Genomic DNA, 56,701 nt, shown 5'->3' with positions numbered 1-56,701 from the left:
GGCCGCCGACTACCTGGTCCGGCAGCTGGGGGCGCTGCGAACGGGAGCCCGACTTGTCCCGGGCCCCGCGCACGAACGAGCCCGATCGCTGCTCGACGTGACGTCCCAGGACCTCGTGGTCGCCTACGACTTCCGCCGCTACTCGGACCGGACGGCCGCCTTCGTCCGGGCGGCACGCGCACGCGGCGCACGGCTGCTGCTCGTCACGGACGCCTGGCAGTCCCCCCTGGCCGAGCACGCCCAGACCCTCGTCCCCCTGCCCCGCGAGGCCGCCGGCCCCATCGCCCCGCTGACCCACCAGATCGCCGTGACCGAGCTGCTCCTCGTGGCGACGGCGTCCCGTCTCGACGCCACGGCTCGCCTCGCCGAGCTGGACACGCTCACCGCCTCGCTCCAACAGGACGAACCGTAGGCCCCGTCGTCGTCCCGGTCCCCTTGCGCACGACCCGCGCTCCCCGGGGGTGATCGCCCTACCGCTTGATGACCGGATAGCCCATGCGGACCGACACACCGGGGGAGTACAGCACGCTCACGGGTGGCCCGGCACACGCCGGCAGACCGGCAGCGGACACCAAATCATCGTCGCAGTGCAGAAGTTCAGCTCGGTGCAGCGGCCAACGCGGGTGATTGTTGGGCAGGTAGACCGACCGGCCGGAGAACGAATTGTGGATCCCCCAACGGGCGGTGAGGAAATGTTCCAGGGAAGTCGGCTCCTCTATCCGCTCACCGATCCGGACCTTGAGTTGACAGCCCGCTCCGCGAGGCCCCGGCCAGCGGCGACTGCTCGTATAGGCGATTGTGTCGCGGTCGCGGTGAATCGCCATCCTCGCCCAGACGTAAGGGAGTTGAAAGGCGGCGCGGGCGATGGCCACCGGCAGCAGTCTGGCCGCCTCCAGCGAACGGAAGACGACGCCCCTCCGCCCCTGCCGGTCCACCGAATAGAGCCGCACATTCACCTCGGCGAAGGTCCCGAAGTACGGGATCCCCGGCGCCCTGAACCAACCCACCCGGTGCATCCGGAACGCCACAAGGCCGACGTAAGTCAGCCCTTCGTATGTGTCCGGCACGGTTTCCGCGGGCAGGAGCGGTGCCACGTCCGCAGGGTCGACGGCCCAGTGCAGGAACGACAGGTCGAGCCAGGACTGGGTCAGCAACGTACTCGGCACCGTGCGTACCGGATCAGCAGTTATCGGTTCCGGCGAAGCAGCGAAACGCAACATCGGTGTACTTTCGCACAGCCGATGTCCAGGAATCTGCCGAGGTGTTCAACACCACAGGAGCGACGGGGAATTCGCTTCCCGCGCACATCCTGGCGCCCGACGCCAAGCAGCTGGCACGCGGTGCTATCCCCACGCCCACGGCGTCCAGGAAGACTCAGGGCACGGTCTCGGCCGAGCGCTCGTTCGACGAACCGTCACCGAACGCGGTCTGGCCCACCCGCTCACGCGTCGCGAGCGGAAGGCCATACGCCCCGGGGGCGCGAAGCGAGTGGCTCTGTCGGGAGCTTCCGGTGTTGACCACACCACCCGTGATGAGACAGGGGGAACACGTTGCGAAATCTCAAGATCGTTTCGTTGGCGGCATCTGCCGTGCTGCTCGGGGGTGGCATGACCGCCACCGCCGCGGCGGCAGCGCCGGCCGAGGCCTCGGAGTCGCCCATCGGCACAGCGCGGGCCTGCACGGAGAGCGCGCCGCGCTTCACCAGCTGGCCCGGTACCGGCGTCAACGACCCCGCGTTCTGGCCCGCCAGGGGGACCTACGCGACGACCACCACCAGGTGCAACGACATCAACCTGAAGCTGGACAGCCGCCGCGAGGTGAGGACCTGCTTCAAGAGGGGAACGGGCTGGAACTGCAACGGCTGGCGGTGGCTGCCGGCCAACCGCTGGGACGAGGCTGCCACGGACGTGCTTGACGGCACGAAGTTCTTCCTGCAGTTCAAGGGGACAACACGTGTCTCGGGCCTGATCGACTACTGACAACTCACGGCGCACGGAGGGGCGGAGGCCGCCTGCTCGCAGGCCGTGCCTTCAAGGCCCAGTGCGCCGCGCAGTGCCCGCACGCCTCCGTGTCCGCACGGGCACGGAGGCGTGCCGGTACTCGGTGGGGGTGGTGTTGTAGGCGGTACGGAAGGCGCGCGTGAAGTCGGCAGGACGGGCGAAGCCCCAGCGGGCCGCTATGGCGTGGACGGGCCGTGCGGCCAGGCTCGGGTCGGCCAGGTCGCGGCGGGTGCGTTCGAGGCGCTGCCTTCTGATGTAGGAGGCGACGGTGGTTCCGTGGGCGTGGCGGTGGAAGAGGCGGTGCAGGCTGCGCAGCGAGAGGTGATGCGCGGCGGCGACGCTGCCGGGGGTCAGCTCGGCGCTGTCGAGATGCCTGCGGATGAAGTCCTGGATCTGCAGGACCTGCACACGTTGGCCCGTCTCGCCCGCCGATCCGTCCTCGGCTTCGATGACGTGGCAGAGCCATGCGGTGATCAGATCGGTGAGGACGTGACCGAGCCGTCCGGCGTCGGCGGGCCGGTAGGGGCCGGAGTCGGTGGCCGCGGTGGTGAGGAAGTTCGCGAGCAGCCGTCCCACGCCCTGTTGCCCTGGGATCCGGGAAGCCAGCAGGCGGTCCAGGCGGTCCGACGGCAGCGGCACCCGGGCCCGCGGGATCTGCGCCACCACGGAAGCCGCCGGGCCGCGCCGGACGTCGACCGCGCCTTCGTAGGGATGCGAGGTCGAGTACAGCACCAGGTCACCGGCCCGGCAGGCCGCTTCGCAACGCTCCTGGAGGATCCCCTGCTGGCCCCGCACCACGAGCCCCACCGCGTACATCTCGGGGTCGGACCGCCGGATCAGCTGTCGTGTACGCCGCATCTTCAGCGACGCGTACGTCATGGCGGTCACCTGCACCGCGCCCATCTCCGCGGCCCGCAGCGACGCATGGAAGTCCGACGGACGCTCGATGTCGAACTCGTTGGGGATCAGCGCGCTCGCCGTCACGGCACGCCAGGCCTCGACGCGCTCCTCCGCAGGATGACCTCGGCTGTCGAACACGTGCAGCAGCATCACTCTCGTCCCCCCGCCTGCTCTGTACGGTCGAACCAACTCTTCCCGCGCGTGCCCGCGGGTGAGAAGACGCCCCCTGGCCAGATTCGCCGGTGGGGAGTCGCGTCGGGACCGGGATCGTGTGGCAGGGATGTCCGCTACAGGCTCTTGCCGGCCTCGGCCTTGGCGATGCGGTCGGCAAGGAGGGCGGACAGGCTGTGGATGCGGGTGCTCCGCTGCTCGGTCGGGTCGTCCATCTGGTGCGCAATGCCGATGAAGGCGCCCTGACGGAAGATCAGGGAGCGGTTGATGTGCAGCTCGGTCGGATTGTTCTCGGTGTCCGTACCGTCCTGGTCGATGCCCTGGCTCTCGTCGCCCCTCGGCTCCAGCTCCACCTTTCTGGACCCGGGGTCGGACTCCTCGATGTCCTGCACGATGTCGACGTACGCCTTGTGGGCGGCGTCATCGTCCGGGAACGCGATGACGAGGAACTCGGCTCGGTTCTCCCCTTCGTTCTCACCCCGGCCGAAGTCCACCACCCCGACCGCGGTGGCCATCCTGCAGGTCGGTGCCGCCTGGCAGAGGGACAGGCCGGTCGCTGACGTCCTCCTGACGTCCGGAGTCCCGGCCCAGGGATACTCCCGGGCGTCCATGCTGCTTCGGTCCGGAAGGATCCGGCGGACCGTGTCGGCCGTGGGCGGGAGGCCGGCCGCACGGTCGCCGGGGCGTGTCGTGGAGGGGGCTGACGGCGTGCTGCGTGGCGAGTCGTCATCGTTGTCGAACAGCCGCACACCTCCGTAGGCGGCGAGCACGACCACCAGCACCGCCAGGACGATGCCCGCAGCGAGGGACAACCGCCCGGTGCGGGTGTTGTTGACGGTCAGCGGACCACGTGCGGTCCGGCTGCGTGTCACCCCGCTGCCGGTGTGCTGGTGAGAGGGCGCGTGGAGGAGCACGGCGAGCTGCTGGGCGAACTCGGCGTCGCTGCTGATCTCTTCGGTGAGTGCGGCTCGCACACGGCCGCAGGCCCCGGGATCACCCGGCGCAGCGGCCAGCTCGGCCAGGGCGGCCCGTCCCCGTGCGGAGTGGCTGAGCCTGTCCCGTACCAGATCCGACACCGCCGTACTGCCGGCGCCTGATGCCGCGGCGGACAGAGCTTCCGCAGCCATCGCCGCCAGGTCAGGTGCGTCCATCGCAGTCCCCCCATGTCGCCCCAGTCCCGTCATTATCGTCATGCCCTCGACAGCCGGGGCGCGTTCACCGCCCGCCGCTTTCTATGATCACTGTGCGGGGAACCTGAAGCTGACCACCTTCGGAGGCGAACGAGCATGTCGGAACAGCGTGTTGTCCTGGTGACGGGCGGCGGAACGGGAATCGGGGCCGCCACCGCCCGGCTGCTGCGTGCGGAAGGGCACCAGGTCGTGATCTCCGGGCGGCGACCCGAGCCACTGCGCAAGGTGGCCGAGGAGACCGGAGCGCTGGCCCACCCTTCCGACGCCGGGGACCGCGAGGCCGTGCGCGACCTCGTCGAGACGACGGTGTCGGCCTACGGGAGGCTCGACGGCCTGGTGCTCAACGCCGGAATCGGGCGGGGCGGCGCGGTCGGCGACACCGAGGTCGAGGACTGGGACGCGCTGATCCGCACCAACGTCACCGGCCCGTTCCTGCTGCTGCGTGCCGCGCTGCCGCATCTCCTGGAGGCCCGCGGCGCCGTGGTCGCGGTCGCCTCGGTCGGGGCGCTCCGCAACAGCGTCGGCAACGCCGCCTACGCGACGTCCAAGGCGGCCCTGCTCCACCTCTGCGGCTCCCTCGCTGTCGACTACGGGCCGCAGGGGCTGCGGGCCAACACGGTGTGCCCTGGCTGGGTGCGTACGGAGATGGCCGACCAGCGGATGGCGCGGTTCGCGGCGGAGGCGGGGCTTGCGGGCGGCGCCGAGGCGGCGTACGAGGAGGCGAACCGGCTGAACCCCGCCAGGCGGCCGGGTGATCCGGAGGAGGTCGCCGGAGCGATCGACTGGCTCCTTTCGCCCGCCGCGTCCTACGTCAACGGTGCTGTCCTGACCGTCGACGGCGGCGTGACCACGGTCGGTGTGGGCGGCGCCGCCTTCGACCACCGGATCGAGCCGCGCACCCCGCGTCGATAGCGGACTTCGTGCGCCGCACGAGTTGAGGCGAGACGGCTCGTCTTGTTATGGTCGGCGCATGGCTTTCCTTTTCTTCGTCTGAGTCCGGGCACGGCCCCTGTCGCCGTTTCTGCTGCCCTTAGACCCTTCGTATGCCCAGGGAAAGCCCTATGCGCGACCGCGCTCGCACCACCCTGCCCGCCGCCGCACCCGCCGTGGCGCAGCTGTCCGTCAAGTCCGTCACCAAGTCGTACGGCACCCGCGTCGTCCTCGACCAGGTCTCCTTCACCGTTCGACCGGGGGAGAAGGCCGCCGTCATCGGTGAGAACGGCTCCGGCAAGTCCACCTTGCTGCGGCTGCTCGCCGCGGCCGAGACGCCGGACGCCGGGGAGGTCACCGTCGGCTTCCCCGGCGGCATCGGCCACCTCGCGCAGATCCTCGACCTCGACCCGGACCGCACCGTGCGGGACGCCGTCGACCTCGCCCTCGCCGACCTGCGCGACATGGAGCGCCGACTGCGCGCGTCCGAGCAGTGTCTCGGCGAGGCGTCGGAGGAGGAACTCGCCGCCTACGGCGAGCTGTTGACCGCGTACGAGGAACGCGGCGGATACGAGGCGGACGCCCGCGTGGACGCCGCCCTGCACGGGCTCGGCCTTGCCCGGATCACCCGGGACCGCCTGCTCGGCTCACTGTCCGGCGGCGAGCAGTCGCGCCTCGCGCTCGCCTGCGTCCTGGCCGCCGCCCCCGAACTGCTCCTCCTGGACGAACCCACGAACCACCTCGACGCGGCGTCCGTGCGCTGGCTCGAGGAGCACCTGCGCGCACACCGCGGCACCGTCGTCGCGGTCACCCACGACCGCGGCTTCCTGGAACGCATCGCCACCACGATCCTCGAGGTCGACCGGGACGAGGCCGCCGTGCACCGGTACGGCGACGGCTGGGCCGGCTACCGCGCCACGAAGGCCGCCGCCCGGCGCAGAGCCGAGCAGCGGTACGAGGACTGGGTCGAGGAGGTGAACCGTGCCGAGGAGGAGCTGGAGGCCGCAGGCAGGAGGCTCGCCACCACCGGCCGCGACCCGAAGCAGGGCTTCGGCAAGCACCGCCGCTCCAGCGAGGCGAAGCTCGGCGGGCAGGTGCGCTCGGTACGGGAGCGCCTGGACCGGCTGCGGCGCGACCCGGTGGCACCGCCCCCGGTACCGCTCCGGTTCACGACGGCGCTGCCGTCCGCAGCCGGTGGCCCGGTCCAGGGGACACTCGCCGAGCTCGACAACGTACGGGTCGGGGAACGGCTCCGCCTGGACGGGCTCTTGGCGCTCAAGCCAGGAGGGCGCCTCCTCGTCACCGGCGAGAACGGCGCGGGCAAGACGACGCTGCTGCGCGTCCTGGCGGGCGACCTGGAGCCGGACGCGGGCACCGCGCGCCGCCCCGCCCGGATCGGCTACCTCGCCCAGGAACTGCCGGCACGGCCCACACGCCTTCCGCTGCTCGCCGCGTTCGCCGCCGGACGGCCCGGGCCGCCGGACGAGTACGCCGAACAGCTCCTGTCCCTCGGCCTGTTCCGCGAACAGGACCTGCACGTCCCGGTCGCCGCCCTGTCCGTGGGGCAGCGGCGGCGGCTGCAGATCGCGACCCTCGTGACCCGGCCCGCGGACCTCCTCGTCCTCGACGAGCCGACCAACCACATCGCACTCGACCTGGTCGAGGACCTGCAGGCGGCGCTCACGGCGTACCCAGGGGCGGTCGTCGCGGTGTCGCACGATCGCGACTTCCGTGCGCGCTTCGAAGCGGAGCAGCTGGAACTGTGCGCTGGCCGCAGGCCTGACCGGGTCGGGCCCGCCCCCTCGACTCGCTCTGCATCACATCGGCGTCCATCGACCCACTGAACGGTCCATCGACCCAACGGAACAAAGGACGATCCATGACCACCTTCCTGACGCCACAACAACACGCCGACCGCACCTCCGCCGCCGTCGCGGCAGCCGTCGCCGCCGGGCGCGGGCTCGGCCTGACCGTCACCGAGCCCACGGTGCTCCACGACGTCTTCTCGGTCGTCGTCCACCTCGCCCCCGCGCCGGTCGTGGCCCGCGTTCCCACCGTCCTGCCCCGCCCGGACGACCTCGCCGCCCTCGCACACCGCCAACAGGACGAGCTGGATGTCACACAGTGGCTGGCCGACCAGCAGATCCCTGTGATCGCGCCCAGCCCGCTCGTGCCTTCCGTTCCCGTGCGGCGCGACGGGTTCTCGATGACGTTCTGGCCGTTCGTCGAGGAGGCCCGGGACAAGGAACCCGACTACGTCGCGAACGCCGAGAGCGTCGCCGACCTGCACGCGGCCCTGCGTGCCTACCCGGGCCGCCGTCTGGAGTTCCTGTCCGCGGCCGACCCGCGGTTCATCGCGGACAGCCTCGCCCGGCTCGACCAGCATCCCGACCTGATCGGAGCGGCCGAACTCGACCGGGCCCGCCGCGAATGGCACCTCCTCGAACCCCTCGTACGCACACGCGGCGCCTTCGAAGCCCGGTTCCCCGGCGTCGACGTCCAGCCCATCCACGGGGACTCGCCGCCCGCGAACATCTTCCACGCGGTGGACGGCGACCTCTACGCCGACTTCGAACTGGTCACGCTGGGGCCGGTCGAGTGGGACCTGGCCGCTCTCGGACCTGAGCACGAAGCCGCCTACAACCGCGGCGCGCGACGCAACGGCACGAGGCCGCTCGATGAGGACGTCCTCGCCTTCGTCAACGCCCTGGGCATGCTGCGGGTCGTCGCCAGCCTCACACTGGTCCCGCAGCTGCCCGTACTGATGGAGTACCTCGAGCCCGCGGTCGACCACTGGCGGGCGATGCCCTTCGCCGGAGGCATGGGCGGCTGACGCCAACGGTCTCGAGGGGCGGCAGCCGTACGCTCGGCGCCCTTGCCACCTGCACGGCGGAGCATGCCGTGCAGGTGGCAGGTGCAGGTGCTATCGCCGGATGACGGAGCGAATCCAGGAGAGCTGCTGCGACACCTCTCCGGCCTCGGCGCCCTTCTCCCGGTCGGAGCCGTTGAAGACGCCGATGAGCTTTTCGGTGCCCCGCGGGCCGACGGTCATCACCGGGCCGCCGGAGTCACCCCCGGCGGGAATCCCGGACACCTTCTTCATGCAGAAGTCGGGTCCGCCCGGGGCGGTGAGGCCCGCGCACCGGGGGTCGTTGGGCCGTACGACCTTCAGGTCCGACTGCTTGAGGACGGGGGACTGGCAGGCGCTCTCGTCCGTGGTGCAGGTGGCGCCCCATCCGTACACCCGCACGGCCTGGCTGCGGTGGACGCCGACCTTGGACAGGCTTGCCGTGCGGACGTTCATCGGCGCGACCTTGATGAGCATCATGTCGGCGTGCGCGCTGCCCACACGCTTACGGGGTATGGGGCGGACCGTCTTGCCCTTCCGCATGTCGAGATGGCCCACCCGGAAGGAGATCCGCTTGTCGGCGACCGGCCGCGCCTGCTCGTAGAAGCAGTGGGAGGCGGTGAGGATCCACTGGCGCGAGACCGCCGTCCCGGTGCACGCCGGTTTGCCGTCAACGAGCATGCGCACCGCCCACGGGCCGTAGGTGCTCTTCGACCCGCCGATGACGGCGAAGGCCGGTGGCGATGTCATCACCGCGCCCGCGACCAGCGCCAGGGCGGTCAGCAGCAGGACACGAATGCGACGGACCATGCGGAACAACTCCTCTTGAGGGGTGCGGCTGTACGGATAAGGAGAGGTTCCGCCGAGCAATACCGTTCCACCTGAGCTCTACGACATCAGGACAGCACCAGGCCGTGTATCGGATGTGAATCTTGCGCATAGGGTGTCGGCATGTCGCTGAGCCACATACCCCTCTCGTCCGGGCGTTCGATCGAGCTCACCGAGCTGCGCATGGCTTCGACCTACGGAGGGATGCTGGAGGGCTACCCGTGCAAGCCCATCAACGACATGAAGGTCAGCGGCCTCCAGCGACAGGCTGAACGTGCGTTTCCCGCCACGCCCGTCCATCTGCTTCCCCCCTCCCGCGAGTACCCGGACCAGACCGCCGGCGGCTTCGGACCCGTTGAGGTTCTGCCCTCCGTTGCCTGCATCGGTGCCTTCCGCTCGGCAGCGGTCGCCCCTGAGCTCGATCCGGTGCTGCACCGTTCCGCTCTCACCGTGATCTGGTTCCAGACCGGCTTGGACGTCCCGTCGGGCGAGGACGCCGACCTTGTGCTGCGCGGCATTCGCTGGGAGGGGCTGGCCCAGGACTACGAGCTCTAGCGACGGGTGCGTGCGACGGCGCGGTGTCTCTTCAGGCGGTGCTCAGGGGATGTATACGCTCGCGCCGAACTCGGAGATCGTGGACGCCCCGGAGTCGACGAACTCGATGGGCACGCCACCGCAGTTCGCCTCGCCGAAGACCAGGGCGGGGGTGTCGGTGTAGTTGTCGACGGTGAGCGGCCAACTGTCCGAGTCGTAGCAGCCGCTGGGGTCGACGTACTCGACGCCGCCGACGACCAGTGACCCCTCGGCCGCGAGCGCGGTGCCCGGCACCGCCAGGGTCAGCGTTCCGGCCGCGACGACGGAGCTGAGGGCGAGGGCGATACGACGCATGAGCGGTCCTCCTGACGGTCGGGGTCGCCGAGCGCGACCCGCAAGGAGACTCAACGTATGCGATCGAGCACTGTCAGTCACCGGCGTGTGGGCGCCCGACTCCGGGGCGCGGAGGGCCGTGTACGCCAGAGCTCTCGCCCCGTCCCAGCTTGTCATCCACCCACGAGCCGTAGCTCAACTGCTGTCCGGTCGCGGTTCAGTTCGCGGGGCAAGGTCGAGGGCGCGGGCGAGGGCGGCTGTGACGGGAGCGCGGTGGCCAGGCAGGTGTCTGGAGGCCCAGTCGGCCGCCAGCGTGAGGAAGTCGGCGAGGTCGCGCTCGGCACCGGCGAGCAGGTGGCGGAGCTCGGCGAGGGACAGCTCGATCACCGGACTGTCGCTCTGGTCGGCGTTGACCGTGAGCCGGAGGGTGTCGCCGAAGCGCTCCGCGACCGGTGACGAGGGGTCGTGACCGAATCCGAGCAGGCTGCCGCCGTCGAGGAATTGGTACCAGTCACGCCAGTCCTCCAGCCCGTCGCAGCAGCCGGGGAGGAAGACGGCGTCGGTGGAGGTGTCGGTGACCCGCAGGCCGCCGGCCGCGAAGAGAGGGTCGTGGTTCAGCAGTCCGTGGAGGAACGAGCCGAGTGCGTCGACGGGGCGAGGCGGGCCGTCGCCGTCGGGGACGGCGTCGTTGCAACTGGCGATACGCATCACCGCCGACCCGACCTCAGCGGGTGAGAGCCCGCCGCTGAGAGGCAGGAAGTCGAACGGCTCGACCTCCGCGACGGGCCAGAGGTCGAAGCCGTCAGGTGTGTACATCTCCAGGACGGGCTGCATCACGATCACCCGGCGAAGTGTTCCGCATCCCCTGCCCCTGCCGCCTCCCGATTGCATCGAGCACGCTCACGCTCACGCAGACGCCGAGACGGAGGCCCACCACCGACCTTCGACGCCGCGACCTGCGGGACGCGTTGTCCTGGCCGGCCAGGCGCACGATGTCGCTTCAGACGTCGCTTCAGATGTCGCTTCAGACTTCGCATCCGACAATGCCAGCGAATGATCACCGTCTGCCCCCGCCGGAGTCTCAGTCCACGATCCAGTTGCCATGGAACCCTTCCGGCACGCGTGCGGGCAGGTGCACCGTCGCCACCGCTTTCCGTAGGTCAGTGGCGTCGAGGATCACCAGATCGCTTCCGTCGCGTGCACGGTCGTAGACGTAGGCGATGAGCCAGTTCGGAGGCGCGAAGACGGCCTCGGAGGGCCGATACCCCTCGCCGGGCTCGAAGGCGGTCGAACCGCCCGCGTGGAGGTCGTAGCGGACGATCGCGCCGCGTCCGGTGACGTGGCCGTAGCGGACGTCCAGGCCTGCGAAGCGGTCGTCGATGCGCGGGAACTCGACCGGGCGGTCGTCGATCTGGTCCTCGCGGACGCTTCCGGTGCGCAGGTCGATCGTCCATCGCCACAGGACCGAGGGCGACTCCAAGGCCTCGTTCCACGACAGCCGGGGATGCCGTACGGCGTGCAGCACGATCGAGTCGCCCGCCTCGTGCGCGTTGAGGGTGTGGAGCACGACGCACGGGTCGATCGGGAACCAGCGCACCCGGGCGTGCGGGGTGTGGCGGTGCAGGACGCCGATGCGCGCCTGGAAGCCCTCGTCCCATTCGTAGGGCATGCCAGGGCCGGGGGAGAACACCATCGGCAGTTCCAGGAACACCACATGCCGGCTGGTGATCGCGAAGTCGTGCATCATCGTGGGGCCTTGCACGTCGATCGTCTGCGACAGCATTAACTCGCCGCGTGCGTCCGCACGGTGGTAGGTCAGATACGGCTCCTGCCAGTCGTAGCCGAAGAAGTGCAGCTCGCCGGTCTCGGGGCAGATCTTCGGGTGCGCGGTCATCGCCGTGGTGAGCTTGCCGTTGAAGTCATGGGGCCCGACGGTCTCGAGTTCGTGCGTCACCTCGTACGGCAGCGCGCTCTCGACGAGCGCGAGGGTCTTCCCGGCGTGGTTCACGACGTGCGTGTTCGCCAGCGAAGCCGTCCGGTCCGCCGTGCCGTCCTCCCGGTACTCCTGGACCGTCGGGTCCTCGAAGCTGCGGGTGCGGACCCAGCGGTTGCGGTACCAGGCGGCCCGCCCGTTCTCCAGCCGGACCCCGTGGATCATCCCGTCGCCGACGAACCAATGCGCGGACTCCTCGCGCGGGTTCGGCCCGTTGCGCAGGTACCAGCCGTTCAGCTCGGGCGGTATCGCCCCGGTGACAGGCAGGTCGTAGGCGGTCAGCTCGTCATGGACGGGGGCGTAGTTCCCCTGGAGATGGAAGGTGGTCGTACCCATGGGACCTCCTGACGTGTCAATGTTGACATGTCAAAAGTAGAAGGTCTGGCATCGACCTGTCAACTGTGGAAGGTAGAGTTCGCGCATGAGCCTTCGACATGCCGTTCTCGGCCTGCTGTCCGAGGAGCCCGGCAGCGGCTGGGACCTGATGCAGAAGTTCGACCACTCGCTTCGCCATGCGTGGTCGGCCACCCAGAGCCAGGTCTACGGAGAGCTGGGCAAGCTCGCCGACGCGGGATTGATCACGGTGGCCGAGGAGGGCCCGCGGGGCCGGAAGGTCTACGAGATCACCGAGGACGGCCGCGCCGAGTTGCGGCACTGGATGATCGACGTGGCACCGCGCCCCCGGCGCGACGACCTGATCCTGCGCGTGTTCTTTCTCAACGCCGTCAGCCCGGCGGAGGCCCGCGAGTTCCTGGGCCGCGTCGCGGAGGCGGCCACCCTGCGGCACGAAGAACTGCGCGAGGTGCGCGACCGGACCGACTGGAGCGACGACGCGCTGTCGGTCTACGGCGCGTTGGCGCTCGAATGGGGCCTCCGCTTCGAGGCCATGCACCGGGACTGGGCCGAGTGGGCGCGGGCGAAGCTCGGGGAGGAGTAGTCGGGCGTCACGGAAGCCCGGCGTGACCGGTCGCCACTCCTGGCCGGAGCCCGCGTCCGCCATCCGGCAGCAGGCAGGCGTGTCCTGGCCCGAGGCCGGAGCGGCGGACACCGACGCGCTGAACCCCACGGACGCTGCGCCATGGTCAACCGGGGTTCGACCACCCGACATCGAGGTGACGCCCCCGAACGAGACGCGGAGCGTGCCCCTGGCCTGGCCCGAGGGCGCGGGCGCGATCAAGGGCGCGTACACCGACGTCCAGGTCTACCCGACCCGCACCACCGACTAGAGGCCGTGCTCGCAGCCGACCTGGTGGCCGCCGACAGGCGCGCGTCAAGCTGAGCGCCGGGCTTGAGGCTGCCGCAGCGGCAGCCTCTACCGTCCTGAGCAGGGCCGGAGATTCCGGCCCGGTGAAGCACGCGTGCGGGAGGCGGCGATGGCCTGGCCGATCGCGGAGGTCGCCCGGATGTCGGGTGTGACCGCCCGGACCCTACGGCACTACGACGACGTCGGACTGCTGCCACCGGCCTGGATCGGGGCCAACGGCCACCGCTACTACGAGGAGCGCCAACTGCTGCGGCTGCAGCAGGTTCTCGTGCTGCGGGAGCTGGGCCTGGGGCTGCCCGAGATAAGCCGGATCCTGGCCGCGCAGGTCGACGAGGTGGAAGCCCTGCGGGGCCATCACCGTCGGCTGCTCGCCGAGCGCGACCGGCTGGATGCCCTGGCCGGCACCGTCGCGCGCACGATCACCGAACTGGAGCAGTCCAGGAAGGACGGCACAGACATGATCAGCATCAGCCGGCCGGAGAACCTGTTCGAGGGCATCCGGTCCACCCAGTGCATGAAGGTCCTGAGCGGTTTCCCGGAGCTGGTCGGGGCCGTCGAGCGGCGCACCGCGGCATTGAGCGAGGTCGAGATCGAGGCCGACGAGCGCGAGCGCACGGCGCAGATGATCCGGCTGGCCGACCTGCTCGCCACCGGCCGGCCCGCCGACGCCGACGCGGTGCAGGCCGAGATCGACGCCCAGTACCGGACGTTGGCCCAGTGCCGGGCGGCCACCGCCGAGGAGTACCTCGCGATCGGGCGTTGCTGTGTGGAGAACGAGCACTGGCGCGCGGCGTACGAGTCGATCGCGCCGGGCCTGGCCGCGTACCAGCGGGCCGCCATCGAGGCGTACGTCGCGACGCGGCTGCGCTGAGCCGGGACAGGGCCGCCGCCACGGGGGTGCGGCGGCCCTGTCGGGTGCTGCCGGTACGGCTGAACATGCACACGACGCCTTGGTCAAGGAGTCGAACGGAAGCCGACAGTGAGGGCCTAAGGTGCCTCGCCGGAGCTCGGGCGGGAGAGCGCGCGCAGCCCCCGGTCGGTGAAGGCGATCAGCCACTCGAAGCTCTCGTCGATGTCGGCGCTCATCTGGAAGCCGTTCGCCACCTGCAAGGTGGCGAAGCCGTGGCAGAGGCTGCGGAGCGTGCGCAGGGCGTGGTCCACGTCGGGCTCTTGGATCTCGTAGCCGCGCAGGACCGCCGTGAACGCGCCGAGCAGCCGCTGGCCGGCGGTGGACAGGGGATCGTCCGGGCCGTCGGGTTCCACGCCGACCGTGGCGGCGTACCGGCCGGGGTGCTCCAGGATGAACGCGCGGAAGGCGCGCGCGGCGGCCGCCAGGGCGTCGCGGCCCGCGTACCCCTGGACCGCGCCGCCGACGGCGTCGGCGGCCTCGTTCAGCGCCAGGGCCGCGATGCGCCGGTTGAGGTCCTTCTGGCCGCCCACGTGCTTGTACAGGGACGGGGTACGTACGCCCAGCCGCTCGGCCAGCAGCCCCATCGTCAGGTCGGCGAGGCCGACCTCGTCGGCGAGGGCGGCACCGGCCGCGACCACGGCCGTCGGGTCCAGGCCGGCCCTAGGCACGGGCGGCGTCCGGGCGGAGGAAGCCGAGCATGAGCGAAACCACCTGGTCGGGGAACTGGTCGTGCGGGTAGTGCCCGGCACCCTCGACCATCTCGAGGCGACCGAGGCCGGTCGGCAGGGCATCGACGATCGCCGACCCCTCGGCGTGCGGGTCGGCCCAGTCGGGGTCGAGCGTGCCCATCACGACCAGGACCGGGCAGCGGACGTTGCCGAGGTGCGCGCCGGCGTCGGTCGGGGCGCTGCGGCCCATGCCCTGCATGGCCTTCATCCGGCCCGGCTCCCGCAGCAGGGAGTCGATGCGGCCGAGCCGCTCGGCCCAGTCGGCAGGCTTCACGCCGGGGTAGGCCGCGTCGAGGTACGAGCGCCAGAGGGAGCGGCTGCCGAACGCGCCCGCGCCGAGCAGCCGCAGCATGCCCTGCCGGAATCGCTTGACCCGCAGGTCGCCCCAGCGGATCGACTGCTTGCGGGTGAACGGCGCCAACTCGACGACCTCGGTGATCAGCGCGGGCTCCTGCGCCGCGGCGATGGTGGCGGCGCCGCCGGAGACCGAGTGGCCGACGAGCACGGCCGGGCCGCCCAGGTGGCGGATCACGGCGAGCAGGTCACCGGCGATGGCGGTGCGGCTCCAGGCCGGCCAGCCGACGCTGGACTCGCCGCAGCCCCGCAGATCGACCGTGGCGACCCGATAGCCCGCGGCCACCAGCGGCGGGACGACAGTGCGGTACGCGGCGCGGCTGTCGCCGATGCCGTGCGCGAGGACGATCAGCGGGCCGGACCCCTGCACCTCGTAGGCGATCGTGCCGCCGTCGACCGCCAGGTACTCGCTCATGGCATCCCTCTCATCCGGCTAATCTCGTTAGCCATAAGCTAATGTCATTAGCCATACCTGTCAACGATGAAATCGCCGCCGCGCTACGGTCGGCGGACGCGCCGTGTGCCGTGCGTCCGGCCGGTTCTCCAGATCTTTTGGGGTTCGGCGGTCCGCGGGTGTCGAGAACGGGTCACCGGCTCCGTCCCAGGGGCACAGCGGCCACCACCGGCCGCACGAGGACGAAGGAGAAGCAGGCATGGCGATTCAGCGGATGGACAACGTCGGCATCGTCGTCGAGGACATGGACGCCGCCATCGCGTTCTTCGTGGAAATCGGAATGGAGCTCGAGGGCAGGGCGGTCGCCGAGGGACCTGTCGCCGACCAGTGCACCGGACTCGACGGCGTCCGCTGCGACATCGCGATGGTCCGCACCCCGGACGGTCACAGCCGCCTCGAACTGGCGAAGTACCACAGCCCCGCGGTGATCAGCGACGGGCCGCGCAACCGGCCGCACAACATCCTGGGCACGCACCGCGTCATGTTCGCCGTCGACGACCTCGAGGACACCGTGGCCCGCCTGCGCCCCCACGGCGCCGAACTCGTCGGCGAGATCGCCCGGTTCGAGGACAGCTATCTGCTCTGCTACGTCCGCGGCCCCGAGGGCATCATCGTCGGACTGGCCGAGCAACTGCGCTGAGCAGGGCGGACCGAACCGTGCCGACGAGCGCGATCAGCCCGGCCGCCCCGCACCTCGACACCGGCACCGGGAGTCAGGCCGCGACGAGCACCTGCTCGCGGTCGGGCACCTTGACGTGGGGCGTCTTGTTCGGCAGCGACAGCCGGAAGACCTTGCGCCACGCGGAGAACACCTGCTTGGGCAGCGGCCCGGTGACGTACTCCAGTTCGTACTTCTCGAACAGGGCGCGCACCTTCACCGCGACCTCGGCGTACCGGTTGCTCGGCAGGTCCGGGAACAGGTGGTGCTCGATCTGGTGCGACAGGTTGCCGGTCATGAAGTGCATGGCCTTGCTGCCGCTGATGTTCGCCGAACCCATCATCTGGCGCAGGTACCACTGGCCGCGCGTCTCGCCCTCGATCGACCGGCGCTCGAAGACCTGCACGCCCTCGGGGAAGTGCCCGCACATGATCACCGAGTGGGACCAGACATTGCGGACCAGGTTCGCGGTGAACGTGGCGCCGAGCGTGCTGAGGAACGACGGACCCGAAAGGAGCGGGTGGATCACGTAGTCCTTGAGCACCTGCTTGCGGATCTTGCGGCCCACGGCCTTGGCCCGCGCGCGGAACTCCGGGTTCCTGCGGCGCCGCTTGTGCAGGTTCTTGCCGAGCTCCAGGTCGTACGCAGCGATGCCGTACTCGAAGAAGCAGGCGTTGAGGAAGTTCCACAGCGGCTGGCCGAGGTGGACCGGGTGCCACTTCTGGTCCTCGTCGACGCGCATGATGCCGTAGCCGAGGTCGTTGTCCTTGCCGATCACGTTCGTGTACGTGTGGTGCAGCTCGTTGTGCGAGTGCTTCCACTGGTCGGACGGCGAGACGTGATCCCACTCCCAGGTGGTGGAGTGGATCTTCGGGTCCCGCATCCAGTCCCACTGGCCGTGCAGGACGTTGTGGCCGATCTCCATGTTGTCCATGATCTTCGCCACGGACAGACCCGCGGTGCCGAGCAGCCACGCGGGCGGGAAGGACGAGAACAACAGCACGCCCCTGCTGGCAAGCTCGAGCTTGCGCTGCGCCGAGATGACCTTGCGGATGTACGCGGCGTCCTTCTCGCCGCGGTCGGCGATCACCTCGTCGCGGATCGCGTCCAGCTCGCGGCCGAGCTCCTCGATCTGCTCCGAGGTCAGGTGGGCGGTGGGGTCGATGGCGGTCAAGGTGTTCCTACCGTTCGATGTCGCAGGGGCCCGCCGCGGCGGACACGCAGGTCTGGATGAGGACGCCCGGCTCGGCCTCGGTGATCTCGCCGGTGCGCAGGTCACGGACGGCGCCCGCCTTGAGCGGCGTGACGCAGCCGAAGCAGATGCCCATGCGGCACCCGGAGGGCATGAGCACACCGGCCTCCTCGCCGACGTCAAGCAGCGGTGTGGCGCCGTCCGCGTCGACGCTCTTGCCGGTGGCGCTGAAGGTGACCTCGCCGCCGTCGCCGGTGACGACGACGCCGGGGCGGAAGCGCTCGGTGTGCAGGCGCTCCTGGACGCCGTGTGCGCTCCAGTGCTCTTCGGCGGCGTCGAGCAGGCCCGCGGGCCCGCAGGCCCAGGTCTCGCGCTCGGCCCAGTCGGGCACGAGCGCGTCGAGACGGGCGATGTCGAGCATGCCGTCCGTGTCGGTGTGCACCTCGGTGAGCCGCAGCTTCTTGTCCGCGACCAGGTCGTGCAGTTCGCTGCGGAAGATCACGTCCTGCGGCCGCGGCGCGCAGTGGACCATGACGACGTCGTCGAACTCGGTGTCGCGCAGCATGCCCATCACGGGCGTGATGCCGCTGCCGGCCGTCAGGTAGAGCACCTTGGCGGGCTTGGTCCGCGGCAGCACGAAGTCGCCGGTCGGCTGGTCGAGCTGGATCACCGTGCCCGGTCTGGCCCTGCGGACCAGGTGGTTGCTGACCTTGCCGTCCGGGATCGCCTTCACGGTGATCGTGACGCGGCCGTCCCGGCGGTCGGTCGGCGAGGTCAGGGAGTAGGCACGCCACAGGCGCACCCCGTCCACGTCGACCCCGATCCGCACGTACTGCCCCGCCCTGTGGCCGCGCCAGCCCCGCCCGGGCCTGATCACGATGGTCGCGGTGTCACCCGTCTCGGGACGCACGGCCTCGATGCGCCCCCGCAGGTCGGCGCCCGCACGCAGGGGGCTGAACAGGTCGAGGTAGTCCGACGGCAGCAGCGGCGTCGTGACCATCTCCAGCAGATTCCACGCCCTGCTGCGGAGGGCTGCACTCGTCATGGCCCCAGCTTGCTGCGCCTCAGGGCGTAAAGTCCTGACCGCAGGATGTGAATCTGGTCGACAGAATTGTTCGTAGGGAACAAGAACGTGAGTCATGCGATCCGGAGGGCCAGTGAGCTGGCCCTGGATGAGACGACGGTCACTGCGCTGCGGGCCGCGCTGAGGACCACCGCCGACGAGGTCGTCCAGGCGATCATCGACGAGGTCCCTTCGTACGCCAACGCCCTTTCGGGCCGCATGGGCGCCACCATCCGCCGAGCCGTCCGCACCGCCCTTGGGAACTACCTGGACCTCGCGAGCGGCAACGCCACCGGCGGCGACGCCGGTGACGCGGCCTACGAGCTGGGCCGCGGCGAGGTGCGCGACGGCCGTTCGATGGACGCCCTGCTCAGCGCCTACCGCGTCGGCGCCCGCGTGGCCTGGCGATGCCTGGCGGCGGGTGCCGTACCCGCAGGTCTGCCCGCCGCCGAGGTCGCCAAGTTCGCCGAGCTGACCTTCGCCTACATCGACGAGCTCTCCGCCGCGAGCGCCGCGGGCCACGCCGACGAACTGGCCGCCCGGGGCAGGGCCCAGGAACGCCACCTGGAACACCTGGCCCGCGACCTCCTCGCCGGCGCGAGCCCGGACGTGCTGCTGGCCTCTGTCCAACGGGCCGGGTGGCAGCCCCCGGTCTCACTGACCGCGGTCCTGCTGCCCGCCGACCAGGCCCGGCCTGCCTACCGCGCGCTCGACCCGAACACCCTTGTCCTCGACGACCTGCCGGACGCCACCGGTGTGCTCCTCGTCCCCGACGCCGACCGATCACATCTCCTGCGGCAGCTGACCGACCGCACCGCCGTGGTCGGCCCGGCCCGGCCATGGACGCGCGCCTCCGCCTCGTACGCACGAGCCGTACGCGCCCGCACCCTCTCCTCCGACATCCGCGACACCGAGGACCACCTGCCCGAGCTGGTGCTGAGCGCGGACGCGGACGCGTACGCGGACCTGCGCGCCCGCGCCCTCGCACCCTTGCGGACCTTGCCCGTCGGGACCGCACGACGCCTTGAGGAGACGCTGCGGGCGTGGCTGCTGCACCAGGGCAGGCGGGACGAGGTGGCGGCCGCGTTGTTCGTCCATCCCCAGACGGTCCGGTACCGGATGGCGCAGTTGCGTGAGCTGTTTCCGGATCTGGCGTCGCCCCACCGGGTCCTTGAGCTGACGCTGGCGGTGGGGCTTCGGGGCAGCTGACGCGTACAGGGATCATGGGAGGGAACGACGGAACGTGAGGTCAGGAGTATTGATGGCGAAGCGGGTGCACCGACCCCGTGAGGACGCGGAGTTCGATTTCATCCTCGGGGCGAGCGGAGTTCCGGTCCTCGCGTACTTCATCGGGACATGGCCCAAGGCGATCGAGCCCTGCCGGGTGATGGACCTCGTCGTGGGAGACATCGCCAACGACTGCGCGGGCCGCCTGACGGCCGTACGCGCCGACATCACGCGCTGTCCGGCGGCAACCGAGCGATACGGGATCACCGGAGCCCCCTCCTACGTCCTGCTGAAGGAGGGGAAGGCGGTGGCGCACGCCTCGGGGCCGATGACTGTCACGGAGATACGGAACTTCCTGGACGGCCACCTCTGAGCGGCCTCGGCCCCGCACTGATGCCGGACCGCTCACGTCGCGTCCCGGACCTACCGCCGGTGTGCGCCGAACCAGTCGATGACGTCCTGCACGGTGGTCATCCTCTCGGCGTCCTCATCGGGGATGTCCGTGGAGAACTCGAACTCCAGGGCCGTCCCCAGCTCGACGAGGTCCAGGGAATCCGCTCCCAGGTCCTCGAACGACGCGTTGTTCGTCACCTCCTCCAGCTTGACGTTCAGCTGCTCGGCGATGACGCCCTTCACCCGCTCCTCAACAGTGGACACTCCGCCGCCTCCAGAGCTGACGTGTACGGGAACTGTCAGAGCTTGCCCACCCCAACAACCGTTCACGCGCCGACGAAACCTCGCGTGAACCGTCTTCGCTGTCCTTGCCGCCCACCCTGCTCGCCGCCCCCCGCTCGTCACAGCGCCCCGTCGAACCGGTGAGAGCGGTCGGCTCGAGCCTTCCGAGTCCCGTCAGCCTGCGGCGAGAGTGCGCTGGACGTGTCACCAAGTCGCGGCTTGGAGAGCTTCTTGCAGGCTCCCGGGTCAGGGGAGGGGTTGCGTCGGTGTCACCTCGTGCACGTGCACCAGGGCGTCGAACCATTCCTTGAGCGAGCCGCCCGTCATGCAGGGTTCGGCGTGGTGTTCCGGGTCGTAGCCGGGGACGACCATCCGGGTCCGGGCCGGAGCGTCCCGCCAGGCGGTGACCTCGGGCGGGGCAGTGGTGCGCAGGTCGAGCAGGTAGGCGGTGCTGTCCGGACGGGCCGTGTCCAAGGTGTGCTCGGCGAGTTCGCGCCCGGGCGGTGGGACGTGGAGGACGCCGCCGTTCCCGTACGCCCGCATCTGACCGCGGCCGAACGTGAAGCCGATCGGGCGGTACGCGGATCCGAACCGCTCACGCAGCAGGCTGCCCGCGTTGCGCTGGCCGCGCGGTATGGACGCGGGGAAGTGCACCGCGCGGTGGAGCCCGTTGGAGGCGTGGCTGGTCGTGGACCAGAAGAAGACGCGGTGGCCGGTGGCTGCGTGCCAGGCGGCGATGCGCTCGGCGAAGCCGCGCTCCAGGGCGGCCATGTTGTGCGGGTCGTCGGGTGGTGGCGGCAGGGTTCCCCAGGCGGCTACGGCGTCAGCTCCCATGTCGGCCCCGAGAACGCGCACTTCGTCGCCCGCGTGTGCGCGGTTCCGCTCCCGGACCCACTGGATCAGGTGGAGGAAGGGGGCGACGTTCCAGAACGGCTCGCTCTCGCGCAGCAGCTTGCGGGGATCGCCGGTACCGGTGCGTACGAAGGTGTCCAGGGCCTCGCCGAGTTCGCGACCACCGTCGAAGGCCAGCGTACGAAAGCCGGCGCGGGTCACCAGAAGGCGAGCCATGCGGGCCTGCAGCACGGTCACCTCGTGCGCCGCACGGCTGCCGTCGCCACCGCCCACGACCGAAGCGCCTTCGACCACGGCGAGCAGGGGCTCCAGGTCGTCGAGCGGTGCGTCGGGGTCGGGGCCGGTGGCGAGGGGGTGAGCGTTGTGGCTGATCCAGTCGGTGGGAGTCATCCTCGCAGGCTGGTGCTTGAACATGACTTGAGGTCAAGTCGGTTCACGACCGCCCTGCCGACCATCAGAGCGCACCACTCCTCGGCCAAGGAGGAGGGGCGATCTGTTGTGCCGCAGCGACGAGAGCGTGAACAGGCATGCCGAATCCATGGAGGGAACGCTGGCTCAGCTGGGACTACGAGCCGCGAGATCGACCTCCAGCGATACTGAGGACGCCAGGGTCGGCGTGCAGGGCGTCGAGCCCGCCACCGGCCGTCGCTGCTGCGCGACAGACGGCGAGTTCTACGCCTGTCTGCCGCGCCTGCGCCTGTGATGCGGTGAGCTGATCGGTCAAGTGCGCAGTCCCATACCGTAGCTTGCGTGCATGGCTGAGACATGGGGCGAAGAGCAGTTGATCGCGGACGGCTTCGAGCGTGTGTACTCCGAGTCGGAGTGGAACGGCGAACCGTGGGCCGGCCTTGCTGACATAGGCGGGAAGCCTCACTACTTCGAGATGCACGTCCACGACCACAGCCATGAAGTCGGTGAGTATCAGGTCTGGCCCGCAAGCGAGGCGGTGGCGGAGCTGGAGCGCGAGCAGTGGGCGATCTACGCCAGGTGGTACGAGCGCCGTGAGGCGGGCGAGGTCGGACAGGAGAGCCATCCGGGCCACGGCGGGGTCGACGCCCGCTATGACGAGCTGGAGCTGCTGTTGGCGCCGCACCGCGTGGCGCCGGACGGCGCCCGTCGGCTCGTGAGTGAGCTGCGGTTCGTTGCCGGTGTCGACGTCCGCTACCGAGTCGAGGGGCCCGACTACTGGCTTCGGTGGCGTCCGAGGCCGTTGGCGTAGTGCCTGCCCACCGGCAGGAGGCATCCGAAGGACTGATGAGCCGGATCGTCGTCCGGTTCTCCCGAGTTGAACCCCGCCGCCGGGTGCAGCGGTTGATCTCCGGGCTGCTGTCGGACCTGCCCAGGAAGAAATGCTGGACCCTGGCCGAGTACGCGGGCGATGTCACTCCGGACGGCATGCAGCACCTGCTCCACCGGGCGCAATGGGACGCCGACGCGATGCGTGATCCACGACGTCGCCGGTTGGCCCGGCCAGTGGTGCCTGGCCCGCAAGCAAGGGCTTGACCGGCCCGGACGAGTGCGGCATTGATCCGTCCAGCCCGCGACCTCACACACCGCCTGCGCTGGTCCCACTGGCGACATCGGCATCAGCCGGACCGAAGGTGACTCCAAGCCTCGTCCCACGAGAGCCGACCCGACCGGCTCGTGCGCGAATCGACAAGCTCGCTGCACGAACAGACAACGACAGCTCGCGCCTGCGCACGACATCGTGAACCTGTGCCGCGGAGGGGAGCGGCCGGGCGTCGGGGGCGCCCGGCCGCAGGAGACAAGAAACGGGGACGGGGCATGGAGGCTCAGTACGAAGCGTTCTGCGCGGCCGATCCGGACTTCTACGACCGCCGCGGTCACGACCTCACGGACGAGGCGCTGTTCCCGCCCCTGCGAGAGGCCGCGGCGCCGCACGGCTGGCGGCGGATCGCCGAGCGCGCCTGGGTGTACTACCAGCCGGCCGGCGTGCACCTCCCCGCCCAGGGGTGGAAGGTCCACGTCTCCGCCGCCGTCGACCGGTCCGCGGACGTCGTCGAGGTGGTGTACGACTACTGCCTCGCCCGCGCGTTGACGTTCAAGGTGGTGCCCGGCGCCCGCGAGTACAAGCGGCGCAACGCCAAGTACGCGGAGCGGGCCGGGAGCGGCAAGCTCGCCACGATCTACCCCCTGGACGAGGAGGACCTGCGCACCACCGTCACCGACCTCGGGGACCTGCTCGACGGCACCCCCGGCCCGTACGTCCTGAGCGACCTGCGCTGGGCGGACGGCCCGGTCTACGTCCGCTACGGCGCCTTCGCCCCACGCACCCTCACCGGCCCCGACGGACGGGAGACCGTGGCGATCGAGGACGCCGACGGCAACCTGGTACCCGACCCGCGGGGCCCGGTGTTCAGCGTCCCGGACTGGGTCCAGCTGCCCGCGTTCCTCAAGCCGGACCTCGATCGCCGCAACGCCACCCGCGTCGACCACCTGCCCTTCGAGATCGTCCGCGCACTGCACTACTCCAACGGCGGTGGCGTCTACGAGGGGCGGATGCGGGCCGACGGCGAGAAGGTGGCCGTGAAAGAGGGGCGGCCGCACGCCGGGCTGGACGGTGGGGGCCGCGACGCCGTGACCCGGGTGCGGCGCGAGCGCGACATCCTGCGGCGCCTGGCCGGGCTGCCGGCCGTGCCCCGGCTGAAGGGCTGTCACAGCGCGGCGGGCCACGAGTTCCTGGTCGAGGAGTTCGTCCCCGGCGAGGCCCTCTTCACCGCGGCCGCCCGGCGCAATCCCCTCGTGGACGACACCCCGCCGAGCCCGGAGCGCCTCGCCGCGTTCCGCGACTGGGCGATGTCCACATGGGAGCGCGTCGCCGAGGCCGTGGCAGACCTGCACCGGCGCGGTGTGGTCTTCGGTGACCTGCACCTCTACAACATCCTGGTGCCGACGCAGAGCGAGGAGGCGGCCGGGGCGCGGCAGGTCCGTCTCATCGACTTCGAGGCGGGCTGGTTCACGGACGAGGGCGGCCGCCAGGTGATGGCCAACCCGGGCTTCGCCGCACCGCGCGACCGTACGGGCAAGGACGTCGACCTGTACGCGCTCGCCGCGCTGAAACTCGCCGTCTTCGGCCCGCTGACCTCGCTGATTCCCTTGGACCCGGCCAAGGCGGCACAGCTCGCCGGAGTCATCGCCGACCGCTACGACGTGCCGCGGGAGTGGTTCGCCGACGCCCTGGAGACACTCATCGGGCATGCACCCGCCGCCCCCGTGCCGTGCCGGGTCGACTTCGGCCCCGCCGCCTGGGCCGACGTGAGGTCGTCCATCACGGAGGCCATCGCCGCGAGCAGCAGCCCCGAGCGCGACGACCGGGTGTTCCCCGGCGACATCGCGCAGTTCCTCCACTCCGACGCCGGGCTCGGCCTGGCGCACGGAGCGGCCGGGGTGCTGTGGGCGCTGCGCACGGCGGGCGCGCGTGCGGTCCCGGCGGCGGAACGCTGGCTGCTCGACCGCGTCCACCGGGATGAGCCGGACGGGCGGGCAGGCCTGTACGACGGCCGGCACGGCATCGCGTACGCCCTCTGGGAGCTCGGCCACCGGGACGCGGCCGTGGATGTCCTCGCCCGGATTCCGCGGGCCGCGACCACCCCCGACACCGGCCTCGGCCTGGCCGAGGGACTGGCCGGCATGGGCCTGAACTGGCTGCACTTCGCCCGCGCCTGCGGCGACGACCGGTATCTGCAGCGGGCACTGGACACCGCGGACCACGTACGCGCCCGTCTCGGCGAGGTGACCGACGTCCCCGAGACCAGCGGCGGCGCCCATCCACGCGCCGGCCTCATGCACGGCTCGGCGGGCCCGGCGCTGTTCCTCACCACGCTCTACGAAGAGACCGGCGACCCGCGCCATCTCGACGCGGCCGCGACGGCGCTGCGCCAGGACCTGCGGCGCTGCGCGTACGCGGAGAACGGCACCGGCGCCGAGGGTGGCACCGGCACTGAGGACGGCACTCGTCCGGCCCGGACGGAGGGCGCGCTCTTCGTCAACGAGGGATTCCGGCTGATGCCGTACCTCGCCGAGGGCAGCGCGGGGGTCGGCATCGCCCTCGACCGGTATGCGGCACACCGTCAGGAGCCGGAGTTCGTGACCGCGCTGGCGGCGATCCGGCGCGCGGTGGCCCCGTCCTTCTGCCCCTTCCCCGGCCTCTTCGAGGGCGCGGCGGGACTGCTGCTCTTCAACGCCCACCACGCGGACTCCCCGGGCACCGCGGCGCGGCAGGTCCGCATCCTCGACTGGCACGTACTGCACTGGCGGGGCCACATCGCCTTCCCCGGCACGAACCTGCTGCGCATCTCGATGGACCTCGCCACCGGCGGAGCTGGCGTCCTGCTGGCCCTGGCCGCCGTCCACGAGGGGAAGCGGACGACGGCACACCGCCCTTCCCTGCCGTTCCTGCTGCCTCCCGAACCTCGGGCCGAGCCCTCGGGGCCGAGCCCGAACCCCGCCACCACGACACCCGAGAGGAGGTGAAACGCATGGCCATCTACGACCTCCAGGGCCTGGGCGCCGAAACGAGCACTGAGATGGGGGAGTTGGGAAACAGCAACGCCAGCAGCGTGACCTGCTGCGTCCCGTCCCCGAACCACAGCAGCTGGTCGATCACCTGTCGCGACTGCTGACCTGAAACGGCGCCGCGAAGGGCCGACTGCTCCGGATCCCCTCCGGAGCAGTCGGCCCACCCACTCCACCGGAAGGCGGAAGTCCATGCCGCAGCGGAGACTGCTCGGCGTCCTGCGACCCCACCGAGCGCGCGTCGCACTCCTGCTCGTCCTGATCGTGGCCCTGGCCGCGACCACCGTCGCCCCGGCCGTGGTCGCGCAACGCCTCATCGACCACGGTGTGCTGCGCCGCGACGAAGGCATGGTGTGGGCCATGACGGGCGCCCTGGCCGCCCTCGGCGTCGCCCAGGCCGCCCTGACCTACCTGGAGCGGTGGTTCGCCACCCGCCTCGCCGAGGACGTCGTCCTGCGCCTGCGCACCGACGTCTTCGCGCATCTGCAACGCCAGTCCCTCGGATTCTTCTCCGTGGCCAGGACCGGCGCCCTCGTCTCCCGGCTGCACGGCGACGTGGCGGGCGTACAGCAAGTGGTCGCGGGCACGCTGCCCGCCGCCGTCTCCGCGCTGTTCCTGCTCCTCACCACGGGTCTGACCGTGATGGTGATGGAGTGGCGGCTCGCCGGGCTCGTGCTGCTCCTGATCCCGCTGCTCTACCTGCTCACGTCCCACTTCACGAGCGCGCTGCGCAAGGTCAACCAACGGATGCTCGGGACCTTCGCCGACCTCGACTCGCTGGTCGCCGAACGGCTCAGCTCCGGCGGCGCCGAGGTGATCCGCCACTACGGCCACCCCGACCGGGACGCACCGCGATTCCGGCTCCTCGCAGCCCGGGTGCGCGACACGTCGGTACGCCGTGCCTCGCTCGCTGCCGCGCTCACCGGCTCCCTCATCCTGATGGTCAGCCTGGTCTCCGCGTTGATCTACCTCGTCGCGAGCCGCCTCGCGATCTCCGGAACCCTCACGCTGGGCACAGTCATCGCCCTGTTGTCGTTGCTGGCGCGGCTGTTCGGGCCGCTGACCGCACTGCCCGGGCTCCGCGTGGAACTGATCGCGGGCCGGGTCGCGTTCGACCGCATCCAGGAAGTGCTGCGGTTCGAGCCGCAGATCGTCGACGCCCCCGATGCCCGTCCTCTGCCGGTACGCGCCGACCGGGCGCCCTCCGTGGAGTTCCGGCACGTCGACTTCGCCTATCCACCGCCCCACGACCTGGCCCTCCCCTCACTCACCGGGGACCAGGACGCCGACCTCGCCGACGAAGCCGACGGTCACCTCGACGAGGAGCCGTTCGACGGCGACCCGCCCACCGACGCCCACGGTCCGCGGGCCGCCCTCACCGCCCTCAGCTTCGTCGCGGCACCCGGCACCACCGTGGGCATCGTCGGGCTCTCCGGAGCGGGCAAGTCCACGCTGACCCGTCTGCTCACGCGCTCCTTCGACGTGGACGCGGGCCGCGTGCTGATCGACGGCGTGGACATCCGACGCCTGCGTCTGGACGACGTGCGTTCCGCGATCGGCATCGTGCCGCAGGAGACCTTCCTCTTCAACGACACCGTGCGGGCCAACCTCCTCCTCGCCCGCCCGGCCGCGACGACCGAGGAACTGGAGGCCGCCTGCCGAGACGCGCGTGTCTGGTCCACCGTCGAGAAACTCCCCGAGGGCCTCGACACCCTCATCGGCGATCGTGGACTGCGCCTCTCCGGCGGAGAACGCCAACGCCTGGCCCTCGCCCGACTGGTCCTCAAGGGCCCGCCGATCGTCGTCCTCGACGAGGCCACCTCGCACTCCGACACCGTCACAGAACAGGAAATCCAGGAGTCCATGGGCGAGTTCCTGCGCTCCCGCACCTGTCTGGTCATAGCCCATCGCCTGAGCACCGTCCGCGACGCCGACCAGATCCTCGTGATGCGTGGGGGCCGCGTCGTCGAACGCGGCCCCCACCAGGAACTCCTCGACGCCGGCGGCTGGTACGCGCGGCTGCACCGGGCACAGCACAGGGTGCCGGTGGCACGCTGACGCGACGCGGCCCGACGGGCGGGGCGGTGCTGCCGCCGCCGTGGTCGGCAGGCTCCTCACCCGTCGGAAGCGAACCGAACAGGCACTGCTGCGCCGGGCGCACCTCAGCTCTTGACGGCGTCCGCGATCTGCTGGGCGGCCTGGTCGGGCGTGAGGTGCGTGGTGTCGACGACCTCGGCCGCTTCGTGCAGCCAGGTGCGGGCTGCCTCGGCGTAGGGCTCGAGGTGTTGGAGCCGGAAGGGGGAGTCGGGGCCGAGAACGGTGTCGCCCGCGATGCGCGCGCGGAGGGTGTCCTGGTCGGCGTGGAGGACGAAGTGCCGTACCGGGATGGCGTGTCGGGCGAGGCCGGTGCTGATCTCGCGCCAGTACTCCTCGACCAGGACCGTCATGGGCATCACCAGGGTGCCGCCGGTGTAGTCGAGCACGTGGCGGGCGGTCTCGACGACGAGCGGTCGCCACGGCGGCCAGTGCTGGAAGTTGCCTGTCCACGGCAGCATCGGGGAGATGTCCATGAGGGTCTCGCCGACCTTCTCGGCGTCGAACACCCGTGAATCCGGGATCAGCTTCTGCACGAGCGCGCTGGTCGTCGTCTTGCCTGCACCGTGGGTGCCGTTGAGCCATACGATCATGCGACCGACGCTACCGCTGTGCGCGCCAGGGGAACGAACACCGCCCGGTGGCTGATTCACGATTGGCTCGATCCATGGCCGAGGACGGCGTCGGCCGCCGGTGACGGGCTCGGGTGGTACTGCTCTGCATGTGCGCTTCCGCTTGCGTGTGTTCGGCGGCTGCGATCACACAGGCGGCACGCACGAACGCGGCGACGGCCGGTGAGCGCGCCTCCTGGGGCCAGGCGACGAGCAGTCTGGCGTGCGGCAGGTCGCTGACCGGCCGGGTCGGTGGCGGCCATGGCGACGAGGACCGGCTCGGGCGGTAGGGCCGCGGGGTCGGCGTGGTAGGCGTCCAGGATCTGCGGCAGCAGCCCGCCGTCGATGTCGGCCTTGAGTGCGGGGACGTACGGCCCCCGCGTACCCGGGTGAGAGCCAGGACGGTTTGCCGCGACCGCCGACCGCCGACCACCCACGGCTTACTGCCGACTGCCGACCGTCGCCCAGGAGACCGGAGCGGCCCGGCCCGCACATGCCCGGAGGGGCGGGCGGACCGAACACGGCCCGGCCCGCCCCTCCGGGGCGTTCGTTCGCTACGGAAGGCTGTGCACCTTCGGGCCGACCGCGTTCGACCACGCGTGGCCCGCCGTCGCGTCCCAGTTCGTCGACCACGTCATGGCGCCGCGGAGCGACGGGTACGTCTTCGACGGCTTGAAGGAGCCGCAGCCGGTGCCGCGGGTCAGGCAGTCGAGGGCGTTGTTCACGATCGACGGGGCGACGTAACCGCTGCCCGCGCCGCGTGTCGACGCCGGGACGCCGATCCCGACCTGCGACGGGTCGAGGCCGCCCTCGAGCTGGATGCAGGCGAGCGCGGTCAGGAAGTCCACGCTGCCCTGGCTGTAGACCTTGCCGTCACAGCCGAGCATGGAACCGCTGTTGTAGTACTGCATGTTGACGACGGTGAGGATGTCCTTCACGTTCAGCGCCGTCTGGAAGTACCCACCGGACGTCGACTGCATGTCGATGGTCTGCGGGGCCATCGTGAGCACCATCTTCGGGCCCGCCTTGGCCGAGAGCTGGCGCAGCGCCTTCGTCATGTAGGTGGGGTTGATGCCGTTCTCCAGGTCGATGTCGACGCCGTTGAACCCGTACTCCTGCATCAGCGCGTAGGCGCTGTTGGCGAACGCGGTCGCGGAGGCGTCGCTGTTGACGGAGATGGTGCCCTTCTCGCCGCCGACCGAGAGGATCACGGACTTGCCCGCGGCCTTCTTCGCGGCGATGTCCGCCTTGAAGTCGGCGGTGGAGGCGTAGCCGACGGCCGGGTCCAGGTTGAAGGTGATCTGCCCCGGCGTGGGGGTGGCGTCGGCGAACGACACGGCGATGATGTCGTACTGCGAGGACACGTCCCGAATCTTCTGCACGGTCGCGCCGTTGTTGAAGTTCTGCCAGTAGCCGGTCACCGCGTGCCGGGGCACTGTGCCGTCGCCGCCCCCGTCACCCTTGGGAGTCTTTACGGACACCGCCGTCGACTTCGCCGACTCGCCCGCCGCGTTCGAGGCGCTCACCTGGAAGCTGTACGTGGTCTCCGGCGTGAGGCCGGTGACGGTCGTGGAGGCGCCACTGGACGAGGCGACCTTGGTGCCGTCGCGGTACACGGTGTAGCCCGTCGCCGTGGACGACGGCGTCCAGGACAGCTCCACCGACGTGGGCGTGGCCGTTCCCGCTGCGAGGCCGGCCGGGACGGGCGGTATCTCGACCGGGTCGGGGCCGCCGCCCCCGTCGGGCCCGAAGACGCTCACGTCGTCCACGTAGTACGCGCTCTGCCCGTACCAGCCGTGGGTGTAGACCGTGACCGAGGTGGTGTTCGCGCCGGTGGTGAAGCTGGTGGAGAGCTGCTGCCAGGACGAGGTGCCCGGCGTCCAGGTCGACACGTCGGTGGTGCCGGTGCCGCGCGCGCCGAGGTAGGCGTAGCTGCCCTGCACCCAACTGCTCAGCTTGTACGTCGAGTTCGGCTTCACCGCGACGATCTGGGAACACTCGGCGGTGCCCTGCCCGGACGGTGTGGCCTTGAGCGCCTTCGCGCCGCCGTGCACGGGGGACGTGACGGCAACGCCGCTGTTGGCGGCGCAGGTCCAGTTGTTCAGGTCCGCCTCGAACCCGGCGTTCTTGGCGACGTTGACGTCTGCCGCTCTGGTGCTCGCCGCCTTGGCGTCGGCCGCGTCGGTGTCGGCCGACTGCGCGGGCGCGGCGAGCGCGGTGACGGCGAGCGCGGCGGCCGCACCGACGGCCATCACCGCGCTGATTCTCCGGCGGACGCCGGGTCTGTCCTTGCGCACACGGTCCACGGGTGCCTCCTGGGAGAGAGGTGAAGCACGTGAGCGACGACGGTGGCCATCGCTGTTGCGCGCAAAGTTGGTCCAGACCAATAGAGTTGTCAAGACCTCTGGAGCGGCGAACCTGCAGCGGAGCAGTCGACGGCCGTGGCTGCCGCCTGCGCTATGACTCGCCGGTGATCCTGGCCGAGCCGATCGTCGCCGCGACGATCTCCCTGGCGGCGGTCCGGGTCGACGAGTTGGAGTTGAGGCTGCTCAACGACGGCTGATTGAGCGCGTGGACGACGAACTCGTAGGTGTTCACCGTCGAGGGCGAGCACGGCCCCTGGTAGCCGTAGAGGCTCGCGCTGCCTCGGTAGTAGACCTGCCTGGCTCCCGCCGGGGTCGAGGGCCGGTAGGCATGGTCGACGTTCTGGGGGAGTGAGGTCGCGCTCGCCGGGATGTCGTAGATGACCCAGTGGATGAGGTGGGAGTTGTCGAGATCGCGCATGACGATCGCGTAGCTCTTGGCGGCGGTCGGCGCGCCCGCCCAGGTCAAGGGCGGGGATTCGTTCCTCTTGGCGGGGTCGCTTCCGCCGCCGCTGGTGCACTCGTGGACCTTGGGGATGACGCCGCCGTCGGCGAACGCGGCGCTGGACAGGGTGAACGCGCTCCGGTTCGCCGAGGGCGTGGAGGGCGTGGAGGGCGTGGAGGGCGTGGACGGCGTCGCCGAGGTCGCCGAGGCGGTGCTCGGTGAGAGGCCGACGGCCCCGGTGATGAGCAGAGCGCACAGCGCAATTCGTGCACTTCTCACTGGACTCTCCCTAGGAAATTCGGGGTTGCCTAGATGTCCGTGGCGCGTGAGTGGTACTCGTGCGATGCGGTCAACGTATGCGTCGTGGATTCTGATGTCATGTCACTTGTCGACCTGATCGATGTACTTTTCTCGCCCTCGATCTGCCGTGTCGGAGGGGCGAATTGAGGCCGACGGGTCGACCGGCCGTGTGGTCGGCGATGGCTTCCCGGCAGGGTGCTGGGCTGTGGCCGGACCGCCGCCGACGCGCCCGCGCACCAAGGTGTCGCCGAGGCGGGTGGCGCCGTGCAGGAGGTGCTCCAGCGGGCCGCGCCGGAAGAACCGCGACCACGCGGTGGCGAGCAGCAGCGCGGCGGCGATGAAGGCGGGCAGCAGGAGCAGGGGCAGCCCGTCGAGATCCTCGATGCCGAGGGCCCAGATCAGCGCGATGTGCAGGACGTAGGCGGTCAGGGACATGGAGCCCACGGCGATCACGGGCCGGGCCCACCTCGTGAGGCGCGGCATCTGGTCGAGGGCGGAGACGCACGCGGTAAGGACCAGCAGCGCGACGCCGGTGTTGGCGACGATGGACAGCGTGGTCTCGCTGTGCGGCGCGGCGACCCACAGCCAGGCGGTGCCCGACGTCTCCGACACACCGGCCACGTCGGACCACCACGACGCCATCACGGGCCCGTCCCAGGCGGCGTCCGCCGCGAGTGCGGCAGGCACGCCGGGCAGCAGGTGCAGCGCGAGCCAGGAGCCGCCGTGTCCGACGACGGCGAGCGCGGCCCCGGTGACGGCGAGCCGGGCCCGTACCACGCGGGAGGCCAGGTCGAGCCGGGCCACGGCCATGCCCGCGAGAAGGAACGACAGCCAGGCCAGAGCCGGGTAGCTGCCGGTGACGAACAGGTCCAGGAAGCCGTCGGTGCCGCTGATGCGCGCCAGCGGGTCGTGGGCGACCACCGTTTCGCCCCAGGCGCCGCCGTCGAGGGAGCGCAGCAGCACGTAGCGGACCTGGGGCAGGGTGACGGCGGTGACGACGGCGAGGACCGCCAGGGTGCGGGGACGCAGTCGATACAGCGGCAGGAGCAGGGCGAAGAACAGCCCGTAGTACGCCAGGATCACCTCGACCGGCGTGCCGGTCATCGTCAGCGCGGTGCCGAGGGCGAGGAGGACCACGGCACGGATAAGGACGTGCAGCACGGCCCGGCGGCCGGCGCTGCCGGTCCGTGGCTGGCTGCGGCCGGTCAGGAGGATCAGCGAGAAGCCGGCGAGGAAGGCGAACAGGGCCGACGAGCGGCCGTGGGACAGCTCCAGGAAGAAACCGGTGACGCCACCGGCGTCCTCGGGGGCGGGGCCGACGTGGGCGGCGTACATGCCGAAGACCGCCAGGCCGCGGGCGAGGTCCACGCCGAGCAGCCGACCGGTCGTGGCACGGCCGTCACGGTGGGCAAGGGCGGGAGCGTCGGTCGCCGCAGGCGCCGTCACGGACTTCCGTGGCTGCAATCTCATGCCAGTCAGACTCGAAGAAGCGCAGGTCACCTTGTATCCGTCGAGCTGCTGCCGGACCCCCGCCACCTGGCGGGAACCCACCCCCCGGCTGACGGGTGCGGCGGTGCCGCGTGCGGCGTCGAGCCGGTGCGCGATTACGCTCCGTTCAGCAAGCGCATGCGTTACGACGGCGGGCAGCGGGATGGGGCAGATGTGATCCGGGTAGTGGTGGTGGACGACGAGGCGCTGGTCCGCTCGGGCTTCGAGCTGATCCTCAGCGCGGCGGACGACATCGAGGTCGTCGCCACCGCGACGGGCGCTCAGGCCGTCGAGACCATTGTCCGGGTACGGCCCGACGTCGTACTGCTCGACATCCGCATGCCCGACACCGACGGTCTGACCGTCCTGCGGGAGCTACGCGCCCTCGACGCCCCGCCCGTCGTGGCCATGCTCACCACCTTCGACTCCGACGAGTACATCCTGACCGCGCTGCGCTCCGGCGCCGCCGGGTTCATCCTCAAGGACACCGCACCCGAACAACTCGCCCACCTGGTCCGCACGCTGGACGCCGGGGGAGTGGTCCTCTCACCCAAGGCCTCATCCGCGCTCGTCGACGGCGCGCACGGCGTCACCGAGGACGATCCGCAGGTACGACGGGTGGGACTGCTGACCGACCGCGAGCGCACGGTCCTCAGGCTCATCGCCGAAGGCCTGTCGAACGCCGACATCGCCGCCCGCCTTCACCTGAGCCCCGGCACCGTCAAGGACCACGCCAGCTCGATCCTCGGCAAACTGCGGGTGTCGGGCCGCGTGCAGGCGGCGCTCCTCGCCCAACGCGCCGGCCTGCTCACAACCAAGGGCACCGCACGGCACCACCCCTCCCACGACACGGGCCCACGACCATGAACCAGCCGGACCAGCGGATGCCGTCCCGCGCCGAGGACGCCCGCCGACTCGCCGCGAGCTGGGCGACCCCCCTGATCGTGCTGCTCGCGGCGGCCGACCTGTGGTGGAACGCCGAGGATGTCAAGACGTACGAGGTCACCTGGGCAACAGCCGCCTGCGCGGCGCTGGCGCTGCGCCGCCGCTTCCCGCTCACCGTGTTCCTCATCGGGGTGCCCGCCACCTTGTTCACCCCCCTGATGGTCGTGCCGTTCGCGAGCCTGTACGCCCTGGCGGCGGCGTCCCGCAACCGTCCGCTCCTCGCCGTGTGCGCACTGATCTCGGCGGCCGCCGATGCCGCGCCCTGGCCGCTGGGCGACTACGCCCACGACGGCGCGACCCGCACGCTCGTCGACTTCGCCTACCTCATCGCCACCGCCGCCGCACCCGTCTTCCTCGGCCAGCTCGTCCAGGCCCGCCAGGACGCGGCGGAGCGCCTGCTCGAGGTGGAGGAGGCCCGGGACCACGAGCGGCAGCTCCACGCCCAGAACCTGCTGGCCCGCGAGCGCGCCCAACTCGCCCGGGAGATGCACGACGTGGTGTCCCACCAGGTGAGCCTGATCGCCGTCCAGGCCGGTGCGCTGCAGGTCAGCACCACCGAGCCCAGGGCGAAAGCCGCGGCCCACACCATCCGGGAGCTGAGCGTGACCACCCTGGACGAGCTGCGGCACATGGTGACGCTCCTGCGCATGTCCGGTGGCGACGCCTCCGAGCTCGCCCCCCAGCCCACCCTGGCCGACCTGCGCCGGCTCGTGGACGGCAGCGGCATACACAGCACCCTCACCGGCGAACTGCCGGCCGACCTGCCCGCTCCCGTGCAACGCACCTTGTACCGCACGGTGCAGGAAGCACTCACCAACGCCCGCAAACACGCCCCCGGCTCCCGCGTCACCGTCCACCTGTCGCACGACCCGGACCACATCGGCGTCACCGTCACCAACACGCCGCCCACCCGGCCCGCCACCCCGCTGCCCGGCGCCCACCTCGGACTCATCGGGCTGCGCGAACGCGCCGACCTCCTGCACGGGCACGTCGACTCCGGCCCCACCACCGAGGGCGGATTCACCGTCCGCCTCACCCTCCCGTACACCCCGGAAGCACAGCCCTCCGGCCGACGCCAGTCGCACCCGCGCGACTGAGCCCCTTGACCCTGGCGCGTCCGGGGCCCCGCCGGACCGACCGGACGATGCGGAGTGCGGTCCGCCTCAGTAGCCGGGCGGAATCCGGTCCTGCGGCCCCTCAGCCACCTCCGCCGCGCCGCCGTCCATCCGCGCCTGCTCGGCCACGTCCGGGTCGGTGGAGTCCGAGATCAACTCCGCGATGCGCAGGGTGCACTCCCACTGCGTCAGCTTGCCTTTGATCACCACCAGGTACGTCTCCTGGTCGGCGAAGCGGTACACGCGACGCCGCTTCTCGACAAGATTCTTGCTCGGTACGTACGTGAAGAGGGCCGCACGCAGTGCCTCCAGCGCCTGGAGCTTCGTCTCCAGCCCACGACGGACGAACTCGGTCCTGTACACGTCGCTGTAGTACTCCGCGATCACGCCCCAGTTGCCCATCCGCTCCTCCTTCGGCTATCGGCCCACCTGGACCCGGAACGAGAGCCGACCGCCCTCCGTCTGGACCGCGGCGCTCCGCAGGGTCGGCTCTTTGTACGACCGCGCCTGCTCGACAACGAGGGGGCAGCCGTGCTCGTCGTCGAGGCAGCCGCCGCGTTCGGCCCCGAGGGTGTCGACCCGGGCCACGCCCGCCTGCCGCTTCATCCACTCTGCGACCAGGAGGACCTGGTCGGCGCACTGTTTGACGCACGGGTCGGGCCATGTGTACGTCACTTGCGCCTGGTCCTGGTCGACGCGGGTCGTGGTCGGTGGGGAGAAGCCGGTGGGGGTGGTGAGGGCGTCGGCCACGGCCCGGTTGGCCTCGTACGCACTGTTCTCCTTCTCACCGCCCCGGTTGTCGAGGAAGTACCCGGCATAGGAGACCAGCGAGACCAACACCATCATCGCGCCCAACTTGGCCCACGGCGGGAAACGTCGGCGCGGTGCGGGCCGCGGCCCGACGGCGGGCTCCGCCGCGGCCTGCCGCACGTCGGGGCTCCACGCAGGCATGGTGGGAGGTGCGTACGCAGTACGGCCCGCCATGGCGGGAGCGGGCGCCGCGGCGCCTTCCAGCTGCACCTGCAGCTGATCCATCGTCAGGCGCGCGGCTGGATCCTTGTGCAGCAACCCGTCGAGTACGGGACCGAGAACGCCCGCCCGCACGGCCGGAATCGGCGGCTCCGTCGCGACGGCGACCAGGACCGCACTCGGGGCCGTGCCGGCGAACGGAGGACGGCCCTCCACGGCGGCGTACAGCGTCGCGCCCAGAGACCAGAGGTCGGACTCGGCCGTCGCGGGGAGGCCCCGGACCTGCTCGGGCGCCATGAACGCGGGCGTGCCCATGATCATGCCGGTGGCGGTGAGGGTGGCGTCTCCCTCGAGGGCGGCGATCCCGAAGTCGGTCAGGACGACCCGGTCCTCCTCCAGGAGGATGTTGGCGGGCTTGATGTCCCGGTGCGTGATCCCCATCCGGTGCGCGGCACCGAGCGCGGCCGCCACCTGCCGCCCGATACCGGCGACCCGCTCGGGCGTGAGCGCGCCCTCTGCCTCGACGAGGTCGGCCAGCGACCCGCCGTCCACCAACTCCATGACGATCCAGGGCCGTCCATCAGACCCGGATATCCGGTCATGAACGGTGATGATCCCCGGATGCTTCAGCCGCGCGGCGGCACGGGCCTCGCGATCGAGACGGGCAATCCAGTTCTGACGCTCGGCCGCACCCAGATGCTCGGGCAGCCGCAACTCCTTGACCGCGACGTCCCGCCCCAACTGCTCGTCGTGGGCCTGCCAGACGGCGCCCATACCACCCTGGCCGAGCAGTCGGCTCAGCCGATAGCGGCCCGCGAGGAGTTGCCCGTGATCGTCGTCCACGCATGGAATATAGCCGTGCCACCCACCCTGGACCCTGGCGGAGCGGCCGGGGACGCCGCCGGGCATCGGCTCCATGCACATGCGGCCAACGGCCAGGCAGTGCACGGCCCACACAGCGTCATGCCGAACGTGTCAGGTGCGCCCCCTCCAGCGGGCGTCGGCCGCTCTCAGTCAGCAGCATGACGCCGGTGAGCACCACGAAAGCGGCCGCCGACACGTGCACGCTCAGGGCTGTGGAGTACGTGCCGCCATGAGTGACGACCGCGAGCGCGTCGCCGAGCGGAATGATGGCGTCGAGGAGGACGACCCAGCCGAGCGTGCGCCGCTGCCCGATCGTGAGCAGGAGGAACACGGTGGCTCCCACGGCGATGTCGCGTACGCCCTTCACGGCGAAGTAGCCGCCGGCGTTGCCCTCCGGCCAGGGGGTGATCCCGAATCCGGAGGGTGCGCCGCCGGGGTTCAGAAGGAAGTTGAGTCCGAAGAACAGGACCGTGGCGCCGGTCAGTACGGCGAGGGCCGTGGTGAGGTGACGCCTCTTGGCGGAGCCTTCCCCAGGGTGGACAGGGCCTGCGGGGTCACGCGGGAACGGCGCGCGTGTGGTCATGGGTGGTCCTCCGGGCCGACGTGGTGGGTTTGTGCCGGAGCAAGGTGATGCCGTACGCGACGATCCACACGACCCACAACAGCCAGCCGACGAGACCCAGGAGGCCCAGGGCGCCGCCGCCGACGACCCAATGGGCGAGGGTGGCGGAACTGAACTGCAGTGCGGCGGCGAGCAGTCCCACGGTGCCGTGCCACCGTCGGATCAGGCCCGTGCGCAGACCTCCGACGGACAGGCCGAGAAGGGCGAGCGTCAGGAACGTTCCGTTGAGGGTGAACACCGCATCGTGCAGCGCCCACAGTGCCGAGGTCGCGGAGGGATCGTGCGGGGCTGTCGAGGCCAAGGCGAGGCGGGTCGCGACGACCCCGGCGAAGGTGACGTTCTGAAGGGCCAGACCGGCGAGTCCGAGCAACGACCACGCCTCGTCGCGCTCGCGCTCGGACCGCCGCAGTGCGACGAGCGCGCCGGCGCCGAACAGCGTGGCCAGGATCCAGGCGGCGGGGACCAGCGCGGATCCGACGCCGACGGCCGTGCCCTCCGTGGCGAAGAACTCGGTGACCTCGCTGGTCTCCGCGCCGGTGAGAGGCAGGCCGGCGGGCACCATGACCACATTGCTGAGGGTGATCATGGCGGCGAAGCCGATGGCCGCCATGCCCCCGACACGGGAGAAGCCGATGGCGGATAACTTGGATTGCTGTGACATATATTGATTATAAGCAGCGTAAAGCGAGAGAGGGCAAGGCATGAGCGAGGAGCAGGACCGACGTCGCTACGACTCACTGCGCCGTACGACGCAGGCACTGGAGACCCGGGCCGAGATCGCCCGCGCCGCGCGCCGGCTCTTCGACTCCCAGGGCTGGGCGGGCACGACCGTGCGCGAGGTGGCGCGCGAGGCGGGAGTCTCCGTGCCCACGGTCTACGCGACGTACGGGAACAAGACCGGGCTGACCCGGGCCGTGGCCGATTCGGCGGATCTGTCCGCCGACGCGCCGCAGATGCTCGCGGAGTTGGAGGCCGCAGCGTCGAACCCCCGGGCTCAGCTCGCGGCGATGGCCGCCTACGACCGGCGGCTGTTCGAGCGCGCGGGCGACATCATCATGGTGATCCGCGAAGCGGGCCGCAGCGAACCCGAGCTCGCCACCGCCTACCGCGACGGTCGCGAACGGGGCGACGCGACCCGGGTGCAGGTCTTCGCGTCCTGGCCGGCCGGCACCCTCCGACACGGCCTCGACCAGCAGTCCGCCGTGGACATCTACGCGGCCCTCTGCAACATCGACGTCTACACCACGCTCACCACCGAACGCGGCTGGCCGCCCCGTCGAATCGAGGAGTGGTGGGGACAGGCGCTGGCTCGCGAGCTGCTGCGCTAGGAACGTGAGCCCCGCCCCAACAGACGCAAGCCCTGGTCCCGCCGGACACGGCCCCCACGCGGAATCAGTGCGGGAACGTCCTCGGCGGACGCTGACGGGGCAGCGTCGTGCGGAACTCCTCGATCACCGAACTCACCTGCCGCATCAGCGCGGTCCGCTCCAGCAGGCCGAGGTAGAGATTGCGGCGGGCAAGCCCTGGCAGGTCCACACAGAAGTACAGCGCCATCAGCGGGTTGATGAACAGTTGGCTGTCCTTGGTCCGCTCCGTGAACCGGACGTCGCCGAAGTCACCACGCACGGCGGCGGCCACGGATCCGTTCACGATGCTCGGGTGGCTCACCGTGTGGCGCTCGGCGTGCGCCACCGCGTCGAGATAGAGCGCACCCTCCCGCCCCGCCCCGAGCAGCGAGAACGCGCCGAGATAGGAGCCGTCCCGGTCCAGGGCGGCCAGGTTCTCCAGCACGAGCGAGTGGTTCACGCCGTGATACGCGTCCACCCCGAAGCCGAGGCAGGCCACAAGCCGGTGCGGGACCTCGTCGAGTCCACTCACGGCGGCGAGGCTCGCCATGTCCTCCTCCGGGGTGCCGAGACCGTGCTCGTCGCCGCGCATCAGGATGTCGGTACCGCCGTCCACCAGCACGACCGCGTCGACACCACCGAGATGCGCGATCAGCGTCCGGTAGGCAGCCCGCAGCGGACCGACCCCGATGCTCGGGAACGCGTACACGGTCGGCGGCAGACCCTGCGTCACCAGCCACTGGGCGAGCGTCCGTTCAGGAAAGTAGTCCCCGCGCTGGGGGGTCTCGGGCCCGACGGCCGCGACGTCCTCGCCCACCCACACATCGGGGCCCAGGCCGTACAGGTCGGCGAAGGACAGGTTGGCGAGGTGCACCTCCTTGCCCGCCGACCGCAGCGCGAACGCGAGCGGCAGCCCGGCGTACACATCGAAGCCGCCGCCCGCACCGGCGATGAGCACCCGTCGCGCCTCGCGCAGGCGGGTGAAGAACGCGGGCTCCCCCAGAGAGATCACCGCGTGACGCTAGCAGGAGGGCGAGCCGGCCGACTCCACGGTCCCCCTCGAACGGTCTCGATCACTGCTAGTAGCCTCCCCGGATGACTGCAACAACCGCGACATTCGACGAAGCCGTCCGCGCCCGGCTTCAGGCCCCCAACATCTGGTACGTCGGCACCGTGTTCGCCGACGGAGCACCTCAGGTCAGCCCGATGTGGGTGGACCTGGAGGGGGAGGGGGAGCTGACGTTCAACACCTCGGTGGGGCGGGTGAAGGAGGAGAACCTGCGCCGCGACCCCCGGGTGTATCTCTCGCACGCGGACGCCATCGACCCCTTCGACCGCGTGCAGATCAGCGGCGTGGTGTCCCGCTTCGTCGAGGGCGAGGAAGCGCACGACCGGATGGACCGGCTGGCCCGCAAGTACCTGGGCAGCGACTTCGAATGGATCATGCCGGGGGAGCAGCGGGTCGCGGTGATCGTGCGCCCGGTCAAGGTGCGCCACATCGTCGGGGTGGAGCGGTTCCGGCCCGGAGGCCCCACCCCCGCTGTCTGAGGCGATCGGGGAAGGCGCCGGATCAGCAGGTGGTGTCGGGGCGGATCTTCTTCAGCCCGATGAGGTAGTCGTCGACCTTCGACTCCACACAGGAGTTGCTGCGGCCGTACGCGGTGTGCCCCAGGCCCTCGTAGGTCAGCAGCATCCCGCCGGGGAACTGCTCGGCCAGGCTCGTGGCTTCCTCGTACGGCGTGGCCGCGTCGCCCGTGGTGCCCACGACCAGGACCGGCGGGACGCCCTTCGCGTCGACCGGGTGCGGCTGCCGCTCGCCCGACGGCAGGTACGTGCAGGCGAGTTCGGTGGTGACGCCCGATGTGCCGTACACACCGGCGGCCTTGTCGGCGGGCGCGAGGGCGTCCCAGTACGCCTGCGGGCCGCGGGCGTGCGGGGTGTCGAGGCAGTTGACGGCGAGGAGCGCTGCCTCGCCGTTGTCGGCGGGCGGCTCGTCGACGGCGCCGGAGGTGTCGGAACCGTCGGAAGCACCGGGGTCCTCGGCCGGTTCCTCGGACTCGTCGGTTCCGGGAGCCGGTTCCTCACCGGCGGCCAGCGCGGCCAGCTTCGTCCCGTCCCCGCCGCCCGCCTCGCGCAACGCCTGGGAGAGGCCCTTCCACTGCTGCTCCGGCGTGTACATCGCCATGGTGATCGCGGTGAGCACCATGGAGGCGTCGAGCCCGTGTTCGTCCCCGTCGACCGGCAGCGGCTCGCGCTGCGTCGTCTCGTACAGCCCGTCGATCAGCGTGCGTATCCCCTCGGGCGTGTCGGCGGGGCAGTCGTCGCCGGCGACGTCGGCGCAGTACTCGGCGTAGTCGTCGACGGCCCGCTCGAAGCCCTTGGCCTGGCTGATGACGCGTTCCGACCACTTCAGCGACGGGTCGACGGCTCCGTCCAGGACCATCGCGCGCACGCGCTTCGGGAACTGCTCGGCGTACGACGTGCCCAGGCTCGTGCCGTACGACCACCCGGTGTACGTCAGCTTCTCCTCGCCGAGCGCGGCGCGCAGTACGTCCAGGTCGCGGGCCGCGTCCTCGGTGCCGACGTGCGGCAGGATGGCGCCGCTGGCCTTCTTGCACGCGGCGGCCTCCGCCCGCGCACCCGCGAGGGTGTCGGCGCGCTCGGCGGCGGTCCGCGGGTACAGGGGTGCCACAGCGCCCGCTTCCTGCGCTTCCCCCTCGTCTGCTGCGCCTGCCTCCTCGCCCTTGGTGGTGCAGGTCAGGGCGGGCTTGCTGCCCGCGACACCGCGCGGGTCGAAGGAGACGACGTCGAAGCGGTCGCGCATCTTCTTGCTGAAGTCGTCGGCCGCGCCGTCCTGGAGGAACTGCACGCCGGACTCACCGGGCCCGCCCGGGTTGAACACGAGCGACCCGATGCGCTTGGCCGAACGCGCGGTGAGCGCCCGCGCCACGGGCAGGACGAACGTCTTGCCGTTGCCGGGGTGCGCGTAGTCCATGGGGACGGTCAGGTCGGCGCACTCGTACGCGTCGCCGTCGCCGCAGGAGGCCCACTTCAGCTTCTGGCCGTAGAACGCCTTCAGCTCGGGACGGGTCGCGGGGTCCGCGGAGGCGCTCGAGGTCTTCGGCCGGTCGGAGGCCGCTCCCGCCGAGCAGGCGGCGAGCGAGACGGAGCCGAGGACGGCGAGGGCGATGACGACGGTGTGGCGGCGGCGTACGGCGCGGTTCAACGCGGTGCTCCCATGGCGATCGGGTCGGGTCACGGAAGCATCGCTGGACGATGATGAGGTTTTGATGAGGCCCGGAGCCCGGCCGGGCGCGCGGTCAGTCCCCGGTGGGCAGACGCAGCACGAAGCGGGCCCCGCCGCCCTCTCCGCCTTCCCTACGCTCTCCGCTCTCGGCGGTGAGGCTGCCGCCGTGCGCGTGGGCGACCCACGAGGCGATGGACAGGCCGAGCCCCGTCGACCCCGACCCGCTGCGGAACCGCTCGAACAGCGCCCCCGCCACCTCGGGCGGCAGCCCGGGGCCCGCGTCGTCGACCGTCACGGCGCCGTCCTTCGTGACGGAGACGCGTACGTCGGCGGGCTCTCCGGGCGCGTGGCCGTGGGCGAGCGCGTTGCCCAGCAGATTCCCCACGGCGCGGCGGACGAGCCCCGGGTCGGCGACCACGACGGTCTCCTCGACCCGCACCTCCACCCGGTGGCCCTCGGTCTCGGTGTCCTCGACGACCGCCTCCACCAGCTGGTCGAGACGCAGCGGCTGGCGCGTGATCGCCGCCGTGCCGGACATGAGCCGGGCCCGGGTGAGCAGCCCGTCGACGAGGGAGCCCATGCCCTCCGCGAGCCGCAGCGTGCGCCGCAGCACCTCGGCGCGGTCCGCCTCACCGCGCAGCCCCGTCTCGGAGAGCGTCCGCAGGGAGGCGACGGGGGTCCGCAGGTCGTGCGCGACGTCGGCGAGGAACGCCTCCTGCTGCCCGAGCACCGTCAGCGCAGGGCGGATCGCCCGCCCGGACAGAACGTGCCCGACACCGGCGGACAGCAGTACGAGCACGGCGCAGCCGCCCGTCACCATCCAGGTCAGCCTGCGGTGGTCGGCCCGCTGACCGGAGGAGTCGGCCATGGTGACGAGGGCGCCCTCCGCGTGCTCGTCCGCGGCGGCGTCCGGTGGATAGAACGGCATGGCGAACACCCGCACCGGTTCCCCCTTCGTCGTACGCCGGTCGAAGGCGCGGGCGTCCCCGGCCCGCACCGCGGCCTTCGCCGCGTCCTGGACGACACCGGAGGCCACGGTCAGACACGGCTTGCGCGGCGCCACGGCGACGCGCAGATCCCCCTCCTCCTTGTCGCCACTGCCTCCGGGCCGCGTCAGGAGCACGGACAGGGGCGGGCAGGAGGTGCCCATGGTGTCGACGAGCACGCCGGTGACCAGTCGCCCTTCGCTGTCGGTCTCCAGCAGGCCGATCGCCCAGCTGATGTCGCCGTTCATCGACTGGTCCAGCTGCTCGCGCCACCGGGTGCCGTCGCTGTGCACCGCGAGGACGGCCATCGTGATGAGCCCCACGGCGCTGGTCAGGGCGAACAGCACGGTGATGCGGCGGCGTAGGCGAAGGACGCGCCCGGTGGGGGTGAGGGCCTGTGACCGACGGCGGAAGAGTCCGGGGCGGCCTTTCACCGCGATCCGCCGTCGGCAGCGAGCCGGTAGCCGACGCCGCGGACAGTGTGGATCAGCGGCGGGTCCCCGAGCTTGCGGCGGAGCTGGGAGATGAGCACGTCGAGGACGTTGGACTGCGGCTCGGCCATCTCGTCCCAGCAGCTCTCGATCAGTTCGGCCCGGGAGACGGCCTGGTCGCCGCGGGCCGCGAGGACCTCGAGGACCGCGAACTCCCGGCTGGTGAGCGTGAGCAGGACACCGCCCCGGCGCACCTGCCGCCGGGCCGTGTCGATCTCCACATCCCCGACCCGGTGCACGGGCGGGCGCACGACGGCGGCGCGACGACACAGGCTGCGTACCCGGGCGACCAGTTCCGGCACGGCGAACGGCTTGACCAGATAGTCGTCCCCACCGCTGGCGAAGCCCTCGACCCGGTCCTCGACGGTGTCACGCGCGGTGAGGAACAGCACCGGAACGGTACGGCCCTCGCCGCGCAGCTTGTCCACATAGGCGGCCGCGTCACCGGCAGGCAGCGTCCGGTCGAAGACGGCGCAGTCGTACGCGGTGACGAACAGCGCCTCATCGGCCTGAGGAAGATCCGAGGCCTCGTCGACCGCGAGCCCGGCGGCACGCAGCGCGGCGGCCACCCCGAAACGGAGATTCTCGTCGTCCTCGACCAGCAGCACTCGCACGCGGTCACCCTAGCTTGATCCACATTCGCTTCCCCGGCCTCGGGAACGGATCAGCGTGTGCTCGCCGCGCCACGCTGCCGTTCGGCTGCCCCCGGCCCCCGAACAGCCCTCACTGGACAGATAGTTGACGCGTCATATAGAAAGATGATGCGTCAACCAAATTGGTTCGGGCGCGCCCCGCACTCCTTGAGGAGATCCCCATGAGTACGTCGCCGAAGGCCGGCCTCGAAGCCTTACTGACCCCCGAGGAGAGCGTCCTGGTGCTGATCGATCACCAGCCGTACCAGTTCGCCAACCTTCACAGCCACGAGCCGATGATGGTCACCAACAACGTCGTGGGCCTGGCCAAGGCGGCCAAGGGCTACGGCGTCCCGACGATCCTGACCACGGTCGTGGAAGACCGCGGGGGCCTGCTGATCCAGCCGCTGCAGGACGTCTTCCCGGACCAGAAGCCGATCAACAGGACCTTCATCAACACCTGGCAGGACCAGGTCGTGGTGGACGCCGTGAAGGCGACCGGACGCAAGAAGCTGATCATCGCCGGCCTGTGGACGGAGATCTGTGTGGCCATGCCCGCCATCCAGGCGGCGGGCGAAGGCTTCGACGTCCACGTCGTCACCGACGCCTCCGGGGGTGTGTCGGCCGAGGCGCACGACATGGCGGTGCGGCGCATGATCCAGGCCGGGGTCGTGCCGATCACCTGGCTGGCCGTGATGAGCGAGTGGCAGCGTGACTGGGCCAGGACGGATCGCATCACACCGGAGGACCAGATGGCGGCCCTGGAGCACACGGGCGCCACCGGGATAGCGACGGTCTGGGAGCAGAAACTCCTGAACACCCCGGTCGCCGAGACGGCCGGGGCGTAACGGCGGGGCGGCGGGGCGGTCCCGGTATCGGGGCCGCCCCTTGCCCTGGTCATCAAGCGGCCGCCCAACTCGACGTACTGGCCCGGCTGTTCAGCTCGTCGGAGATGAAGGCGTCGCTCCGTCGCGGTGCGACGCCGGCACCCGCCCCCAGCCGGTCCGATGACGCGTCAACCAGTTCACTACACTCGACCTCGTGACTGACGGGGTGAACTGGCTGACGGCGGAGGAGCAGCACGCGTGGAGGAGTTTCGTCCGCGTGCATGAGCGGCTGATGGGCCGCCTGTCACATCTCCTGCAGACGGAATCCCACTTGGCGGCCGCGGACTACGCGGTCCTGGTCAACCTGACGGATGTGCCGGACGGCCGTCAGCGGTATCAGGACCTCGCGCGGGCACTGGAGTGGGAGAAGAGCCGGATGTCCCACCACATCGCGCGAATGATCAAGCGGGGACTGGTGGTGCGGGAGGACTGCGAGGAGGACGGGCGGGGCGCCTTCGCCGTGATCACGGAAGCAGGGCGCGAGGCCATCGCGGCGGCGGCCCCCCTGCACGTACAGGCCGTCCGCTCCCTCTTCCTGGACCATCTCACCGCGGCGGAGCTCCGTACCCTGGCGGAGATCTCGGTCCGCGTGGTGGAGAAGCTGGACGACGACGCCTGAACGGTTCCGGCCGGGCGCCACCCTGTCGGCAGGCCGGTGACGGCCAGGACCATCAGCGCCGCGTAGACGTACGTGAGCTCTGTGACCGAGCCTCGCCGACACCGGCGAGGACGGCCCCGAGGCGCGCGAGCGCAACGCGTCACTCCAACAGGAAGTCGAACGGCTCCAAGAACGCCAGCGCAGCGGCGAACTCGACGAGCGACTCGACGCCGCCGCGCTCCTGCTCATCCTGATGAGCGCCGCCAACGCCCTGGCGGTCTACCCCAGTTGGCGCGCGGCCCTTCGAAGCGGACGCCACCTCACCCGAGGTCGTCGAGCGCTACGCCACCCAACTCGCCCACCTGCTCCAGCCCCCCGCGACACAGGGCCATGTCGACGGCGACGACAACTGACACGACGTGACCAGCGGTTCCGCTCCAGCGCCTCGGCGCGGTAGACCTTCTTGGCCACGGCTTCCCGCAGTCCCTTCAACTCGACCGCCGCGGACGGCCCGGCGAAGCGTCAGCCACTTCGTCCCGAGCGCGCACGGCGCACACGCCGCCCTGGTTCACCACTAAGCGCCCCACCGCAGAAGCGCACTGCCCCGCCGCCCGGCACCCCTTCCCTGAAACGCTCGGTTCCACACGAGGCGAGAGGGACGGAAGGTGCGGCATGCGCGGGCGCGACGTCTGGACACGACGCAGGCTGTGGGTCGGCGTCGGCTGCGCGGCGCTGGTCGTCCTGGCCGTCACCCTCCGCCGAGTCGGCGGCGAGCAAGGTGGGCAGGTCCAGTACGACGGACCCGCGTTCGTCGTCTCCGTGGTCGGCGTCATGGTGTCCGTCGCGGCCCTGCTCCTGGATGTCCTGCGCCGCACGGACACGCCCCCGGAACCCGGCGTCGTACTGCGACAGACCGCCGACGAACTCGCCGAGGCGGTACGGCTCCAATGGGCACAGGAGGCACGGCTGCGGCGCCTGCAGGACCCGAAACCGCTCGATGTCCGCTGGAGGCGGGCCGACAGACTGCTCACGGACGACAGACGCAATATTCGACGTGGGCGCCCGGTGCCCGAGCCACGGCCCCGAGACAACTGCCTGGCGTCGATCGCCACGACCTTCGAGGACGTGCCGTCCAGGCGCATGGTCGTGCTCGGAAACCCCGGTTCGGGCAAGAGCGTGCTCGCCGTGTGCTGCACGCTCGACCTCCTGAAGCGGCGCACACCCGGCACAGCCGTGCCCGTGATCTTCCCCCTGGCGGCCTGGGACCCGGGCACCACCACCCTGCGCGCCTGGCTCGTCGAACGGCTCGTGGCGGAGTACCGGCCGCTCGCGGCCACCACCGACGGCACCGTACTGGCCGGGGCGCTGCTCGACGCCGGGCTGATCACGCCTGTCCTCGACGGCTTCGACGAACTGCCCCCGGCGTTGTACGGCAGCGGGATGCGCAGGCTCAACGCCGAGCTGGACGACGGCATGCCGGTGCTCGTCACCTCGCGGACCACGGCCTGGCGCAGCACGGTCGAATGCAGCGACGTGCTCACCGGTGCGGAGGTCCTCGAACTGCTGCCACTGGACTTCGCCGAGGCGACGTCATACCTGGAACGCACCGCGCGTCCGCTGCACGGCCCCCGCGATCGCCGCACGACGGTGTGGACCCCGGTGCTGGACTCCCTGCAGGAGGAGCCGCACAGCCCGGCAGCCCGCGCACTCCTGCAGATCCTGACCAACCCGCTCATGGTGGCCCTGGCCCGCACGGTGTACGGCGACGCGACCCGCGACCCCCAAGAGCTCCTCGACGACCCACGTTTCGCAACGACGGCCGGGATCGAAGAGCACCTCCTCGACGCGTTCGTACCAGCCGCGTTCGGCGACGGAGACACCGACTCACGATGGCGCACCGCGGACGCCGAGCGCTGGCTGACCTGGCTCGCCCGCGAACTGGAGCGCCGAGGCACCAAGCGGCTCGCCTGGTGGGAGCTGTACCTCTGCGTCCCGCGGGCGTTGCGGCTGGCCGCGCCCGCCCTGCTCGCGCAGGCACTCACGTGCCTCCTGGCCGTCCCCATCCTGCTCTCCAGCGTCGGCGGCGACGTCTTCGTCTCGGACGACAAGCCGTCGCTGGCAGCCAACCTGGTCGGCAACCTCATCGGATTCGCCGGTGGACTGGCCCTGCTCCTGCCCGTGTCGGCGGCGCGGCGCGAACGGCGCACGGCACTGCCCCGGCAGCTCACGGTCTGCATGGCGACGGCCGCCGTCGCCACCCTCGGGTACACCCTCGCCGGAGGCTCCGTTCAGTTCGGGCTGCAGTTCGGCACGGTCACGGACGGCTGGGTGGCCGAGCTGTTCGGCGGCGCCGTCTTCGGCGTGCTGATCGCCCTGTACTTCGGGGTCGCGGGGCTGACCCGGCACGCGGTGCCGCTCGGGCTGCCGTGGGCGGGCAGCCCTGCCGGCCGGCTCGCGGCACAGGCCGGGGGCGGCCTCCTCGCCCTGGCGGGGCTCGTGATCGTCAGGCCATGGCTGTTCGGGCAGGACCTCGGCGTGTGGCCGATGGTGGCCGGCGCCCTGTGCTTCGCCGCGGCCCTGTGCCTGTGGGCGGCAGCGAGGCGACAGGGGGTGCGGACGGCCGTTTCCCATGCCGGTGAGGGCCGCATCGCCCGGCGTTTCGTGACCGGGCTCCTGCACGGCTGGGCCGTGTGCCTGCTCGTCGGAGTGGCGGCAGGCGGGACGGTGGGCGCCGTCGGCTACGCGCTCTCCGCGGTCGAGACCTCCAGGGCGCCCGACCTGGACGGCAGGCGGCTCGGCAAGTGGTCGCACCACGAAACCCCCGACGGCGACCGCACCGTCGAGTCCGCGACGGAGATCGCCGGCGTCCTGGTGTACCCGCACGGAGGCTCCCGGCTCACCGCGTACCCTCACGGCAGCCAACCGCCGAGCTGCGACCACAAGTGCGAATCCTTCGACGCACGTGTGACCTTCCGCGTAGCCCAGGGCGACCTGCGCATCCTCGTGGACGGACACACCGCGGCCCATGCGGTGAACATGCTGCCGGAGCTACCCAAGCAGTCCCGGACCTGGCTCGCCCAGAGCGCCACCCGGCACCCGCTCGACCGATTCCTGCTCCCCGGCGCCATGGGCGGAGTCCTGATCGCGCTGATCGGCGGCCCCGCATCTGGCCTCTATCGCGCGCTGAGCGCTCCCTCCGACCCCATCCGGGCGGCCAACCCGCACGTCACCCTGCGCACGGACCGCATGGCGTCGCTGTCCCGGTCCGGAGTCGTCGCGGTCATGACGGGCGGCGTATGCGCCCTCCTGGCCTGGGTGTTCGCATCACGAGGCGGACTCGACCATGTCGCGGCACAGATGTGGGTGCCGATGGGCACCGCCGCACTCGCCCTCACCGCATGGGGACAACTGGCCGTCGCCCGCACCTGGCTCGCCCTGACGAGACGGCTGCCCTGGCGCCTCATGACATTCCTCGACGAAGCACACCGCAGGGGAGTGCTACGGCAATCCGGCGCGCACTACGAGTTCCGCCATCTACGCATGCAGCAGCGACTCGCCTCGGCCACCGAGGCCCCGCAGGAAGCCGCCCGGACCGCAGCGCCCACCGGATGACGGCCCAGGCTGATCTCGCCGAAAGCGCGCACTCATCCGTATGTCAGGGGGATTCCCGCGCTGCTCTGCCAGCGGCAGAACAGCGCCCGGACCGGGCTCGACGATCACTAACGTCCAGTCTCATGACGACGATTACGACGCGTACGGTCGAGTATCCGGCCGACGGCTTGACGATGATCGGGCACCTCGCTCTCCCGGCGGGTGTCGACCGCCGGCCCGCGGTGCTGCTCGGACCGGAGGGCATGGGGCTCAGCGCCGTCGAGCGCCGTCGGGCAGACGCTCTCGCCGAGCTGGGATACGTAGCGCTGGCCTTCGACCTCCACGGAGGGCGCTATCTGAGCGACCCCGAGGAGATGCTGGCCCGTTGCATGCCGCTGCTCTCCGATCCCGACCGGATGCGGGGCATCGGCCATGCGGCGCTCGACGTGTTGCGCACCGAACCGCGGACCGACTCCGACCGGATCGCCGCCGTCGGCTACGGCACCGGGGGAGCGGTCGGGCTGGAACTCGGACGTGACGGCGTCAACCTGCGCGCGATCGGGACAGTGAACGCACTGATCACGGGACGGCCGGGCGAGGCAGCGCGCATTCGGTGCCCGGTGTGGGCCGGGGTCGGGTCGGAAGACCCGATCATGCCGCCCGCGCAACGCGAGGCGTTCACCGCGGAGATGCAGGCCGCGGCCGTCGACTGGCGCCTCACGGTCTACGGCGGCGCATTGCACGCCTTCCACCATCCGCCGGTCGACCACCCCGCTGTCCCCGGCGTCGGCTACCACCCGCGGCACGCGCAGCGAGCCTGGCGCGACGTCGTCGACCTGCTCGCCGAGTGTCTGCCGGTGACGGAGGATCCCGGGGCATGACCCAGGCAAACGCGTGCGCGTCCTTGGGCCTGCTCGCAGATTGATCGTCAAGCGGAGACGACTTGGCCCAGCGCGCGACGTACGCCCTCGGAGGGCGCTCTCCTGACCCGTCCCGCCCCGCAGCCGGTCGTCAGCTCGGCGACGGCGCGGCGGAGGCCGGGCCGGATGCCGCGGTGTGCTGTTCCAGGCCGCTGAGGATGAGGGCAAGGCCCGCCTCGAACGCCGTCTCGGGATCGAGTACGGGGACGTCGTCCGGCAGGTCGTCGGCGTCCGGCGAATCCGTGTCCGCCTGCTCCTCCAGGACGCAGCCGACCGTGTAGCGGCCGGCGGCCAGCATCGCCATCTGCGCCTCCCGCTCGGGCACGCCGGAGGAGACCAGGAAGGCCATCTTGTGGCGGATCCGGTCGAGGTCGCCGGTCGGAGTACTGCCGGCGTGCAGCCGGGCGCCGTCACGGCGCATCAGGAGCGTGCGACGGAAGCTGCGGGAGTTCTCCAGGAACCACGCGCGCCAGTCGTCCTCGGCGGACGGCAGCGGCGCGTCGGCATGCGGGGCCATCGCCGCCTGCGCCATGGCCGCAAGGAGATCCTTCTTGGTCCGGAAGTGGTAGTAGAGCGACGGCTGTTCGACGCCGAGCCGCTTGGCCAGCCGCCTGGTGCTGACCGTTTCCAGGCCGACGTCGTCCAGCAGATCCAGCGCCTCTGTGACGACGGTCTCGCGGTTCATCTTGGTCACGTTGACATTCTATCGCTGATAGAAGACTGTGAAAGGAATCAATCACCGATAGATTTTGGGGTGGTCGGGAGTGACAACCAAGATCGCGAAACGTTCGCTGCGGATCCTCGTCGCCGGCGGCGGCGTCACCGGGCAGGCGCTGGCCTTCTGGCTCACCCGTGGCGGTCACCAGGTGACGGTCGTCGAGCGCTTCCCGGCGCTGCGCGCCTCGGGCGCGCAGGTCGACCTGCGCGGGCAGGGCATCGAGGCGGTCGAGCGCATGGGCCTGCTGGAGACCGTGCGCAGTCGGCTCGTGGACGAGGCGGGCGTCGCCTTCGTCGACTCCCGCGGCAGGCCGAAGGCGACGATCATGGCGAACACCTCCGGCAAGGGACGTCAGACCCTGACCTCCGCGTACGAGATCATGCGCGGCGACCTGGTCCGCATCCTGCACGAGGCGACCTCGAACGACGCCGAGTACGTCTTCGGCAAGAGCGTCGACGGCTTCGACCAGGACGCGGACCGGGTCACCGCGCACTTCTCGGACGGGACCTCCGGCGCGTACGACCTGCTGATCGGCGCCGACGGGCAGGGCTCACGCATCCGGCGGGCGCTGCTGCCGGAGGGCTTCGACCCGTACTGGCGCGTGGGCATCCACATGGCGTACTGGTTCGTGCCGCGCACTGCCTCCGACACCGACATCCGCGACACCTACATGGTCCCGGGCGGCCGGCAGATCATGCGACGCAGCCACAACGCGATCGAGACGCAGGTGTACTTCGTGATGCGCGAGGAGTCGGCGGAAGCGTCCGCGATCCACCGCGCCCCCGTCGAGCAGCAGCAGAAGTTCTGGGCCGAGCGGTTCCGGGACGCCGGATGGCAGACCGACCGTTTCATCGACGGCATGAAGGACAGCCCGTTCTTCTACTCCCACGAGATCGCCCAGGTGCGCATCGACAGCTGGTCCAAGGGCCGGGTGGTCCTGGCCGGGGACGCCGCGCACTGCGCATCCCCCTACAGCGGCATGGGGATCTCCGGCGGACTGGTCGGCGCCTATGTCCTGGCCGGGGAGATCAACCGGCACGCGAACGACCGGCCGACCGCGCTGCCGACCGCGCTGGCGAACTACGACCGCGTCCTGCGGCCCTTCGTCGACGAGATCCAGGGCGAGGTCAATCCCCGCATCCTGCGCGTGGGCATGCCCATGAACCAGCACGCCATCAGCGCCTTCCAGAACGCCACCGCGCTGGCCTGCTTCTTCCACCTCCCCGCCCTTGTCGCGCGGTTCTCCAAGGAGGACCGCGGCGGCGACTGGCGGCTACCGGCCTACGCCGACGCTCGCGCCGCCTGATCCGCACCCGTACTGCAACTGGAGTACGGGCCGTTGTCCGCAGATGCGGGACGACGTCGCGGCCGGCTTTGCCAACGATGGGGATGAACCTGCGGACCGCCTGCGCCTCGGGGCTGCACGGCATGGCCGCGGCACCATCCCTCTCCTCTTCGACTGGAGTGCCTCGTCATGGCTTCCTTGCTCTATCGGCTCGGCCGGTTGTCCTTCCGGCAGCGCCGCTATGTCGCTCTCCTGTGGGTGGCGATCCTGGCGGCGTGTTCCTTCGCCGCACTCAGTGCCCCGGCCGCCGAAGAGGACGGGTTCTCCATGCCGGGCACCGAGTCGCAGAAGGCGTTCGACCTGCTCGACGAGCGCTTCCCCGGTGACAACGCGGAGGGCGCGGACGCACGCATCGTCTTCGCCGCGCCTGACGGGCAGAAGGTGACCGCTCGCGAGAACCGGGCGGCTGTCGAGAAGGTCGTGGACACCGTCGCGCGCGGCTCCCAGGTGAAGGACACGTCGAGTCCCTTCGCGCCGGAATCCGTCAGCAAGGACGCCACCACCGCGTTCGCGACCGTCACCTACACCGTCGCCGGCGACGACTTGAACGAGGCCACGTCCGCCGCGCTCATGGACGCCGTCGAAGACGGCCGCGCCGCGGGGCTGACCGTGGAAGTCGGAGGCTCGGCCGTCGACGGCGGCCCCGAACTCGGCGGCGTCACCGAACTGATCGGCATCGCGGTCGCCGCGCTCGTGCTGTTCATCACCTTCCGCGCGATGGTCGCCGCCGGACTTCCGCTGGTCACCGCCCTCATCGGCCTGGGCGCCGGAGTCTGCGCCATCGTCGCGGCGGGCATGTCCACCACGACGATCACCCTGGCCCTGATGCTGGGCCTGGCCGTGGGCATCGACTACGCCCTGTTCATCGTCTCCCGCTACCGCGCCGAACGGACCGCGGGGCACGCGCCGCAGGAGGCCACCGGCCGGGCGGTGGGCACCGCCGGATCCGCAGTCGTCTTCGCCGGCGCCACCGTCGTCATCGCACTGGCCGGCCTGTCCGTGGCGGGCGTGCCGATGCTGACGGACATGGGCCTTGCCGCCGCCGGAACCGTCGTCATCGCCGTGCTCGTCGCCCTGACGCTGCTGCCCGCCCTGCTCGGCTTCTTCCCCCAGGCCGTCCTGCCGCGCGCCCAGCGCAGCAGCACCACCACCGCCGTACGCGCGAAGGAGCCCGCGGGCAGCCGGTGGGCCCGTTTCGTCATCCGCAGGCCGGTGGCGACGCTGCTGCTGTCCGTGGCGGGTCTCGGCGTCGTCGCTCTGCCGGCACTGGATCTCCAGCTCAGCCTGCCCGGTGACGAGGCGCAGCCCACCTCGACCACTCAGCGCCGCGCCTACGACGCGCTCGCCGACGGCTTCGGCCCCGGCTTCAACGGCCCCCTGACCATCGTCGTCGACGCCAAGGGCGCCGACGACGCGAAGGCCGTCGCCGCACAGGCCCGCACGGCCCTGACTGCCACCGACGGCGTCGTGGACGTCTCACCGGCCACCTTCAACAAGGCCGGCGACACCGCGACCATCACCGCCGTGCCCAGCACCGGCCCGAGCGCCGGCGCGACCAAGGACCTCGTCCACACGATCCGCTCCGAGGCCGCCGACCTGAAGACGACCTCCGGCGCCTCCATGCTGGTGACCGGTCAGACCGCGATGAACATCGACGTCTCGACCAAGGTCACCGCCGCCCTCATCCCCTACCTCGCGGTCGTGGTGGGACTCGCCGTCCTGCTCCTGATGATCGTCTTCCGATCGATCCTCGTCCCGCTCAAGGCGGCCCTCGGCTTCCTGCTCTCGGTCGCCGCCGCCTTCGGCGTGATCGTCGCGGTCTTCCAGTGGGGCTGGCTCGCCGACCTGCTCGGCGTCGCCCAGACCGGACCGGTGATGAGCATGATGCCGATCTTCCTGATCGGCGTGGTCTTCGGCCTGGCCATGGACTACGAGGTCTTCCTCGTGACCCGCATCCGCGAAGCCCACGTCCACGGCGAAGCGCCCGCACAGGCCATCGTCACCGGCTTCCGGCACAGCGCCCGCGTCGTCGTGGCCGCCGCCGTCATCATGATCGCCGTCTTCGCCGGATTCATCGGCATGTCCGACTCCATGATCAAGATGCTCGGTCTGGGGCTGGCCGCCGCCGTCCTCTTCGACGCGTTCGTCGTTCGCATGACCCTCGTCCCGGCCGCTCTCGCACTCCTGGGGCAGGCAGCGTGGCGGCTGCCCACGTGGCTGGACCGGCTGCTGCCCGACCTGGACATCGAAGGCGAGAACCTCGCTCGCACCCTCGCGGCCGAGCACCCCGCCCCGGCGGCGCCCTCGGCACGGGATGAATCGGTGAACGCCTGACCCAGCGCCGCCCCGGAGGCCCGCCCACCCGCGGGCCTCCGGGGCGTCCTCGCCTGCGCCAGGGTCCGCCCGCCCCGACTCGTCCACAGACGACAACCGCCAAGCACACCCGTGAAGGAGGACGCGTGATCGCCGACATCCGGCCGTGGGCCCGCCGTCACCCCAGAGCTTTCGACGCCGCGACCGCGGCCGCCCTGTGCGCCTTGGCGGTGCTCTCCACCACCATGGCGCAGCCGCCCCGCATCGTGCGCTGGCCGCCGCCTGCCGCCGCCTGCGTTGCCGTCCTGGCCTGCGCGGCGCTGCTGCTGCGCCGCAACCGCCCGCGCCTGGCCGTGATCGCCACGACCGCGTGCACCGCCGTCCTCGGCGCCATGGCCCCGTCCTTCGGCTACGAGTTCGGCTCCAACCTCACCGGCCCCGTCATGGCGGCGCTCGCCTCACTGGCCTGGCGAACCGACAGCCGCACCGCCGCCCGCTACACCGTCACCGCCGCCCTGGCCCTGCTCGCCGCCTCCGCCCTCTGGCCGCCGGGCAGCCCGCAGCTGCGGGCCGAACAGGTGGGCCTTGCCGCCTTCACCCTCGTCGCCCCGGCCGTGGCCGACTCCCTGCGCAGCCGCCGCGACTACGTCACCGCGGTGGAAGCACGCGCGGAGATGGCCGAACACACCCGCGAGGAAGAGGCCCGCCGACGCGTCGGCGCCGAACGGATCCGCATCGCCCGCGAACTGCACGACGTCGTGGCCCACCACATCACGCTCGCCCACGCCCAGGCCGCCACCGCCGACTACCTGCTGGCCGGCCGGCCCGACAAGGCACAGCAGGTCATGCACAACCTCACCGCCACCCTCGACTCGGCGCTGGGCGAACTGAGAGCGACCGTGGGCCTGCTGCGTGAACGCGACGAGCCCCACGGCCCCCCGGCCGAGCCCGCCCCCGGCCTGACGCGACTACCGGAACTGATCACCTCGTTCGACCAGGTCGGCCTCACCGTCACTCTCACCCAGGACGGCGCCGCGCAACCGCTGTCACCCGGCGTCGACCTCACCGCGTACCGCATCACGCAAGAAGCGCTCACCAACGTCTCGAAACACGCGCTGACCACCATGGCCGCCGTCCATCTTCACTACACCGACAGCCAGCTGACCCTGACGGTCACCGACGACGGCCCGCCCGTACAGATCCGCGACGCCGCCGGATACGGCCTCATCGGCATGCGCGAGCGGGCTCATGCGGTCGGCGGACACCTGCGCGCCCACCCCCGCGACGACACCGGATTCGAGGTGACGGCCGAGCTGCCCACCCTCGCGTACGCGCCGCCCGGCCGCCCGGCCGCCCACGACAAGGACACCCCGTGACCATCCGCGTGCTCCTCGCCGACGACCAGGCACTCCTGACCGCGACGTTCCAGGTCCTCATCGACGCCACCGACGACCTCGAAGTCATCGCCACGGCAGCCGACGGCGACCAGGCCGTACGACTGGCCCGCTCCACCGCACCGGACGTCGTGGTCATGGACATCCGCATGCCCCATCAGGACGGCCTCTCCGCCGCCGCGCAGATCACCGCCGACCCTCAGCTCCACGGCACCCGCGTCCTCATCCTGACCACCTTCGAAACCGACGACTACATCACCCGGGCCCTGCGCGCGGGCGTCAGCGGCTTCCTCGGCAAAGGCGTCCAACCCGCCGAGTTCCTCGCCGCCATCCGCACCGTCGCGGCCGGCGACATGGTGCTCTCCCCGCTGGCCACCCACGCCGTGGTCACGCGCTACCTCGCCGCCTCCGGCCCCGACCGCCCCCACGCCACCCCGCGCGAGATGGACAACCTCACCCCCCGCGAGCAGGAAGTCCTGCTCTGCGCGGCAGAAGGACTCACCAACGACGAGATCGCCGAGCGCCTGTACGTCAGCCCGATGACCGTCCGCACCTTCGTCCAGCGCATCATGCACAAGCTCGGTGCCCACCACCGAGCCCAACTCGTAGCCCTCGCCTACCGGACCGGCTTCGCCCGCATGCCGCAGCCGCCCCCCGCACGTCCCCGCAGCGCGCACGGTCCCTGAAGCACACAGCGACCGGGACGGTCGCACAGGTGTGGGGCGTGCAGCACGCCCCACCACCCACGCAGCGCACGCCGACCGGGGGCCGACGTGC

Annotated in this window: 54 protein-coding genes and 2 pseudogenes (1 of these 56 running past the window's edge); 30 read left to right on the top strand and 26 right to left on the bottom strand. The window is 71.0% G+C overall.

The genetic code is table 11. The features are described 5' to 3' along the window. A protein-coding gene (locus AB6L24_RS00560; RefSeq protein ID WP_405650718.1) for a MurR/RpiR family transcriptional regulator crosses the window boundary here: on the top strand, positions 1-412 show its 3' portion. It extends 410 nt beyond the left edge of the window; only the last 412 of its 822 coding nucleotides appear in the window; its start codon lies off the left edge, out of view; it ends in the stop codon at positions 410-412. A 58-nt stretch (positions 413-470) separates the two neighbouring features. Here the strand turns inward: AB6L24_RS00560 and AB6L24_RS00555 are convergent, their stop codons facing one another. Then, complete coding sequence (locus AB6L24_RS00555) at positions 471-1,220, bottom strand: YqjF family protein (RefSeq protein ID WP_405650717.1); 750 nt, start codon at positions 1,218-1,220, stop codon at positions 471-473. A 354-nt stretch (positions 1,221-1,574) separates the two neighbouring features. Between AB6L24_RS00555 and AB6L24_RS00550 the strand changes: the two genes are divergently transcribed. Beyond that, positions 1,575-1,979, top strand: coding sequence for a hypothetical protein (locus tag AB6L24_RS00550; RefSeq protein WP_405650715.1), 405 nt, complete (start codon positions 1,575-1,577; stop codon positions 1,977-1,979). Positions 1,980-2,030: 51 nt separating this feature from the next. Here the strand turns inward: AB6L24_RS00550 and AB6L24_RS00545 are convergent, their stop codons facing one another. Beyond that, a complete protein-coding gene (locus tag AB6L24_RS00545) occupies positions 2,031-3,050 on the bottom strand; it encodes a helix-turn-helix domain-containing protein (protein WP_405650713.1) in 1,020 nt (339 codons plus the stop codon). Between the two features lie 137 nt (positions 3,051-3,187). Continuing rightward, positions 3,188-4,045 carry a hypothetical protein gene (locus AB6L24_RS00540; RefSeq protein WP_405650711.1) on the bottom strand — a complete coding sequence of 286 codons (858 nt, stop codon included), beginning with the start codon at positions 4,043-4,045 and terminating at the stop codon, positions 3,188-3,190. A 312-nt stretch (positions 4,046-4,357) separates the two neighbouring features. Here AB6L24_RS00540 and AB6L24_RS00535 point away from each other — a divergent pair, with 312 nt between their 5' ends. The 3 genes from AB6L24_RS00535 to AB6L24_RS00525 all read left to right on the top strand — a co-directional run bounded on the left by AB6L24_RS00535 (position 4,358) and on the right by AB6L24_RS00525 (position 8,024). Beyond that, entirely contained in the window at positions 4,358-5,173 is an 816-nt protein-coding gene (locus AB6L24_RS00535) for an SDR family NAD(P)-dependent oxidoreductase (RefSeq protein ID WP_405650709.1), read from the top strand. Positions 5,174-5,322: 149 nt separating this feature from the next. Then, positions 5,323-7,035 carry a ribosomal protection-like ABC-F family protein gene (abc-f, locus tag AB6L24_RS00530; protein ID WP_405650707.1) on the top strand — a complete coding sequence of 571 codons (1,713 nt, stop codon included), beginning with the start codon at positions 5,323-5,325 and terminating at the stop codon, positions 7,033-7,035. Between the two features lie 35 nt (positions 7,036-7,070). Continuing rightward, positions 7,071-8,024, top strand: a complete 954-nt coding sequence (locus AB6L24_RS00525; protein ID WP_405650705.1) for an aminoglycoside phosphotransferase family protein — start codon at positions 7,071-7,073, stop codon at positions 8,022-8,024. 90 nt (positions 8,025-8,114) lie between these two features. On the opposite strand, the gene AB6L24_RS00520 is transcribed toward AB6L24_RS00525, so the two are convergent. Next, positions 8,115-8,849, bottom strand: coding sequence for a S1 family peptidase (locus AB6L24_RS00520; RefSeq protein WP_405650703.1), 735 nt, complete (start codon positions 8,847-8,849; stop codon positions 8,115-8,117). Positions 8,850-8,990: 141 nt separating this feature from the next. Between AB6L24_RS00520 and AB6L24_RS00515 the strand changes: the two genes are divergently transcribed. After that, positions 8,991-9,422, top strand: coding sequence for a hypothetical protein (locus tag AB6L24_RS00515; protein ID WP_405650700.1), 432 nt, complete (start codon positions 8,991-8,993; stop codon positions 9,420-9,422). Between the two features lie 42 nt (positions 9,423-9,464). Here the strand turns inward: AB6L24_RS00515 and AB6L24_RS00510 are convergent, their stop codons facing one another. The 3 genes from AB6L24_RS00510 to AB6L24_RS00500 form a co-directional block, all read right to left on the bottom strand. Further along, positions 9,465-9,755 (bottom strand): hypothetical protein, encoded by a 291-nt coding sequence (locus AB6L24_RS00510; protein ID WP_405650698.1) that lies wholly within the window; start codon positions 9,753-9,755, stop codon positions 9,465-9,467. A 174-nt stretch (positions 9,756-9,929) separates the two neighbouring features. After that, positions 9,930-10,577, bottom strand: coding sequence for a hypothetical protein (locus tag AB6L24_RS00505; protein ID WP_405650696.1), 648 nt, complete (start codon positions 10,575-10,577; stop codon positions 9,930-9,932). Positions 10,578-10,815: 238 nt separating this feature from the next. Beyond that, entirely contained in the window at positions 10,816-12,063 is a 1,248-nt protein-coding gene (locus tag AB6L24_RS00500; protein WP_405650694.1) for a carotenoid oxygenase family protein, read from the bottom strand. An 85-nt stretch (positions 12,064-12,148) separates the two neighbouring features. Between AB6L24_RS00500 and AB6L24_RS00495 the strand changes: the two genes are divergently transcribed. The 3 genes from AB6L24_RS00495 to AB6L24_RS00485 all read left to right on the top strand — a co-directional run bounded on the left by AB6L24_RS00495 (position 12,149) and on the right by AB6L24_RS00485 (position 13,862). Continuing rightward, positions 12,149-12,664: a PadR family transcriptional regulator gene (locus tag AB6L24_RS00495; RefSeq protein WP_405650692.1), complete on the top strand. Its 516-nt coding sequence runs from the start codon at positions 12,149-12,151 to the stop codon at positions 12,662-12,664. Between the two features lie 22 nt (positions 12,665-12,686). Further along, entirely contained in the window at positions 12,687-12,953 is a 267-nt protein-coding gene (locus tag AB6L24_RS00490; RefSeq protein ID WP_405650690.1) for a hypothetical protein, read from the top strand. A gap of 147 nt (positions 12,954-13,100) precedes the next feature. Beyond that, the gene (locus AB6L24_RS00485; protein ID WP_405650688.1) at positions 13,101-13,862 is read left to right on the top strand and encodes a MerR family transcriptional regulator; all 762 of its coding nucleotides are present in this window, start codon (positions 13,101-13,103) and stop codon (positions 13,860-13,862) included. Between the two features lie 116 nt (positions 13,863-13,978). On the opposite strand, the gene AB6L24_RS00480 is transcribed toward AB6L24_RS00485, so the two are convergent. Both AB6L24_RS00480 and AB6L24_RS00475 read right to left on the bottom strand, forming a co-directional pair. Further along, positions 13,979-14,539 carry a TetR/AcrR family transcriptional regulator gene (locus AB6L24_RS00480; RefSeq protein WP_405656987.1) on the bottom strand — a complete coding sequence of 187 codons (561 nt, stop codon included), beginning with the start codon at positions 14,537-14,539 and terminating at the stop codon, positions 13,979-13,981. 22 nt (positions 14,540-14,561) lie between these two features. Then, a complete protein-coding gene (locus AB6L24_RS00475; RefSeq protein WP_405650685.1) occupies positions 14,562-15,398 on the bottom strand; it encodes an alpha/beta fold hydrolase in 837 nt (278 codons plus the stop codon). 238 nt (positions 15,399-15,636) lie between these two features. Here AB6L24_RS00475 and AB6L24_RS00470 point away from each other — a divergent pair, with 238 nt between their 5' ends. Further along, positions 15,637-16,077: a VOC family protein gene (locus tag AB6L24_RS00470; protein WP_405650683.1), complete on the top strand. Its 441-nt coding sequence runs from the start codon at positions 15,637-15,639 to the stop codon at positions 16,075-16,077. Between the two features lie 73 nt (positions 16,078-16,150). Here AB6L24_RS00470 and AB6L24_RS00465 read toward each other — a convergent pair whose 3' ends face one another. Next, positions 16,151-17,269, bottom strand: coding sequence for a fatty acid desaturase family protein (locus tag AB6L24_RS00465; protein ID WP_405650681.1), 1,119 nt, complete (start codon positions 17,267-17,269; stop codon positions 16,151-16,153). Positions 17,270-17,276: 7 nt separating this feature from the next. Then, positions 17,277-18,332 carry a ferredoxin reductase gene (locus AB6L24_RS00460; RefSeq protein WP_405650678.1) on the bottom strand — a complete coding sequence of 352 codons (1,056 nt, stop codon included), beginning with the start codon at positions 18,330-18,332 and terminating at the stop codon, positions 17,277-17,279. Between the two features lie 87 nt (positions 18,333-18,419). Here AB6L24_RS00460 and AB6L24_RS00455 point away from each other — a divergent pair, with 87 nt between their 5' ends. Then, positions 18,420-19,559, top strand: a complete 1,140-nt coding sequence (locus tag AB6L24_RS00455) for a PucR family transcriptional regulator (protein ID WP_405650675.1) — start codon at positions 18,420-18,422, stop codon at positions 19,557-19,559. A 52-nt stretch (positions 19,560-19,611) separates the two neighbouring features. Continuing rightward, on the top strand, positions 19,612-19,950 hold the full coding sequence (locus AB6L24_RS00450; protein ID WP_405650673.1) for a thioredoxin family protein: 339 nt from the start codon (positions 19,612-19,614) through the stop codon (positions 19,948-19,950). Positions 19,951-20,000: 50 nt separating this feature from the next. Here the strand turns inward: AB6L24_RS00450 and acpP are convergent, their stop codons facing one another. Next, positions 20,001-20,234 carry an acyl carrier protein gene (acpP, locus tag AB6L24_RS00445; protein WP_405650671.1) on the bottom strand — a complete coding sequence of 78 codons (234 nt, stop codon included), beginning with the start codon at positions 20,232-20,234 and terminating at the stop codon, positions 20,001-20,003. 264 nt (positions 20,235-20,498) lie between these two features. Continuing rightward, positions 20,499-21,494, bottom strand: a complete 996-nt coding sequence (locus AB6L24_RS00440) for an erythromycin esterase family protein (protein ID WP_405650669.1) — start codon at positions 21,492-21,494, stop codon at positions 20,499-20,501. Between the two features lie 364 nt (positions 21,495-21,858). On the opposite strand from AB6L24_RS00440, the gene AB6L24_RS00435 reads away from it, so the two are divergent. The 5 genes and pseudogenes from AB6L24_RS00435 (at position 21,859) to AB6L24_RS00415 (ending at position 27,698) form a co-directional block, all read left to right on the top strand. Further along, positions 21,859-22,323 (top strand): hypothetical protein, encoded by a 465-nt coding sequence (locus tag AB6L24_RS00435; protein ID WP_405650666.1) that lies wholly within the window; start codon positions 21,859-21,861, stop codon positions 22,321-22,323. A gap of 35 nt (positions 22,324-22,358) precedes the next feature. After that, positions 22,359-22,550, top strand: a pseudogene (locus tag AB6L24_RS00430) (IS701 family transposase); the annotation flags it as partial. Positions 22,551-22,889: 339 nt separating this feature from the next. Next, positions 22,890-25,598 carry a class III lanthionine synthetase LanKC gene (lanKC, locus tag AB6L24_RS00425; RefSeq protein ID WP_405650663.1) on the top strand — a complete coding sequence of 903 codons (2,709 nt, stop codon included), beginning with the start codon at positions 22,890-22,892 and terminating at the stop codon, positions 25,596-25,598. A gap of 5 nt (positions 25,599-25,603) precedes the next feature. Continuing rightward, positions 25,604-25,747, top strand: coding sequence for a SapB/AmfS family lanthipeptide (locus tag AB6L24_RS00420; protein ID WP_405650660.1), 144 nt, complete (start codon positions 25,604-25,606; stop codon positions 25,745-25,747). Between the two features lie 85 nt (positions 25,748-25,832). Next, positions 25,833-27,698: an ABC transporter ATP-binding protein gene (locus AB6L24_RS00415; RefSeq protein WP_405650658.1), complete on the top strand. Its 1,866-nt coding sequence runs from the start codon at positions 25,833-25,835 to the stop codon at positions 27,696-27,698. A gap of 104 nt (positions 27,699-27,802) precedes the next feature. Here AB6L24_RS00415 and AB6L24_RS00410 read toward each other — a convergent pair whose 3' ends face one another. The 4 genes from AB6L24_RS00410 to AB6L24_RS00395 all read right to left on the bottom strand — a co-directional run bounded on the left by AB6L24_RS00410 (position 27,803) and on the right by AB6L24_RS00395 (position 32,923). After that, on the bottom strand, positions 27,803-28,327 hold the full coding sequence (locus tag AB6L24_RS00410; RefSeq protein ID WP_405650655.1) for an ATP-binding protein: 525 nt from the start codon (positions 28,325-28,327) through the stop codon (positions 27,803-27,805). A gap of 572 nt (positions 28,328-28,899) precedes the next feature. Next, positions 28,900-30,651 carry a chitinase gene (locus AB6L24_RS00405; protein WP_405650652.1) on the bottom strand — a complete coding sequence of 584 codons (1,752 nt, stop codon included), beginning with the start codon at positions 30,649-30,651 and terminating at the stop codon, positions 28,900-28,902. A gap of 151 nt (positions 30,652-30,802) precedes the next feature. Then, on the bottom strand, positions 30,803-31,432 hold the full coding sequence (locus AB6L24_RS00400) for a YbhB/YbcL family Raf kinase inhibitor-like protein (protein ID WP_405650650.1): 630 nt from the start codon (positions 31,430-31,432) through the stop codon (positions 30,803-30,805). A 102-nt stretch (positions 31,433-31,534) separates the two neighbouring features. After that, positions 31,535-32,923: a DUF418 domain-containing protein gene (locus AB6L24_RS00395; RefSeq protein WP_405650647.1), complete on the bottom strand. Its 1,389-nt coding sequence runs from the start codon at positions 32,921-32,923 to the stop codon at positions 31,535-31,537. Positions 32,924-33,115: 192 nt separating this feature from the next. On the opposite strand from AB6L24_RS00395, the gene AB6L24_RS00390 reads away from it, so the two are divergent. Then, a complete protein-coding gene (locus tag AB6L24_RS00390; RefSeq protein WP_405650645.1) occupies positions 33,116-33,808 on the top strand; it encodes a response regulator in 693 nt (230 codons plus the stop codon). A gap of 17 nt (positions 33,809-33,825) precedes the next feature. Continuing rightward, positions 33,826-34,983: a sensor histidine kinase gene (locus tag AB6L24_RS00385; protein WP_405656986.1), complete on the top strand. Its 1,158-nt coding sequence runs from the start codon at positions 33,826-33,828 to the stop codon at positions 34,981-34,983. 66 nt (positions 34,984-35,049) lie between these two features. Here AB6L24_RS00385 and AB6L24_RS00380 read toward each other — a convergent pair whose 3' ends face one another. From AB6L24_RS00380 to AB6L24_RS00365, 4 genes are all read right to left on the bottom strand, one after another. After that, entirely contained in the window at positions 35,050-35,403 is a 354-nt protein-coding gene (locus AB6L24_RS00380; RefSeq protein WP_405650644.1) for a hypothetical protein, read from the bottom strand. Positions 35,404-35,418: 15 nt separating this feature from the next. Continuing rightward, complete coding sequence (locus AB6L24_RS00375; RefSeq protein WP_405650642.1) at positions 35,419-36,813, bottom strand: serine/threonine-protein kinase; 1,395 nt, start codon at positions 36,811-36,813, stop codon at positions 35,419-35,421. A 118-nt stretch (positions 36,814-36,931) separates the two neighbouring features. Next, positions 36,932-37,417, bottom strand: a complete 486-nt coding sequence (locus AB6L24_RS00370; protein ID WP_405650639.1) for a DUF4267 domain-containing protein — start codon at positions 37,415-37,417, stop codon at positions 36,932-36,934. Continuing rightward, positions 37,389-38,117 carry a 2-oxoglutarate/malate transporter gene (locus AB6L24_RS00365; protein WP_405650637.1) on the bottom strand — a complete coding sequence of 243 codons (729 nt, stop codon included), beginning with the start codon at positions 38,115-38,117 and terminating at the stop codon, positions 37,389-37,391. The genes AB6L24_RS00370 and AB6L24_RS00365 overlap by 29 nt, the downstream gene beginning before the upstream one ends. 40 nt (positions 38,118-38,157) lie before the next feature. On the opposite strand from AB6L24_RS00365, the gene AB6L24_RS00360 reads away from it, so the two are divergent. Then, entirely contained in the window at positions 38,158-38,784 is a 627-nt protein-coding gene (locus AB6L24_RS00360) for a TetR/AcrR family transcriptional regulator (protein WP_405650634.1), read from the top strand. Positions 38,785-38,848: 64 nt separating this feature from the next. On the opposite strand, the gene AB6L24_RS00355 is transcribed toward AB6L24_RS00360, so the two are convergent. Beyond that, a complete protein-coding gene (locus AB6L24_RS00355) occupies positions 38,849-39,814 on the bottom strand; it encodes a DUF1152 domain-containing protein (RefSeq protein ID WP_405650632.1) in 966 nt (321 codons plus the stop codon). Between the two features lie 83 nt (positions 39,815-39,897). Here AB6L24_RS00355 and AB6L24_RS00350 point away from each other — a divergent pair, with 83 nt between their 5' ends. After that, complete coding sequence (locus AB6L24_RS00350; protein ID WP_405650631.1) at positions 39,898-40,350, top strand: TIGR03618 family F420-dependent PPOX class oxidoreductase; 453 nt, start codon at positions 39,898-39,900, stop codon at positions 40,348-40,350. A 22-nt stretch (positions 40,351-40,372) separates the two neighbouring features. Here the strand turns inward: AB6L24_RS00350 and AB6L24_RS00345 are convergent, their stop codons facing one another. The 3 genes from AB6L24_RS00345 to AB6L24_RS00335 all read right to left on the bottom strand — a co-directional run bounded on the left by AB6L24_RS00345 (position 40,373) and on the right by AB6L24_RS00335 (position 44,134). Continuing rightward, on the bottom strand, positions 40,373-42,028 hold the full coding sequence (locus AB6L24_RS00345; RefSeq protein WP_405650629.1) for an alpha/beta hydrolase: 1,656 nt from the start codon (positions 42,026-42,028) through the stop codon (positions 40,373-40,375). A 94-nt stretch (positions 42,029-42,122) separates the two neighbouring features. Further along, entirely contained in the window at positions 42,123-43,382 is a 1,260-nt protein-coding gene (locus tag AB6L24_RS00340; RefSeq protein WP_405650627.1) for a sensor histidine kinase, read from the bottom strand. Positions 43,383-43,465: 83 nt separating this feature from the next. Continuing rightward, the gene (locus AB6L24_RS00335) at positions 43,466-44,134 is read right to left on the bottom strand and encodes a response regulator transcription factor (RefSeq protein ID WP_405656985.1); all 669 of its coding nucleotides are present in this window, start codon (positions 44,132-44,134) and stop codon (positions 43,466-43,468) included. A 206-nt stretch (positions 44,135-44,340) separates the two neighbouring features. Between AB6L24_RS00335 and AB6L24_RS00330 the strand changes: the two genes are divergently transcribed. The 5 genes and pseudogenes from AB6L24_RS00330 to AB6L24_RS00310 all read left to right on the top strand — a co-directional run bounded on the left by AB6L24_RS00330 (position 44,341) and on the right by AB6L24_RS00310 (position 50,115). Next, positions 44,341-45,006 (top strand): hydrolase, encoded by a 666-nt coding sequence (locus AB6L24_RS00330; RefSeq protein WP_405650625.1) that lies wholly within the window; start codon positions 44,341-44,343, stop codon positions 45,004-45,006. Positions 45,007-45,199: 193 nt separating this feature from the next. After that, positions 45,200-45,664: a MarR family winged helix-turn-helix transcriptional regulator gene (locus tag AB6L24_RS00325; protein ID WP_240044810.1), complete on the top strand. Its 465-nt coding sequence runs from the start codon at positions 45,200-45,202 to the stop codon at positions 45,662-45,664. Between the two features lie 103 nt (positions 45,665-45,767). Then, positions 45,768-46,100, top strand: a pseudogene (locus AB6L24_RS00320) (hypothetical protein); the annotation flags it as partial. Between the two features lie 215 nt (positions 46,101-46,315). Continuing rightward, the gene (locus AB6L24_RS00315) at positions 46,316-49,255 is read left to right on the top strand and encodes an NACHT domain-containing protein (protein ID WP_405650623.1); all 2,940 of its coding nucleotides are present in this window, start codon (positions 46,316-46,318) and stop codon (positions 49,253-49,255) included. Between the two features lie 122 nt (positions 49,256-49,377). Then, positions 49,378-50,115, top strand: a complete 738-nt coding sequence (locus tag AB6L24_RS00310; RefSeq protein ID WP_405650621.1) for a dienelactone hydrolase family protein — start codon at positions 49,378-49,380, stop codon at positions 50,113-50,115. A 130-nt stretch (positions 50,116-50,245) separates the two neighbouring features. Here the strand turns inward: AB6L24_RS00310 and AB6L24_RS00305 are convergent, their stop codons facing one another. Next, a complete protein-coding gene (locus AB6L24_RS00305) occupies positions 50,246-50,839 on the bottom strand; it encodes a TetR/AcrR family transcriptional regulator C-terminal domain-containing protein (protein ID WP_405656983.1) in 594 nt (197 codons plus the stop codon). A 79-nt stretch (positions 50,840-50,918) separates the two neighbouring features. Here AB6L24_RS00305 and AB6L24_RS00300 point away from each other — a divergent pair, with 79 nt between their 5' ends. The 4 genes from AB6L24_RS00300 to AB6L24_RS00285 all read left to right on the top strand — a co-directional run bounded on the left by AB6L24_RS00300 (position 50,919) and on the right by AB6L24_RS00285 (position 56,610). Further along, positions 50,919-52,178: an FAD-dependent monooxygenase gene (locus tag AB6L24_RS00300; protein ID WP_405650619.1), complete on the top strand. Its 1,260-nt coding sequence runs from the start codon at positions 50,919-50,921 to the stop codon at positions 52,176-52,178. 168 nt (positions 52,179-52,346) lie between these two features. Next, positions 52,347-54,551, top strand: a complete 2,205-nt coding sequence (locus AB6L24_RS00295) for an MMPL family transporter (RefSeq protein ID WP_405650617.1) — start codon at positions 52,347-52,349, stop codon at positions 54,549-54,551. A gap of 125 nt (positions 54,552-54,676) precedes the next feature. Continuing rightward, positions 54,677-55,906 (top strand): sensor histidine kinase, encoded by a 1,230-nt coding sequence (locus tag AB6L24_RS00290; protein WP_405650615.1) that lies wholly within the window; start codon positions 54,677-54,679, stop codon positions 55,904-55,906. Then, complete coding sequence (locus AB6L24_RS00285; RefSeq protein ID WP_405650612.1) at positions 55,903-56,610, top strand: response regulator; 708 nt, start codon at positions 55,903-55,905, stop codon at positions 56,608-56,610. The genes AB6L24_RS00290 and AB6L24_RS00285 overlap by 4 nt, the downstream gene beginning before the upstream one ends. Positions 56,611-56,701: the final 91 nt, after the last annotated feature.

It is taken from the genome of Streptomyces sp. RK9 (assembly GCF_045070545.1).
Taxonomy (GTDB): domain Bacteria; phylum Actinomycetota; class Actinomycetes; order Streptomycetales; family Streptomycetaceae; genus Streptomyces; species Streptomyces alboflavus.
This window is presented reverse-complemented; position numbering and strand designations above follow the sequence as displayed.

Coding starts and splice junctions, on each gene's coding strand:
- AB6L24_RS00450 (WP_405650673.1), top strand. CDS start 19,612: ATGGCGAAGCGGGTGCACCGACCCCGTGAGGACGCGGAGTTCGATTTC.
- AB6L24_RS00555 (WP_405650717.1), bottom strand. CDS start 1,220: ATGTTGCGTTTCGCTGCTTCGCCGGAACCGATAACTGCTGATCCGGTA.
- AB6L24_RS00545 (WP_405650713.1), bottom strand. CDS start 3,050: ATGCTGCTGCACGTGTTCGACAGCCGAGGTCATCCTGCGGAGGAGCGC.
- AB6L24_RS00370 (WP_405650639.1), bottom strand. CDS start 37,417: ATGACCACACGCGCGCCGTTCCCGCGTGACCCCGCAGGCCCTGTCCAC.
- AB6L24_RS00525 (WP_405650705.1), top strand. CDS start 7,071: ATGACCACCTTCCTGACGCCACAACAACACGCCGACCGCACCTCCGCC.
- AB6L24_RS00305 (WP_405656983.1), bottom strand. CDS start 50,839: ATGAACCGCGAGACCGTCGTCACAGAGGCGCTGGATCTGCTGGACGAC.
- AB6L24_RS00495 (WP_405650692.1), top strand. CDS start 12,149: ATGAGCCTTCGACATGCCGTTCTCGGCCTGCTGTCCGAGGAGCCCGGC.
- AB6L24_RS00470 (WP_405650683.1), top strand. CDS start 15,637: ATGGCGATTCAGCGGATGGACAACGTCGGCATCGTCGTCGAGGACATG.
- AB6L24_RS00510 (WP_405650698.1), bottom strand. CDS start 9,755: ATGCGTCGTATCGCCCTCGCCCTCAGCTCCGTCGTCGCGGCCGGAACG.
- AB6L24_RS00350 (WP_405650631.1), top strand. CDS start 39,898: ATGACTGCAACAACCGCGACATTCGACGAAGCCGTCCGCGCCCGGCTT.
- AB6L24_RS00475 (WP_405650685.1), bottom strand. CDS start 15,398: ATGAGCGAGTACCTGGCGGTCGACGGCGGCACGATCGCCTACGAGGTG.
- lanKC (WP_405650663.1), top strand. CDS start 22,890: ATGGAGGCTCAGTACGAAGCGTTCTGCGCGGCCGATCCGGACTTCTAC.
- AB6L24_RS00485 (WP_405650688.1), top strand. CDS start 13,101: ATGGCCTGGCCGATCGCGGAGGTCGCCCGGATGTCGGGTGTGACCGCC.
- AB6L24_RS00535 (WP_405650709.1), top strand. CDS start 4,358: ATGTCGGAACAGCGTGTTGTCCTGGTGACGGGCGGCGGAACGGGAATC.
- abc-f (WP_405650707.1), top strand. CDS start 5,323: ATGCGCGACCGCGCTCGCACCACCCTGCCCGCCGCCGCACCCGCCGTG.
- AB6L24_RS00295 (WP_405650617.1), top strand. CDS start 52,347: ATGGCTTCCTTGCTCTATCGGCTCGGCCGGTTGTCCTTCCGGCAGCGC.
- AB6L24_RS00440 (WP_405650669.1), bottom strand. CDS start 21,494: ATGACTCCCACCGACTGGATCAGCCACAACGCTCACCCCCTCGCCACC.
- AB6L24_RS00380 (WP_405650644.1), bottom strand. CDS start 35,403: ATGGGCAACTGGGGCGTGATCGCGGAGTACTACAGCGACGTGTACAGG.
- AB6L24_RS00460 (WP_405650678.1), bottom strand. CDS start 18,332: ATGACGAGTGCAGCCCTCCGCAGCAGGGCGTGGAATCTGCTGGAGATG.
- AB6L24_RS00420 (WP_405650660.1), top strand. CDS start 25,604: ATGGCCATCTACGACCTCCAGGGCCTGGGCGCCGAAACGAGCACTGAG.
- AB6L24_RS00310 (WP_405650621.1), top strand. CDS start 49,378: ATGACGACGATTACGACGCGTACGGTCGAGTATCCGGCCGACGGCTTG.
- AB6L24_RS00520 (WP_405650703.1), bottom strand. CDS start 8,849: ATGGTCCGTCGCATTCGTGTCCTGCTGCTGACCGCCCTGGCGCTGGTC.
- AB6L24_RS00330 (WP_405650625.1), top strand. CDS start 44,341: ATGAGTACGTCGCCGAAGGCCGGCCTCGAAGCCTTACTGACCCCCGAG.
- AB6L24_RS00395 (WP_405650647.1), bottom strand. CDS start 32,923: ATGAGATTGCAGCCACGGAAGTCCGTGACGGCGCCTGCGGCGACCGAC.
- AB6L24_RS00360 (WP_405650634.1), top strand. CDS start 38,158: ATGAGCGAGGAGCAGGACCGACGTCGCTACGACTCACTGCGCCGTACG.
- AB6L24_RS00415 (WP_405650658.1), top strand. CDS start 25,833: ATGCCGCAGCGGAGACTGCTCGGCGTCCTGCGACCCCACCGAGCGCGC.
- AB6L24_RS00365 (WP_405650637.1), bottom strand. CDS start 38,117: ATGTCACAGCAATCCAAGTTATCCGCCATCGGCTTCTCCCGTGTCGGG.
- AB6L24_RS00500 (WP_405650694.1), bottom strand. CDS start 12,063: ATGGGTACGACCACCTTCCATCTCCAGGGGAACTACGCCCCCGTCCAT.
- AB6L24_RS00410 (WP_405650655.1), bottom strand. CDS start 28,327: ATGATCGTATGGCTCAACGGCACCCACGGTGCAGGCAAGACGACGACC.
- AB6L24_RS00515 (WP_405650700.1), top strand. CDS start 8,991: ATGTCGCTGAGCCACATACCCCTCTCGTCCGGGCGTTCGATCGAGCTC.
- AB6L24_RS00315 (WP_405650623.1), top strand. CDS start 46,316: ATGCGCGGGCGCGACGTCTGGACACGACGCAGGCTGTGGGTCGGCGTC.
- AB6L24_RS00435 (WP_405650666.1), top strand. CDS start 21,859: ATGGCTGAGACATGGGGCGAAGAGCAGTTGATCGCGGACGGCTTCGAG.
- AB6L24_RS00385 (WP_405656986.1), top strand. CDS start 33,826: ATGCCGTCCCGCGCCGAGGACGCCCGCCGACTCGCCGCGAGCTGGGCG.